We start from the raw sequence: 56193 nt of genomic DNA, 5'->3' as shown, positions 1-56193 counted from the left end.
CCGCTCGACGGCGGCGATGTCGGCGGCGGCCTCCGCGTGCTCGTCGCGGCCGGTGCTCACGCGGCTCCCTCGACGGCGCGGGCGACCCGGACCGCGTCGGCGGTGGCCCGTACCTCGTGGACCCGGACGGCCCAGGCGCCGGCGTGCGCGGAGAGCGCGGAGACGGCCGCGGTGGCGGCGTCGCGTTCGCGGGCGGGCGGGGGCGCGGCACCCTCGCCCGCCAGTACGTGGCCGAGGAAGCGCTTGCGGGAGGCGGCGACCAGCAGGGGGCGGCCCAAGGCGCGCAGCGCGTCGAGGCGGGCGATCAGGGCGAGGTCGTGGGCGGCCTCCTTGGCGAAGCCGAGGCCGGGGTCGATCACGACGCGTTCCGGGGCGATACCGCCCGCGACCACCGCGTCCATCCGTTCGCGCAGCTCCGCGACGACCTCGGCGACGACGTCCCCGTAGACCGCGCGGCTGTTCATGGACTCGCTGAAGCCGCGCCAGTGCATCACGACGAACGGGGCGCCGGACGCGGCGACGACCGGGATCATGTCGGGGTCGGCGAGGCCGCCGCTCACGTCGTTGACCAGGGTGGCGCCCGCCGTGACGGCCTGCTCGGCGACCCGGGCCCGCATGGTGTCGACGGAGACCGTGACCCCCTCGGCGGCCAGCCCCCGGACCACCGGGACCACCCGCCGCAGCTCCTCCTCGGCGTCCACCCGGGTGGCGCCGGGGCGGGTCGACTCGCCGCCGACGTCGATCAGGTCGGCGCCCTGGGCGACCAGGTCGAGGCCGTGTTTGACCGCGGCCGTGGTGTCGAACCAGCGGCCCCCGTCGGAGAAGGAGTCCGGGGTCACGTTCACGACACCCATGACCGCGCAGCGGTCCCACTCCGGCAGGCCCTGGACCGTGCCTCGTCCACGCAACGTACTCATGTGTCCAGCGTAGGCCCGTGCGGGACGGGGCTACGCCGCGTGCGCCCGGTGCTCCGGGCCCGCGGCCGGGGCGTGGGCGCAGGGGCGGGGGCCGGGGTCCGGGAAGCGGCGGGCGAAGGGGCGGGGGAGGGAGAAGCTGACGAAGCCCTCCGCCTGCATGGCGGCGAAGGAGATCCGGGGGAGGTCCCCGGCGTTGCGGTAGACGACGAAGCGGGGTTCCCAGCGGGGCCGGAACTTGGCGTTGAACTTGTACAGCGACTCGATCTGGAACCAGCGGGAGAGGAAGATCAGCAGCCCGCGCCAGGTCCGCAGCACCGGCCCGGCGCCCAGCTTCTCGCCGCGGGCGAGGGCCGAGCGGAACATGGCGAAGTTCAGCGAGACGCGCTCGACGGCCAGGCCGGGGGCGGCCTGGAGGGCGGCGACGATCAGCAGCTCGTTCATGCCGGGGTCGGCGGCGCGGTCGCGGCGCATCAGGTCGAGGGACATGCCGTCGGTGCCCCAAGGGACGAAGTGGAGTACGGCCTTCAGGTCGCCGTACGGGGAGTCCGTGCCGGGCTCGTCGGCCTTGTGGGCGGTGGCGACGACGCAGTCGCCGTCGGCCGCGTCGCCGAGCCGGCCGAGCGCCATGGAGAAGCCGCGCTCGTGGTCGGTGCCGCGCCAGTCGTCGGCGGCGCGGCGGATGCGGGCGAGCTCGTCCTCGCCGATGTCGCGGACGCGGCGGACGCAGGTCTCGTAGCCGAGGCGTTCAATGCGCTTCACCATCTGGCGTACGTTGCGCATCGGGCGCCCGGCGAGCGAGAAATCCGCGACGTCCACCACCGCCTCGTCGCCGAGCTCCAGGGCGTCGAGCCCGGTCTCGCGGGTCCAGACCTCGCCGCCGGTCTCGCTGCACCCCATCACGGCGGGGGTCCAGGAGTGGGCCCGGGCCTCGTCCATGAAGCGCTCGATGGCGCCGGGCCAGGCCTCGACGTCGCCGATCGGGTCGCCGCTGGCGAGCATCACCCCGGACACCACGCGGTAGCAGACGGCGGCCTTGCCGCTGGGGGAGAAGACGACGCCCTTGTCGCGGCGGAGGGCGAAGTGGCCGAGCGAGTCGCGGCCGCCGTGCTTCTCCAGGAGGGCGCGGAGCCGGACCTCGTCTTCCTCGGTGAGCCGGGCGGCCGGGTGCTCGGGGCGGAAGGCGAAGTAGACGGTGGTGACGGCGGTCAGCAGGCCGAGGGCGCCGAGGGAGTAGCCCACGGTCCAGGAGGTGTCGCCGGTGTACCGGACGGGGCCCTCGATGCCGAGCATCCCGTACAGGGCGTGCTGGAGCCGGTCGGCGATGCTGGGGTCGCCCACCACCCGGCCGGGGTGCGCGCTGACGACGGCGACGCCCAGGGCGAGCGAACCCGCGCCGAGGAGGACGAAGTTGGCCAGCGCGCGCCAGCGGCTGCGGGGGTCGGGGAGGGCGGAGAACTCGCCCCGGTGACGGACCAGCAGCATGCACAGCGCCAGCGAGACCAGGGCGCCGACGACCGAGTGACGGTACGTGAACTGCGCCAGGGCGCCGGCCGGGAGCAGCAGGACGGCGGCCCGCCAGGCCCGCCGCTTGCGCCGCTTGAGGCCGTGGGCGAGGAGCAGGAGGAGGACGCCGGCGCTCAGCGAGAGCGCGGCGGCGAACGGGCCGAGGGCGCCGGGGAGCACCTCGGCGAGGGTGTGCATCCGGCTGTGCCGGAAGCGGGGGAAGACGCCCGCGGCGACGTCGATCAGGCCGACGACGGTGCAGGCGGTACCCACGAGGCCCGGTACCGTTTCGGGGCGGGGGCCTCGTACGAACTTGCTTACGGGACTCGGAACCGATCCCGATTTATCCCCATCTAGCGTGACAGACATCGCTTCCCGTGGTTCCGCGAGAGAATCTTGAGTCCTTCGGACATATGCCTCAGGACGATGTGCGATCTGTAGGACGAGGCTTCCGCGCCGCGGGTTCACCGCCGCACGGAAAATTCCAGAGAAGAAAGCTCACCATCCATGGGTCTTACCAGTAAGACGCTTCTGGTTCTGGCCATCGCGCTGGCCGTGGTGTTCTTCGCCGCCACGATCTGGCTCTGGCCCCGGCTGTCCCGTCGCAGCGTGCCCGCGGTGTCCGGCCGGATCGGCCTGCTGCTGGCAACCCAGGTGACCATCTTCGTCACGGTGGCCCTGGTGGCGAACAACTCCTTCCTCTTCTACGGGTCGTGGGCCGATCTGTTCGGCCGGAAGCAGGACCTGGGCGTGGTCACCGACCACGCGGCGGCCACCCTGGCCTCGAAGAACATCGTCCGGGTCGGGGAGCAGCGGCCGCAGGTGCCGGGCGCGCCGCGCCCGGAGGTGAGCGGCCGGATCGACAAGGTCGTGGTCGCGGGCAAGCGGTCGGGGATCGAGAGCTCGGCGTACGTGTACCTGCCGCCGGAGTACTTCCAGCCGGCCTTCTCGCGTCGGAAGTTCCCCGCGGTCGAGGTGCTGACGGGCTATCCGGGGGTCGCGGAGAACCTCCTCAAGGGGCTCGACTATCCGCGGACCGCACACGAACGGGTGAAAGCCGGACGGTCCCAGCCGATGATCCTGGTGATGCTGCGGCCGACGGTCGCGCCGCCCCGGGACACCGAGTGCGTGGACATCGAGGGCGGGCCGCAGACCGAGACCTTCCTGGCCGAGGACGTGCCGCAGGCGGTCTCCGAGTCGTACCGGGTCGGGAAGCTCGCCCGGAACTGGGGCATCATCGGCAATTCGACCGGTGGCTACTGCGCGCTGAAGATCGGACTGCACCACCCGGACCGGTTCATCGCGAGCGCCGGACTCTCCGCCTACTACAAGGCGGCCGAGGACCCGACGACCGGTGACCTCTTCCAGGGCGACCAGGACGCGCGGAACCGGGCGGACCTGATGTGGACGCTGGACAACATGCCGCAGCCCGACTCGTCCTTCCTGGTCACCACCTCCAGGCACGGCGAGGGCAACTACAACACCACGCGGCAGTTCATCTCCAAGGTGAAGGCGCCCGCCCAGGTGTCCTCGATCGTGCTGGACAGCGGCGGGCACAACTTCAACACCTGGCGGCGGGAGATTCCCTCGGCGCTGGACTGGCTGAGCAGCCGCCTCAGCGAGAACTGACGGTCGTCCGTCCCGGGGGCGGCGCCCGGCTCAGCGCGTGGCGCGCTCCACGGTCTCGACCGTCACCTCGGCCCGCGGGAGGTCCTGGGCGTCCGCGTCGATCGAGCGGCGCAGGGCCTCGTGCAGCCGGGCGGGGGTGAGTACGCCGAGGAAGCGGCCGGTGCCCTGCGCGTCGATGACGGCGATCCAGCCGGCGTCGTGCTGGAGCATGGTGGAGAACGCCTGCTTGAGCGGGGCGCCGAGCGGGAGCCACGCCTCCATCCGGCGGGCGTGCGCGCGTACGGTCTCGGCGGCGGACCCGGCGGCGTCGGCCGGGAGCCAGCCGTGCAGCTGGTCCTCGCCGTCCAGGACGACGGCCCAGCGCGCGCCCTCGGCGCGGAGCCGTCCGGTGGCCCGGGCCAGGGGGTCGTCGAGGTGGACGACCGGGGGCTGGTCGAGGTCGCTCTCCTCTACGGGGGTGACGGAGAGCCGCTTGAGGCCGCGGTCGGCGCCGACGAAGTCCGCGACGTACCGGGTGGCGGGGGCGCCGAGCACGGTGGCGGGGGTGTCGAACTGCTCGATGGAGCCCTGTCCGTAGACGGCGATCCGGTCGCCGAGCCGGACGGCTTCCTCGATGTCGTGGGTGACGAACAGGACGGTTTTGCGGACCTGTTCCTGGAGTTTCAGGAATTCGTTCTGGAGCCGTTCCCGGACGACCGGGTCGACCGCGCCGAAAGGCTCGTCCATCAGCAGGACCGGCGGGTCGGCGGCCAGCGCCCTTGCCACACCGACGCGTTGGCGCTGACCTCCGGAAAGCTGTTCCGGATAGCGGTCGCCATAAACGGAAGGGTCGAGTCCGACCAGGTCGAGGAGTTCGGCAGCGCGCTGCCGCCCCTTTCCCTTTTTCCAGCCCAGGAGATGCGGGACGGTCGCGGTGTTCTCCAGGACCGTGCGGTGCGGGAAGAGCCCCACCTGCTGGATCACATATCCGATACGGCGGCGGAGTGCCACGGGGTCGATGGTGGATATGTCGTCCCCGTCGACGAATATCCGGCCCTCGGTCGGTTCGGTCAGCCGGTTCACCATCTTCATGGTCGTCGTCTTGCCGCAGCCGGACGGTCCGACGAGCGTGACCAGTTCACCCTCGGCGACCTCGAAGGAAAGGTCGTCGACGGCGGTGGTGCCGTCCGCGTACCGCTTGGTGACGTGCTCGAAACGGATCATGGTTCCCCATTGTGGCGCGAGTTCTGTGAAGGGCGTGTTGCTGAAATACAACGGTCCCGGCGATTGTCAGTGGCCGAGGATAGGGTCACGGACACGCGTACGAAGTGCCGACGGGAGGTGGGGGCGGATGGCCGCGGGGGAGAACTGCCTGGTGGCGAACGACTGGATCTGCGGGGAGTATCTCCGTTCCCGCAGCCAGGAGTTGACCGACGCGACGGTCCAGCACATCTGGATCACCGCGGTCTCGGTGGTGATCGGGCTTCTGGTGGCCTTTCCGCTGGCGCTGCTGGCGCGGCGCGGCCGGCGGTTCGCCGCCCCGGTGCTCGGGCTGACGACGGTGCTCTACACGATCCCCTCGCTCGCCCTCTTCTCGCTGCTGCTGCCCCTCTTCGGGCTCTCCGCCGCCCTGGTGGTCACCGGCCTCGTGCTCTACTCGCTGACCGTCCTCGTACGGAACATCCTGGCGGGCCTCGAAGCCGTTCCTCCGGAGGCGAAGGAGGCGGCGAGAGGGATGGGCTACGGGCCGGTGCGGCTGCTGTGGGAGGTCGAACTGCCCCTGGCGATGCCCGCGTTGATGGCCGGGGTGCGGATCGCCACGGTCTCCACGATCGCGCTGACGACGGTCGGTTCGATCGTCGGCAGGGGCGGTCTGGGCAACCTCATCGGGGACGCGCTGCCCAGCTTCTTCAAGGCCCAGGTGCTCACCGCCTCGGTGCTGTGCGTGCTGCTGGCGGTCGTCGCGGACCTGCTGCTGCTCGGCGTGCAGCGGCTGCTGACGCCCTGGACCCGGATACGTACCGCCCCCGCGGCGGCGGACCCGGCGGCGAAGGCGGTCTGAATCCATGGGAGTCATGAGCGGGGCCTGGACGTGGCTCACCACCGGGGCCAACTGGTCGGGGGAGAGCGGCGTGGCCCACCGGCTCGCCGAGCACCTGTACGTGAGCGGAGTGGCGCTCGCCCTGGCGTGCGCGGTCGCGCTGCCCGTCGGCCTGTACCTGGGGCACCTCGGGAAGGGCGGCGCGCTGGCGGTCAACATCTCCAACGTGGGGCGGGCGGTCCCGGTCTTCGCCGTGCTGGCCCTCTTCATGGTCTCGCCGCTGCGCAACGCCGGCTATGTGCCGACGGTCGTCGCGCTGGTGCTGTTCGCGGTGCCGCCGCTGCTGACCAACGCCTACGTCGGGATGACGGAGGTCGACCGGTCGGTGACGGAGGCCGCGCGCGGCATGGGCATGACCGGGCGTCAGCTCTTCCTCCGGGTCGAGCTGCCGCTGGCCCACCCGATGGTGATGACCGGGCTGCGGTCGGCCGCCGTCCAGGTGGTCGCCACGGCCACGATCGCCGCGATGGTCGGCCAGGGCGGCCTCGGCCGGATCATCACCGCCGGCTTCAACACCTACAACACCCCGCAGGTGGTGGCGGGGGCGGTGCTGGTCGCCGCGCTCGCGCTGCTGGTGGAGGGCGTGCTGGTCGGCCTGGACCGGCTGCTCTCGCCGCTGGGCCGCCGCCGGGCGGCATGACGCCGTCCGTACGCGCGCGGGCGCGGCGGCCGCCCGCTCCCCTTTCCTGCGGGTCCCTGATCACCCTGTTGCTGTGGACGGAGAACAACACATGAGCAAGTCCTCGCGCATAGCCGGCGCGGTCATCGGCATGGCCGCGCTGGCCGGTTCGCTCGCCGCCTGCGGCGGCGACAGCCTGGAGAAGGAGAAGGGCGGCCCGGCCGCCGCGGAGTCCGGCTCCGGGAAGAAGGGCTCGCTGGTCGTCGGCGCCGCCTCCTTCACCGAGTCCAAGGTCCTCGCGGAGCTGTACGCGCAGATCCTGGCCGACGCCGGGTACCGCACCTCCGTCACCACCGTGGCCAACCGGGAGCTGTACGAGCCGTCCCTGGAGAAGGGCGAGATCGACGTCGTACCCGAATACGCGGCGACGATCGCCGAATTCCTCAACGCCAAGGTGAACGGCGCGGAGAAGGCCGCGAAGGCACCGGTCGCCTCGGGCGACACGGCGGCCACGGTCGCCGCCCTGGAGAAGCTCGCCGCCCCGCGCGGACTGAAGGTCCTCCCGGCCGGTGCGGCGGTCGACCAGAACGCCTTCGCGGTGACCAAGGAATTCGCCGCGAAGAACAAGATCAAAAACCTTTCCGACCTCGGCCGCTCGAAGGTCCCGGTGAAGATCGCGGCGGGCGACGAGTGCGAGGTGCGGCCCTTCTGCGCACCGGGTCTGAAGAAGACGTACGGCATCGACGTCACCGGAATCGACCCCAAGGGAGTCGGTACTCCGCAGTCCAAGCAGGCGGTCAAGGACGGCAAGGACCAACTGGTCCTCACCACCACCACGGACGCCGTGCTGGACGCTTACGACCTGGTGTTCCTGGAGGACGACAAGAAGCTCCAGAACGCCGACAACGTCCTGCCGGTCGTCAACGCGAAGGACGCCGGCTCCCCCGAGATCGCCGAAGCCCTCGGCAGGCTCACCAAGGCCCTCACCACCGATGATCTCGCGGAACTGAACCGCAAGGTCGACGCCGAGCGGGCAAAGCCCGCCGATGTCGCCGGGGACTATCTCCGCACGAAGGGACTCGTCGAGAAGTAGGAAACGGAGGGAAAAGGGGGCCGTCAGGTAACCGGGAGGGAACAGATTGACGGGCGGCCCCCCAAGTGCCCCGCACACACGGTAAATTTCAGGCCATGCCACGTGGACGTCATCGCCATTCGCCACCTCTGCACAGAATCCTTCCGCCGTCGGCGGTCGCCGGAGTATCGGTCGTCTGTGCCGCGGGCTCCTGGCTGCTGGCCGAGCCCCTGGTCCTGCGCGGGCTGGTGGCCGTCACGGCGGTGGCCGCCGCGACCGGCGCGTACCTGATGCGCAGCTGGGACCGGGACGCCGGCCGCCGCGTCGCCGAGCTGGCCCGGGCCCGGGCGGGCGACGAGTGGCGCGCCGAGGAGCGGACGGCCGAGCTGGAGTCCGACCTGGAGGAGGCGCGGGAGCTGCGCGCCCGGCTGGAGACGAAGCTGCGCCGCAAGCGCGTGGAGCTCGCCAACCTGCGCGGGGAGCACGCCGCGCTGCTGCGCCGGTACGCCAACGCCGAGACCGGCCGGGCCAGTGCCCTGGAGGGGCGCAGGCAGCTCGCGCTGGAGGCCGCCACGGCCCCCCGTGAACTGGCTGCCACGGCCCCCCGCGAGCTGGCCGCCGCGTCCTCCACGCCGACGCCGGGCGCCTATCTGCGGGCCGCCCAGGCGCTCCAGGACCTCTCCCGCAACGCCGCGCTCCAGGAAGCCCGCCGCACCGCCGAGCAGGCCCGCCGGAACGAGGTCGTCCGGCGCCCGGCCGCCGCGCCCGCCCCGGCCGCGCCGCCCGCCGCCGAGGAGGACCGCACCGCCGCGCGCCATCTGCGTCCCCCGGCCCCGCTGCCCCCGGCCCGGCAGTCCGTCGCGCTCCCCCCGGCCCGCCCCGCGTCGCCCGCCTCGGCCGTCGCCCCGTACACGCCGCCGCGCCGCCAGCCGGTGCCGCAGGGCAGCTTCGACTTCTTCGGCACGCAGACGCAGAAGGCGAGCGCCGCGATCGAGTCCGTGCAGGACGAGGACCTGGCCGACGTGGTGGGCGAGGAGGCGCTGGCCGCGCACCGCACGGACCGCGCCGCCAAAGGAGCCGTCGGCAAGGTCATCGACCTGACCGCGCACGACGAGACCGAGCAGCTCGACGTCGTGGAGCTGCGCAGCGCGATCTCGTAGCCGGACGCGCGCGCCGGGCGTTCGTGCCGGGCGCGCGCGGCGCTACTTGTCGATGTCGCCGACGACGAAGAAGAGCGAGCCCAGGATCGCCACCATGTCGGCGACCAGCGTGCCCGGCAGCAGCTCGGTGAGCGCCTGGATGTTGTTGTACGAGGCGGAGCGGAGCTTCAGCCGGTACGGGGTCTTCTCGCCCTTGGAGACCAGGTAGTAGCCGTTGATGCCGAGCGGGTTCTCGGTCCAGGCGTAGGTGTGGCCCTCGGGGGCCTTCAGTACCTTGGGCAGCCGCTGGTTGACCGGGCCGGGCGCCAGTTCGGTCAGCCGGTCCAGGCAGGCGTCCGCGAGGTCCAGCGCGTTGTGCGTCTGCTCCAGCAGGCACTCGAAGCGGGCCAGGCAGTCGCCCTCGGTCCGGGTGACGACCTTCAACGTGTCCCGGAGCTCCCCGTACGCCAGGTACGGCTCGTCGCGCCGCAGGTCGAAGTCGACGCCCGAGGCGCGGGCGATCGGCCCGGACACCCCGTACGCGTGCACCGCGTCGGCCGCGAGCACGCCCACGCCGCGGGTGCGGCCCCGGAAGATCTCGTTGCCGAGCACCAGGTCGTCGTAGACGCCCATCCGGGAGCGGACCGAGGCGACGGCGTCCCGGACCCGGCCGGTCCAGCCCGCCGGGAGGTCCTCCTTGAGGCCGCCGACCCGGTTGAACATGTAGTGCATCCGGCCGCCGGAGATCTCCTCCATCACGCCCTGGAGCTCCTCGCGCTCCCGGAAGGCGTAGAAGACCGGGGTGATCCCGCCCAGCTCCAGCGGGTAGGAGCCGAGGAACATCAGATGGTTCAGCACCCGGTTCAGCTCGGCGAGGAGCGTACGGGTCCAGACCGCGCGCTCGGGGACCTCCATGCCGAGCATCCGCTCCACGGCCATCACGACGCCCAGCTCGTTGGAGAACGCCGACAGCCAGTCGTGGCGGTTGGCGAGCATCACGATCTGCCGGTAGTCGCGCGCCTCGAACAGCTTCTCCGCGCCGCGGTGCATGTAGCCGACGACCGGCTCCGCGCTCAGCACCCGCTCGCCGTCCAGCACGATCCGCAGCCGGAGCACACCGTGCGTGGAGGGGTGCTGCGGACCGATGTTGAGCACCATGTCCGTGCTCTCCGCCGCGCCGCCGATGCCGACCGTCGTCTCCGTCATGCGGTCAGTATTGCGTGAACGCGCCGGGGCCGGGCCCCGGACCCCCGCGCTGCACCAGCCAGCCGAAGTCGCCGAGGCCGCCCCGGGCCGTCAGCTCCGCCGCCTCGCCCGCCGAGGCCAGCGCCCGTACGTAACCGGCCGGGTCGGACGAGGCCAGCGCCAGCGGCGGACGCCCGCCGCGCACCCCGAGGCGGTGCAGCGCCTCGCGCTGGGTCAGCAGCTCGGGCTCCGTACCGGCCACCGCCGCACCCGCCGCCGCGCAGGCGTCCAGCGCCACGTGCGAGGTGAGGTCGCAGCTCCCGTCCGGCACCGGCGCCACCTCACGGCCCGCCCGGAAGCCGGTCAGGGTGCCGAAGGGGGGCCGCGCCGCCCGTTCGTGGGCGTAGTCCACCGCCACCGCGAGCCCCCCGGTCAGCGTGGCCACCGCCCGCGCCCAGGCGTCGTCCCGGGGGCGGCCGATCTCCGCCCGGCTCCCCGGCCCGGCCGAGGGCCACCAGCGGCGCAGCCATGCCGCGTCCGCGCCGGTCACCGGCGCCCCCGGCCGCTGGGCCCCGTCCCGCGTGCGGACCTGGACGTACCGGTCGACGCCGTCCCCGCCGGTCTCGGCGACCGGGACCGGGACGTTGTCCAGCCACTCGTTGGCGAACAGCAACCCGTACGTGCGGGACGGCAGCCGGGAGCTCCACCCGATCCGGGGATCGAGGCCGGGCGGCCGGTCCGCCAGCTCCACCGCCCGGGCCCGTACCGTCAGCCCCTCGCCGCCCTCGGCGGGCAGCGCGGCCAGCACCCCCGTCAACAGCTCGCCCCGGCCCGCCCCCAGATCCACCAGATCGACCCGGTCGGTGCCCAGCCCCTGGGCCGTCGCGACCAGCAGCCGGGCCACGGCGGCGGCGAAGAGCGCGGAGGCGTGCACCGAGGTACGGAAGTGGCCCGCGGGCCCTTCGGGGCTCCGGTAGAACCCCTCGTCCCCGTAGAGCGCGGCCTCGGCCGCCTCCTGCCACCCACGCCACTCGTCCGTCACGGAGCCAAGTCTCCACCTTGGGGAGTACGGCCCCGGAAGCCGGATCGGCCCTTCGGCTGACCCACCTGCCCCGTGCCTTTCCCTACGCTGGGTCACGTGCAGCGTCTCTACGACTTCCTTCGCAGACACCCGACGGGCGTCGACGTCTTCTGGGCCGTCGCCCTCCTCGGGCTCTCGGGGCTGTCCATGGTGGGGGTCGGGGCGACCGCGCGGCACCGCGTCGCCGCCGTCCTGGTCGTGATCGGCTACTGCACGGTCGTGGCGCTGCGCAGGCTGGCGCCGGAGAAGATGCTGCTGCTCGCCATCGCGATGGGACTGGCGCAGCTGGTCACCGGGGTGGAGCCCGGTGTCATGAACTTCGCGATGCTGGTCATCGTCTTCACCGTGGCCACGGTCGGGCAGCGCTGGGCGTCCCGGCTGGCACTGGTGTGCAGTCTGGCCGCGGCGACCCTGTCCAAGATGCGCTGGCCGGGGGAGGTGCCGCGGGTCAACTGGGCCGAAGAGGTCTTCATCGTCGTCGTGCTGACGGTGCCGTTCGTGCTCGCCTGGGTGCTCGGCGACTCGATGCGGACCCGGCGGGCCTACTTCCGCCAGCTGGAGGAGCGGGCGGCCCGGCTGGAGCGGGAGCGCGAGGCGCAGTCGAAGGTCGCGGTGGCGGCGGAGCGGGCCCGGATCGCCCGGGAGCTGCACGACGTGGTCGCGCACAACGTGTCGGTGATGGTGGTGCAGGCCGACGGCGCCGCCTATGTCATGGACGCGGCGCCGGACCAGGCCAAGCAGGCCCTGGAGACCATCTCCAGCACCGGCCGCCAGGCGCTCGCCGAGATGCGCCGGCTGCTCGGGGTGCTGCGCACGGGCGACGCGCAGGAGAGCGGGGAGTACGTCCCGCAGCCCGACGTGGAGCAGATCCAGGAGCTGATCGAGCAGGTCCGGCAGACCGGCCTGGCGGTCGACTTCAAGGTCGAGGGCACCCCGCGCCCGCTGCCCAGCGGGGTCGAGCTGACCGCGTACCGGATCGTGCAGGAGGCCCTGACCAACACCCGCAAGCACGGCGGCCCGGACGCCGGGGCCAGTGTGCGGCTGCTCTACTTCGACGACGGCCTCGGGCTGCTGGTCGAGGACGACGGGCGGGGCGCGGCGCACGAGCTGTACGAGGACGGCGGCGCGGACGGCGCGGGGCACGGGATGATCGGTATGCGGGAGCGGGTCGGGATGGTCGGTGGCACGCTGGACGCCGGGCCGCGCCCCGGCGGCGGCTTCCGGATCAGCGCGCTGCTGCCGCTCAAACAGACCTGACGCCCGGCGCGTACGGCCGCGTGCGTCCGCACACCGGCATCTGAACAGCACCCATCAGCACCCATCAGCACCTTCGGACAACAGGAGACAGGACCCCCCTCATGGCGATCCGTGTGATGCTCGTCGACGACCAGGTGCTCCTGCGCACCGGCTTCCGGATGGTGCTCGCCGCCCAGCCGGACATGGAGGTCGTGGCCGAGGCGGGCGACGGCGCGGAGGCGATCGAGGCGCTCCGCTCCACCGAGGTCGACGTGGTGCTGATGGACGTACGGATGCCCCGGCTGGACGGGGTCGAGGCGACCCGGCGGATCTGCGAGCGGCCGGACGCGCCGAAGGTGCTGATCCTGACCACCTTCGACCTCGACGAGTACGCCTTCTCCGGGCTGAAGGCCGGGGCCAGCGGCTTCATGCTCAAGGACGTGCCGCCCGCCGAGCTGCTCGCCGCGATCCGCTCCGTGCACAGCGGGGACGCGGTCGTCGCCCCGTCGACCACCCGCCGGCTGCTCGACCGCTTCTCCCCGATGCTGCCGAGCCGCTCGGACGAGCCGCAGCACAAGGACATCGCCCGGCTCACCGAGCGTGAGCGCGAGGTGATGCTGCTGGTCGCCCAGGGCCTGTCCAACGGTGAGATCGCGGGGCGCCTGGTGCTCTCCGAGGCGACGGTGAAGACGCACGTGGGCCGCATCCTCACCAAGCTGGAACTGCGCGACCGGGTGCAGGTCGTGGTCCTCGCGTACGAGACGGGGCTGGTCCGGGCCGGGGGCGGTCCGCACTGACCCGGGCCGGGGCCGGGCTCAGCGCAGGATGCCCTCCAGGAAGTCGCTGCCCAGCCGGGCCACCGAGGTCAGGTCCAGCTGGTGCAGTACGTACCGGCCGCGCCGCCGGGTGGTGACCAGGCCCGCCCGCTTCAGCACCGCCAGGTGCCGGGAGACCTCGGGCGCGGTTATGCCGTGGGTGTCGGCGAGCTGGCCGGTGGTGTGGGCGGAGCGGGCGAGGTGGCGGCAGAGCCGCATCCGCATCGGGTGGGCCAGTGCCTCCATGCGCAGCTGGAGCAGTTCGACGGAGGCGGGGGAGGGCAGCTCCGGCCGGTGCACCGGGTAGTGGATCACCGGGCGCCACCCCGGCGCGTGCAGCAGGTTCAGGTGCGGCCAGCCGAAGGTGGACGGGATGAGGGTGAGCCCGGGGCCGACCGCGCTGGTGCGGCCCTCGTTCAGCTTGTCGGCGCTGATCAGGGTGGACGCCTCGTCGACGCTGAGCGCGCTGGAGACCGCGGCCATCGCCTCGCCGATCCCTCTGCGGCGCAGCAGGTCGGTCTTGTGCCGGGCGTCGGCGACCAGCTGGACCCGGACGCGCTGCCAGGTGTCCGCGAAGAACGCCCGGTCGCAGTCCTCGAACAGCCGCCGCACCCAGCGGCGCACCGGCGCCGGGTCGGCCAGCAGCCGCCGGGTGAACTCCACCTGCCGGGGCCCGTGCACCGCGGCCATCTCCAGGGCGCGGGCGTGCATCATCGCGTTGCCGAGCGGGGAGGGCGCGCCGAGCCCGTAGAGCCCGGTGCAGGTGAACTCCAGGGCGGCGGCGGCGAACCGTTCGTCGTCCAGCCGGTCGAGGATGTCGAGGTCGTCGGCGAGGGTCGCGCCCGTCGGGACGGCGCCGTCCCGGATGCCGGCGAACGGCAGGAAGATGTCCGAGAAGGTGTGGCGCCACAGGAAGTCGGCCTCGTGGAGCCGGTCGGCGAGGTCCGGGTCGAGCGCGCTGGCGGTCGCCGTCGCCCAGCCGTGCAGCCCCGGGTGGTGGCCCGGCTCGGAGAGCGCGTGCAGGGCCAGCCCCAGCTCGGCGAGGGGGGAGGTCTCGAAGACGATCCGTTCGGGGGCGAGCCCGGCGATGTCGATGTGCACACTCACCCCTCCATGGTGCGGGGTGCGGGCCGGAGTCACCGCGTCGTTTGACGGCCGCCGTCAAACGACGCGGTGACTCCGGGGCGTCAGCGGGCGGTGGTGGCCCCGTCCACCCGCTCCATGAACGCCCGGACCGCTTCCCGTACGTCGGCGGCGGTCCACTCCAGCCCCTCGCGCCCCACCGTCATCTCGGTGAACGCGGTTCCGGGCGGTCCGGCGGACGCGGGGAACCAGCGGCGGAAGAGGCACACGCCCGTCTCCTCCGCCTGCCGCACCGCCGCCTCGCTCAGGACGTCCGCCGGGTACGGCAGCCACACCTGGAACTGGTGCGTGTGCGGCGGCTCCGGCTGCACCCGGAACCAGCCGGCGCCCGCCTCCGCGAAGCCCTCGGCCAGCGCCCCGGCGACCACCTTCGCCTGTGCCACGTACGAGGGCAGCCGCGGCAGCTCCCGGTCCAGGCCCATCAGGGCGGTGATCGCGGCGGGGAACTGGTGGAAGAGCTGGCCGCCGTACCGGTGGCGCCAGACGCGGGCCTCGTCGATCAGGGTGCGGGGACCGGCCAGAGCGGCCCCGGAGAGGCCGCCGAGGGTCTTGTAGAACGACACGTACACGCTGTCCGCGAGCGCCGCGATCTCCGGCAGCTCCCGGCCGAAGTGCGGGGCGCACTCCCAGAGCCGGGCGCCGTCGAAGTGGACCACCGCGTCCCGTTCCCGCGCGGCCTCCACCACGTCCTGGAGCTCCTGCCAGGTCGGCAGCACGAACCCGGCGTCGCGCAGCGGCAGCTCCAGCATCAGCGTGCCGAACGGCTCGTCGAAGTCGCGGATCTCCGACGCCGTGGGCAGCCGGGGTTCGTTCGTCGGATGCACCGTGCGCAGCCCGCTCACCGCCCCCAGCGCCCCGCGCTCGTGCACCTCGGGGTGGCCCAGCGGGTGCAGCGCGACCGTGCTGTTGCCGGTCCGCCCGGCCCAGCACCGCAGCGCGACCTGCTGCGCCATCGTCCCGGTCGGGAAGAACGCGGCGGCCTCCATGCCCAGCAGCCCCGCGACCCGCTCCTCCAGCTCGGCGACGACCCCGTCGCCGTAGATGTCCGTGGGGCGGCCGAGGTCGGTGACCGAGTCGGCCCCGGCCGCCAGGTCGGCCAGCCGCTCGCGGAGCGGGAGTTCCATGGGCGTCCTGTTCAGGACGCGTCCGGCCGCGCGCCAGGCGGCGATCCTGCGCAGCCGCTGGGCGTCCTGCGTGCCGTGCTCGACCGGTGCGTCCGCCGGCTGCTCCCCCGTGCCGTCCAACAGATGTTCCTCCGTGCCTGTGATGTCTGTCATGGGACGATCATCACGCAGCGAGTACCGGGGGCCCGAACGGTTTTTCCGGGCCGGTTTTCCGGGGTGCGGACTTTCGTCCACAGGCTGTGGACGGCCGGGCGGTCCGGGCGAAACGCTGGCGTAGCATGCAGAGAAATCGTCCGGTACCCCCTGCGGACTGGAACGGAAGGCCTCGCCGAGTGAACGCAACAGCCCCCCACGAACCTCTGGAAGCCAAGGACCGCCCCGCCCGCCTGACGGTCGGTGTCGTGGGCGCGGGCCGGGTCGGCCCCGCCCTCGCCGCGTCCCTGCGACTCGCCGGGCACCGGCCGGTCGCCGTCTCCGGTGTCTCCGACGCGTCGGTGCGCCGGGCGGCCGCCCTCCTCCCCGACGTACCGCTGGTGCCGCCCGCCGAGGTCCTCGCCCGCGCCGACCTGGTGCTGCTGACGGTGCCGGACGACGCCCTGCCCGGCCTGGTCGAGGGACTGGCCGGGACGGGGGCGGTGCGGCCGGGCCAGCTCCTCGTCCACACCTCCGGGCGGTACGGGGCAGGCGTCCTGGACCCGGCGCTGCGCGCCGGTGCCCTGCCGCTCGCCCTGCACCCCGCGATGACGTTCACCGGCACCTCCGTCGACGTCCAGCGGCTGGCCGGCTGCTCCTTCGGGGTGACCGCCCCCGAGGAGCTGCGGCTCGCCGCCGAGGCGCTGGTCATCGAGATGGGCGGCGAGCCCGAGTGGATCGCGGAGGAGGCCCGCCCGCTCTACCACGCGGCGCTCGCCCTCGGCGCGAACCACCTGGTCACGCTGGTGGCCCAGTCGATGGAGCTGCTGCGTACGGCCGGGGTCACCGCTCCGGACCGGATGCTCGGCCCGCTGCTCGGCGCCGCCCTCGACAACGCCCTGCGCTCCGGCGACGCCGCGCTGACCGGCCCGGTGGCCCGCGGCGACGCCGGTACGGTCGCCGCGCACATCGACGAGCTGCGCAGGCACGCCCCGCAGACGGTGGCCGGGTACGTCGCCATGGCCCGCGCCACCGCCGACCGCGCCCTCGCCCACGGCCTGCTCAAGCCGGAGCTGGCGGAGGACCTGCTCGGCGTCCTGGCCGACGGCACCGGAGCGGGCGCCGGCCCGCGCGGCACGGACCCGGGCACGGACCCAGACACCGGCACCGGACCCGAGGAGTCCCGATGACCAACCCCACCGGCACCCCCGGCACCCCCGGGCCCGCCGTCCTGCTCCGTACGGCCGCCGAGCTGGCCGGCTCCGCGCCCCGCGAGGGCGTCCGGGCCGTCGTCATGACCATGGGCGCGCTGCACGAGGGCCACGCCACCCTGATCCGCGCCGCCCGTGCGGCGGCGGGCCCCGGCGGCCGGGTCGTCGTCACGGTCTTCGTCAACCCGCTCCAGTTCGGCGAGGCCGCCGACCTGGAGCGCTACCCCCGCACGCTCGACGCCGACCTCGCCGTGGCGGGCGCCGCCGGGGCGGACGCGGTCTTCGCCCCGTCCGTCGACGAGGTCTACCCGGGCGGCGAGCCGCAGGTCAGGATCGCGGCCGGCCCCATGGGCGAGCGGCTCGAAGGGGCCTCGCGCCCCGGGCACTTCGACGGCATGCTCACCGTCGTCGCCAAGCTCCTCCACCTCACCCGCCCGGACGTCGCGTTCTTCGGCCAGAAGGACGCCCAGCAGCTGGCGCTGATCCGCCGCATGGTCCGCGACCTGAACTTCCCGGTGGAGATCGCCGGGGTGGAGACGGTCCGCGAGCCGGACGGGCTGGCGCTCTCCAGCCGCAACCGCTTCCTGGACCCGGCGGAGCGGCACACCGCCCTCGCCCTGTCCCGGGCCCTGTTCGCCGCCCGCGACCGGCTCGCCGCCCAGCAGGCGCTGCACGCCCGCGCCACGGCCACCTCGGCCACCACCGGCCGGGCCGCCGCGCTCACCGCCCTCGGCGAGGCCCGCCTGGCCGCCGACGCCCAGGCGGTGGCCCTGGCCCGGCCGGACGGGGCCGCGGCGGCGGTGCGGACCGCCGCCCGCCAGATCCTCGACGACGCGGCGGCCGCGCAGCCCCCGCTCGCCCTGGACTACCTGGCGCTGGTGGACCCGGCCGACTTCACCGAGATCCCCGACGACCGCACCACCGGCGAGGCGGTCCTCGCCGTCGCCGCCCGGGTCGGCCGCACCCGCCTCATCGACAACATCCCGCTGACCCTCGGAGCCACCCCGTGACCGGAATACGGCTGACCGCCCCCGCCCCCGGCTGGTCCATCGAGGCCGATGTCGTCGTGGTCGGCTCCGGCGTGGCCGGGCTCACCACGGCGCTGCGCTGCGCCGCGGCGGGTCTCGCCACCGTGGTCGTCACCAAGGCCCGGCTCGACGACGGCTCCACCCGCTGGGCGCAGGGCGGTATCGCCGCCGCGCTCGGCGAGGGCGACACCCCCGAGCAGCACCTCGACGACACCCTGGTCGCGGGCGCGGGCCTGTGCGACGAGGCCGCCGTGCGGACCCTGGTCACCGAGGGCCCGGACGCGGTCCGCAGGCTCATCGGGACCGGCGCCCGCTTCGACACCGCGGAGGGCGGTGACATCGCGCTCACCCGCGAGGGCGGCCACCACCGCCGCCGCATCGCCCACGCGGGCGGCGACGCGACGGGCGCCGAGATCTCCCGCGCCCTGGTCGAAGCCGTCCGCACGGCCGCCCTGCACACCGTGGAGAACGCGCTCGTCCTGGACCTCCTCACCGACGCCGAGGGCCGCACCGCGGGCGTGACCCTGCACGTCATGGGCGAGGGCCAGCACGACGGCGTCGGCGCGGTGCACGCCCCCGCGGTGGTCCTCGCCACCGGCGGCATGGGCCAGGTCTTCTCCGCCACCACCAACCCGGCGGTCTCCACCGGCGACGGCGTGGCGCTCGCGCTGCGGGCCGGCGCGGAGGTCTCCGACCTGGAGTTCGTCCAGTTCCACCCGACGGTCCTCTTCCTCGGTGCCGGCGCCGAGGGCCAGCAGCCCCTGGTCTCCGAGGCGGTACGGGGCGAGGGCGCCCATCTCGTCGACGCCTCCGGCACCCGCTTCATGCTCGGCGAGCACGAGCTGGCCGAGCTGGCCCCGCGCGACATCGTCGCCAAGGCCATCACCCGCCGGATGGAGCTCCACGGCACCGAGCACATGTACCTCGACGCCCGCCACTTCGGCGCCCGGATGTGGGAGCACCGCTTCCCCACGATCCTGGCCGCCTGCCGCGCCCACGGCATCGACCCGGTCACCGAACCGATCCCGGTCGCCCCCGCCGCGCACTACGCCTCCGGCGGCGTCCGCACCGACCTGCGGGGCCGTACGACCGTGCCCGGCCTGTACGCCTGCGGCGAGGTCGCCTGCACCGGTGTGCACGGCGCGAACCGGCTGGCGTCCAACTCCCTCCTGGAGGGCCTGGTCTTCGCCGAGCGCATCGCGGCGGACATCGTCGCGGACCGGCCCCGCGCGGGCGCCCCGGTCACCACGTCCACCGCAGCCCCCTCCCCGCTGATCGCCCCGGAGGCCCGCGCCACGATCCAGCGCGTCATGACCCTGGGCGCCGGGGTCCTCCGCTCCGCCGGGAGCCTGGCCACCGCCGCCGAGCGGCTGGAGGCGCTCCACGACAGCGCCGTCCGGGCCGTCGCGGCCGACGAGCCGAAGGTCGCGGTCCCCGGGGTCGAGGCGTGGGAGGCCACCAACCTGCTGCTGGTCTCGCGCGTCCTGGTGGCCGCCGCCCAGCAGCGCGAGGAGACCCGCGGCTGCCACTGGCGCGAGGACCGCCCCGAGCGCGACGACGCCGAATGGCGCCGCCATCTCGTGGTCCGGATCACCCCGGAGCGCCGCCCGGTCGTCCACCGGACGCGGACCGAGGCATTCGGCCCCGTGGACCCCGCGCAGGCAGCAGACTTCGGGGCAGCATCCCCGACCCACCCCGCCGACCTCCCCGAGGAGCACCGACCGTGAGCACGCCCGAAGAGAACCCGCGCCCCGAGCCCGTGGACGTACCGCTGATCCAGATCGGCGCGCCCGCCCCGTCGGCGGGCGGCTGCGGGGACGGCTGCGGCTGCGGCGGGGACGAGTACTACGAGATGGACCCGCCGGAGTGCGGTCTCGATCCGGCCCTCGCCCAGCTGCTCGCCGAGGCGGGCCTGGACCCGGTCCAGGTCGAGGACGTCGCGCACGTCGCCATCGAGGAGGACCTGGACGGCGGGGTGGACGTCACCACCGTCGCCACGGTCCCCGAGGACGCCATGGCCACCGGCGACTTCACCGCCCGTGAGGCCGGTGTGGTGGCCGGGCTGCGCATCGCCGAGGCGGTGCTGTCCATCGTCTGCACCGAGGAGTTCGAGGTCGAGCGCCATGTCGAGGACGGCGACCGGGTCGAGGCCGGGCAGAAGCTGCTGACCGTCACCACCCGCACCCGCGACCTGCTCACCGGCGAGCGCAGCGCGCTCAACCTGCTGTGCCGGCTCTCCGGCATCGCCACCGCCACCCGCGCCTGGGCCGACGCCCTCGACGGCACGAAGGCCAAGGTCCGCGACACCCGCAAGACCACCCCGGGCCTGCGTGCCATGGAGAAGTACGCGGTGCGCTGCGGCGGCGGCGTCAACCACCGGATGTCGCTCTCGGACGCGGCCCTGGTCAAGGACAACCACGTCATCGCGGCCGGCGGGGTCGCCGAGGCGTTCAAGCGGGTGCGGGACGTGTTCCCGGACGTCCCGATCGAGGTCGAGGTCGACACCCTCCAGCAGGTCCGCGAGGTCCTCGACGCGGGCGCCGACCTGATCCTGCTCGACAACTTCACCCCGCTCCAGACGGCCGAGGCGGTCGCCCTGACCGACGGCCGCGCGGTCCTGGAGTCCTCCGGCCGGCTCTCCCTGGACACCGCCCGCGCCTACGCCGAGGCGGGCGTCGACTACCTGGCCGTCGGCGCGCTCACCCACTCCTCGCCGATCCTCGACATCGGCCTGGACTTCCGCGACACCGCCGACACCGACGGGGCGGACGACTGATGCTGCTCACCATCGACGTCGGCAACACCCACACCGTCCTCGGCCTGTTCGACGGCGAGGAGATCGTCGAGCACTGGCGGATCTCCACCGACCCGCGCCGCACCGCCGACGAGCTGGCCGTGCTGCTCCAGGGCCTGATGGGGATGCACCCGCTGCTCGGCATGGAGCTGGGCGACGGCATCGAGGGCATCGCGATCTGCTCCACGGTCCCGGCCGTCCTGCACGAGCTGCGCGAGGTGACCCGCCGCTACTACGGCGACGTCCCCGCCGTGCTCGTCGAGCCGGGCATCAGGACCGGGGTGCCGATCCTGATGGACAACCCGAAGGAGGTCGGCACGGACCGCATCATCAACGCGGCCGCCGCCGCCCACCTGTACGGCGGCCCGGCCATCGTCGTCGACTTCGGCACGGCCACCACCTTCGACGCGGTCTCCGCCCGGGGCGAGTACACCGGCGGTGTCATCGCCCCCGGCATCGAGATCTCGGTCGAGGCGCTCGGCGTCCGGGGCGCCCAGCTCCGCAAGATCGAGCTGGCCCGGCCGCGCAGCGTGATCGGGAAGAACACGGTCGAGGCGATGCAGTCGGGCATCATCTACGGCTTCGCCGGCCAGGTCGACGGCGTCGTCGCCCGGATGAAGAAGGAGCTGGCCGACGACCCCGACGACGTCACCGTCATCGCGACGGGCGGCCTTGCTCCGATGGTGTTGGGCGAGTCCTCCGTCATCGACGAGCACGAGCCCTGGCTCACCCTGATCGGCCTCCGCCTGGTGTACGAGCGGAACGCGCCCCGGCTGTAGCGGACAGGCGGCGTACCTGCGGGAACGGCCTCCGGGACACGGGTACGCCGCCGCGCCACCACTGTCCGGTTAAGCAGATTTTGTCCCTTTAGCACGTATGGTCGCGGCATGCCCACGCCTTACGGATCACGCGGCGGCATGGCGTTCAGCGCGGACGAGCTGCGGGTGCTCCGACGTGCTCTCGCCACCGCCCTTCACCCCACGCCCCTCCCGGACGAGGACGTCCGGGACTGCCTGCGGCTGGCCGGCGCCGTGGACGAGGCGGCCGGGGAGGCGGGACGGCTGCGCGCGTTCCTCCTCGCCGACCTCGTCCGGTACCGCGACGCCCTCCCCGGCTCCGCCGGCGGCTATCTGGAGCTGCTCCAGGACGCCCTCGCGGGCGGGTACGACCCCCGCCCCGAGGACCTCGCCGCGCTGCGGGGGCTGCGCCGCCGCCCGGTGGCCGCCTCGCTCCTGGTGCGCTGCCAGGTGCTCGCGGAGCGCTCGGTACGGGCCCGCCTCACCGCACGCACCCCCGCGCCGCGCAGCAGGCTCCTGGCGCTGCCGGGCGGCCGGGCCGCCGCGGCGGAACCCGAACGGCCGAAGACCCCGGAGGCCCCCGCCCGGCCGCCCGCCCGGCCCGCGCCGAAGCCCTCGGAGGTCTTCCCGCCCCGCCGCCGCCCGGTGCCCCCGCCGCAGCAGCAGCGCGTCGCCGGATAGCCGCCGCGCGCCCGGACGGCCGCAATGCCGAGGGGCGGCGCGGCCGTCCGGACCGGTCTCGCTACTCTGGACGACATGGACTACGTATCCGCGCTCCTGCCCCCCGTGGTGATGGCCGCCTTCTTCATCGGCCTCGTCGTGACGATCGTCAAGAGCCAGGGCGGTCCCAACAAGGCCAAGGAGGACGCGGCCGTGGACCTGGCGCTCGGCCGCGCCGAGTCGGTGCAGCAGCAGGCCCCGCGGAGCGACGGCGCCTGATCCGGACCCATATCCCCGCAGTACGTCGAGGGCGTACGGCTCATCCGGAGCCGTACGCCCTTTTGTTGTGCGAATAAACCGGGCATTTTGGCCATCTACTACTAAAGTGGCGTCGTGCCCCGTCAATTGGGAGATCTGGAAGACGCCGTGATGACACGGGTCTGGCAATGGAACCGTCCGGTCACCGTGCGGGAAGTCCTTGAGGACCTCCAGCAGGAACGCTCCATCGCCTACACCACCGTCATGACGGTAATGGACAATCTCCATCAGAAGGGCTGGGTGCGCAGGGAAGTGGACGGCCGCGCATATAGATATACGGCGGTGTCCACGCGTGCCGCCTACTCGGCCGCGCTGATGAACGAAGCATGGTCCCGCAGTGACAACCCGGCCGCCGCCCTGGTCGCCTTCTTCGGGATGATGTCCGCCGAGCAGCGTGAAGCGCTCAGGGACGCCATGCGGGTCGTTCGGCCCGACCGCGCAGAGGATGCCGCGCCGGACGGACCGGGCGGGGAACGGCCCGGAGAAGCGGACGCGGAACGGCCCCGGGAAGCGGACGCGGAACGGCCCCGGGAAGCGGACGCGGAACGGCCCCGGGAAGCGGACGCGGAACGGTCCGGGGAAGAACCCGGGGAACCGGCCGATGGAGCGGCGCCGGACGCCGGGCGATAGCGTCGGGGTATGTCCTCAGAGCATCCGTCCGCCGAATCCCGTACCGCACCGCCGACCGAAAAGACGGCCATCACGGTCCGACGTGCCAGGACCAGTGATGTGGCATCGGTACGCCGCCTCCTGGACGGGTACGTACGCGAAGGCATCCTGCTCGACAAAGCGACCGTGACGCTTTACGAGGACATCCAGGAGTTCTGGATCGCGGAACGCGACGAGGACGCCCGGGTCGTCGGCTGCGGCGCACTGCACGTGATGTGGGAAGACCTCGCCGAAGTGCGTACTCTCGCCGTCGACCATGCCCTCAGGGGCGCTGGACTCGGCCATCAGGTGCTGGACAAGTTGTTGCAGACCGCCCGTTGGCTGGGCGTACGGCGGGTTTTCTGCCTCACCTTCGAAGTGGACTTCTTCGCGAAGCACGGCTTCGTGGAGATCGGGGAGACACCGGTGGACGGAGATGTCTACAGCGAGCTGCTGCGTTCCTATGACGAGGGTGTGGCGGAGTTCCTGGGGCTCGAACGAGTGAAGCCGAACACCTTGGGCAACAGCCGGATGCTTCTGCATCTGTGACCGGCATCCGTGACCGCCCGAAGAAGGCGGAACCCTATGTCCGAATCGCGCACGTTTCCCGTGTTCCCCTGATCCTGAACCTCTCCCGGGGGTTTGTGTTTTCCGGGGAAAAGCGGTTTCCTTTCCGCGTACTGCATTTTCGATGAAAGGGAATCCAGTGGCACAGAAGGTTCAGGTCCTTCTTGTCGATGACCTCGACGGTGGCGAGGCGGACGAGACGGTCACGTTCGCTCTCGATGGCAAGACGTACGAGATTGACCTCACGACGAGCAACGCGGACAAGCTCCGTGGTCTTCTTGAGCCGTACACCAAGAGTGGCCGGCGCACCGGTGGCCGTGGTAAGGGCCGCGCCGTTACCGGTGGCAACAAGGACACTGCCGAGATCCGTAAGTGGGCCCGCGAGAACGGCCACAATGTGAATGACCGCGGCCGTGTTCCCGCCGAGATCCGTGAGGCTTACCGGAAGGCCAACGGCTGAGTCGTCGGCACGGTCGCCGACGACCCCGTTCGGGTATGCGTCAAACGGGCCCGGTGGCATTCCGTCGCCACCGCGTCCACCAGCCGTACGAGATCGGGGGCACCTCCGTCCCCGTTCCCGAGGCCGGTGAGGGCCGGGAGTGCCGTACCCCCCTCGTGCCGCGGTCCGGGGGGCCGCAGCCAGGTGGCGGCCCCCGGCGTGCCCGCCGTCCGTCCGGGCGGCACCGGCGCGGTGATCCGGCCGCCCGCACCGATGGCGGTCAGGGAGAGGGCCACCCCCCGCCACTCCAGCCAGTCGAGCAGTCCGGGAAGCTCCTCGGCGCTCCCCGCCGCGACCAGCAGACCCATCCGCGCCCCCGACAGCGCCACGGGCCCGGTGCGGTCCAGCCGCCGCAGCGCCGCGTGACCGGCGGCCGCCGGCACCTGGAGCACGTCGAACTCCAGCCCGGTCAGCAGCCGCACCGGCGCGGTGCCCGCCGTCGCCCAGCCGAGCTCGCGCTCGTACCACCGCGCCCAGCGGGCGCCCTCCTGTTCGCGGTCGGTGGACGGTACGGAGGTGGGAAGGGTGATGACCATGCCGGATGAACGCACCCGTCGCCCGGCGGGTTACGCAGAGTCGGCGAACGAGTGCGCGTTGTGTCCGTGATGGGGGCGTAGGGGCGCATTCGGGAGCGCCAATGTGTTCGCCCGTAGCGGAGGGAACCGGCGCGCGCCGCATGGACTGTCTGTAATTGCGGGTAAGACATCCCTAGTGGGAAGGGGCGACACGCAGGTTCGGGCATCTCCCGTTCGCCATCGGCGTACTGGTGAAAGGGGTATCTGCCTGGCCTGCGGGAACATCGTCTCGCACCATCGGGTTGGAGAAGTTGTCAGCGTTCGGGGCAGGAGGCCAAGGACGGTGTCGGCAGTTGGAATGAGCGGTCCCCGCTTGCGGGACTAAGCTGCGGAAGGACAGGGAGGGGACCGACCCCTAACTGCCTGACCGCTCTGAGGAGCGATTAACGATGTTCGAGAGGTTCACCGACCGCGCGCGGCGGGTTGTCGTCCTGGCTCAGGAAGAAGCCCGGATGCTCAACCACAACTACATCGGCACCGAGCACATCCTCCTGGGCCTTATCCACGAGGGTGAGGGTGTCGCCGCTAAGGCCCTGGAGAGCCTCGGGATTTCGCTCGAGGCGGTCCGCCAGCAGGTGGAGGAGATCATCGGCCAGGGCCAGCAGGCCCCGTCCGGGCACATCCCCTTCACGCCCCGGGCCAAGAAGGTCCTGGAGCTGTCGCTCCGCGAGGCCCTCCAGCTCGGCCACAACTACATCGGCACCGAGCACATCCTGCTCGGCCTGATCCGCGAGGGCGAGGGCGTCGCCGCCCAGGTCCTCGTGAAGCTGGGCGCCGACCTGAACCGGGTGCGGCAGCAGGTCATCCAGCTGCTCTCCGGGTACTCGGGCAGCAAGGAGGCGGCGACCGCGGGCGGCCCCGCGGAAGGCACCCCCTCCACGTCCCTGGTGCTCGACCAGTTCGGCCGGAATCTCACCCAGGCCGCCCGCGAGTCCAAGCTCGACCCGGTCATCGGGCGCGAGAAGGAGATCGAGCGGGTCATGCAGGTGCTGTCCCGCCGTACCAAGAACAACCCGGTCCTCATCGGCGAGCCCGGCGTCGGCAAGACGGCGGTCGTCGAAGGCCTGGCGCAGGCCATCGTCAAGGGCGAGGTGCCCGAGACCCTCAAGGACAAGCACCTCTACACCCTCGACCTCGGCGCGCTGGTCGCCGGCTCCCGCTACCGCGGTGACTTCGAGGAGCGCCTGAAGAAGGTCCTCAAGGAGATCCGCACCCGCGGCGACATCATCCTGTTCATCGACGAGCTCCACACCCTGGTGGGTGCGGGCGCCGCCGAGGGCGCGATCGACGCCGCCTCCATCCTGAAGCCGATGCTGGCCCGCGGTGAGCTCCAGACCATCGGTGCCACCACGCTCGACGAGTACCGCAAGCACCTGGAGAAGGACGCCGCGCTGGAGCGCCGCTTCCAGCCCATCCAGGTCGCCGAGCCGTCGCTGCCGCACACCATCGAGATCCTCAAGGGTCTGCGCGACCGCTACGAGGCCCACCACCGCGTCTCCATCACGGACGAGGCGCTGGTCCAGGCCGCGACGCTGGCCGACCGGTACATCTCCGACCGCTTCCTGCCGGACAAGGCGATCGACCTGATCGACGAGGCCGGTTCCCGGATGCGCATCCGCCGGATGACCGCGCCGCCGGACCTCCGCGAGTTCGACGAGAAGATCGCCGGCGTCCGCCGCGACAAGGAGTCCGCGATCGACTCGCAGGACTTCGAGAAGGCCGCTTCCCTCCGTGACAAGGAGAAGCAGCTCCTCGCCGCGAAGACCAAGCGCGAGAAGGAGTGGAAGGCCGGCGACATGGACGTCGTGGCCGAGGTCGACGGCGAGCTGATCGCCGAGGTCCTCGCCACCGCGACGGGCATCCCGGTCTTCAAGCTGACCGAGGAGGAGTCCTCCCGCCTGCTCCGCATGGAGGACGAGCTGCACAAGCGCGTCATCGGGCAGAAGGACGCCATCAAGGCCCTCTCGCAGGCGATCCGCCGTACGCGGGCCGGCCTGAAGGACCCGAAGCGCCCCGGTGGCTCGTTCATCTTCGCCGGTCCGTCCGGTGTCGGTAAGACCGAGCTCTCCAAGACGCTCGCCGAATTCCTCTTCGGCGACGAGGACGCGCTGATCTCCCTCGACATGTCGGAGTTCAGCGAGAAGCACACGGTTTCCCGTCTCTTCGGTTCGCCCCCCGGCTACGTGGGTTACGAAGAGGGCGGCCAGCTCACCGAGAAGGTGCGCCGCAAGCCGTTCTCCGTCGTCCTCTTCGACGAGGTCGAGAAGGCCCACCCGGATATCTTCAATTCCCTGCTCCAGATTCTGGAGGACGGTCGCCTGACCGACTCCCAGGGCCGGGTCGTGGACTTCAAGAACACGGTCATCATCATGACGACCAACCTCGGTACGCGGGACATCTCGAAGGGCTTCAACCTGGGCTTCGCCGCCCAGGGCGACGTCAAGACCGGCTACGAGCGGATGAAGAACAAGGTCAACGAAGAGCTGAAGCAGCACTTCCGGCCCGAGTTCCTCAACCGTGTCGACGACACGGTCGTCTTCCACCAGCTCAGCCAGGAAGACATCATCCAGATCGTCGACCTGATGATCGCCAAGGTGGACGAGCGCCTGAAGGACCGCGACATGGGCATCGAGCTCAGCGCGGAGGCCAAGACGCTCCTCGCCAAGAAGGGCTACGACCCCGTGATGGGCGCCCGGCCGCTGCGCCGGACGATCCAGCGCGAGATCGAGGACGTCCTCTCGGAGAAGATCCTCTTCGGCGAGCTGCGCCCCGGTCACATCGTGGTCGTCGGCACGGAGGGCGAGGGCGAGGAGAAGGCGTTCACCTTCCGCGGCGAGGAGAAGACGGCACTGCCCGACGTCCCGCCGATCGAGCAGGCCGCGGGCGGCGCGGGTCCGAACATGTCGAAGGACGTGTGAGGCCGCCGCTGAGCGCCTGAGCGGAAGCAAGCAGGGGCCCGGGCCCCGGACCGTGTGCAACGGTCCGGGGCCCGGGCCTTTTCCGGTGTGCGGGGCGCCCGGGATCCGGGGCCCTCCCGGGGACGGCGGTGTCAGATCGCGGTGATCTGGCAGTCGGGCAGCGCCGTCCGGAGCAGGGAGAGATCGCCACCGCCGATGTGTCCGGGCGACACGAGCAGGAGCTGCTTCAGCGCCGGGAAGACCCGGGGGATCGTCTCCAGCCCGAGTGTGTCATCGCCCTGGTTGAGTTCCAGGCTCTCCAGGAAGGGCACGGGCTGTTCCGCGGCGAACTCCGTGGCGGACGGCAGGAACAGGGAGAGATGGGCGACCTGCGGAGCCTTTCGGAGGGCGGCGAGCAGCGGGCGGACCGGGGTGGGAGCCCATAGTTCCAGCCGTCGCAGACCGGTCCAGCCGTCGAGCGAGTCGATCTCGAAGAGGGCCACCTGGTGGATGCCCAGCAGGGTCAGCCGGGGGTGGGCCGGGACCTGGGAGAGCCGGTCGGCGCCCAGGTGGTTCAGCTGCAGGGAGTGCAGTTCCCGAGAGGCCGTGGCGGCCAGCGCGGCACTGGGGAGATGGGTCATGTCGAGTTCGACCGACCTCAGCGAGGGGAGTCCGACGAGCGCGCCGAGGTCCTGGACGGCGGGGCACTGGTTCAGCGACACGGATTCGAGGGCGGTGCAGTCCGTCAGGAACGAGAGGTCGGCCGGTTCGGGGTTCTCCTGCATCTCCACGGCGGTCCACGAACCACCGCGGAGGGCGGTGTCGAGGGTGGTGGCCGTGTGCTCCCCCGTGATCAACGGGCTTCTGACGGACGGCAGATGGCGCAGGGCCGCCAGCTTCTCCGCGGTGTTGAGTACCAGGGACCTGTGCGGCAGGTCGAAGACGGAGAGGACCTCCCGGGCGTACGGGTGTATCGGGTACCGGTCCCAGTTGGCCGTGAGGACGAGTTCGAGCTCCGGGTGGGCGAGGGCCCAGCGACGGGCGTGCGGTACGGCCTCGGCCCCGCCGATCTCGCTGATCAGCTCGGTGAGCAGGTTGATCTCCTCCTCGTCGGTCACCCGGGCCGGGTCCGGCAGATGGGCGAGGGCGGCCGGGCCGAGACGGGCGAGCACCTTGACGGCCGTGTAGTCGTCCGGTGGGAAGAGCTCCGACAGGGACGCGCGGACCCGCTCCCGGGTCGGTTCGTCGAGCCAGGTGGCGTGCTGGGCGCAGAGGGCGGCCAGGACGACGATCTCGTCCCGGGCGGCGGTGTCGGCCGGGCCGGGGACGTGGTCGAGCAGGCCGTTGACCAGGACGGGGTGGTCCCGGCGGTCGCAGTGGCCGGCGGCGAGCAGGATGACGTCGTACCAGTTCTGGGAGCCGGCCCGGGTGAGGAGTTCGTGCAGCTGGTCGCCCTCGACGAACTCCTTCGCGGCCAGGAAGTCCTGGAAGGTGCGGTGGGCGAACTGGTAGGTGTCCTCGGCGCGCTCCTGGAGGACCCCGCTGCGGTTGAGCAGGTGGTTCAGGATCGTGTCGGACGAGCCCTGGGGGCTCAGCCGCGCCATGCCGGGCAGGGCGCGTTCCAGCTGGCGCAGGGCGGAGGCGCGGTCCAGCTCCGACTGGTTGCCCCGGACCAGCCAGATCGCGATGCGCTGGAGGAGCTGGGCCTGCTCCGCCGGGCTCATCGTGATGCCCTCGGGGGCGTCGATCCTGCGCTGCTTGTCGCGGTCGCCGAGGAGCATGGTGAGGGCGGACGCGTAGAGGCTCCAGCGGGTCTCCGGGAGGAGGCCCTGGCGGCGGCGGTGCAGGGCGCAGATCACGGCGCAGAGCAGCGGGGTGCGGGCGAGGTCGCGCAGGATGCGGTTCTGGGCGAACTGCTGGACGAGGTCCCGCTCCAGCATGCCGAGCGTCTCGTGGTCGTCGTCGTCCAGTCGGGCGGCCCGGTGCCAGGCGGCGACGAACGCCTCGATGTCGCGGTCCCTCATCGGCAGCAGCCGCAGCTCCTCGAAGCCCTGGCCGTCCAGCCAGCCCGACTCGACGGCGAGCGGGCGCACCGTGACCACGCAGCGGGTGTCCGGGTAGCGGTCCAGGAGCCGGGAGAGCCACTGGTGGGCCTGCTCGCGATCGTCGCCCGGCACCTCGTCCAGTCCGTCGACCAGCAGCAGCCCCCGGCCGGACTCCAGCACCCGGCCCACCCAGCCCTCGGGGGCCCGGTCGACCACCAGCCGGGCCGCGTCGGGCAGCTGTGCGGGGGAGGGGAAGGTGCCGCCCTCGGCGCGCAGGGTGCGCAGCGGGACGACGAACGGGACCAGCCCGTTGAGCGCGCCCAGCTCCGCGCTCAGGGTGCCGGAGGCGGCGTGCGCGGCCAGCCACCACAGCAGCGTGGTCTTGCCCGCGCCCGCGTCGCCGCGCAGCAGGACCCGGTGGCGGTCGGGGAGGAGGGCCTCGATCCGCCGGGCCGGGCCCGGGGTGGACGGTCCGAGTCCGTTCCGGTCGGGCTGCTGCTGGGCCTCCAGGCTCAGGTACGCGGTGTCCAGGTCCCATTCGGAGTCGCGTCGGCCCAGCTCGTCGAGGCCGAAGACCTTCGTCCGGCGGTACGCGGCCCCGAGGGCTGCCGCGTAGTCCTTCTCGTACCAGGCGTCCCGGGGGAAGTGGCCGCGTACCGGCTCGTGGCGCAGGTGCGGGCCGTTCTGTTCGTAGACCAGCCGGAACGGTTTCGCGGCGAGCAGCGGGGCGAGCGGTACGCACTCCACGCGGCGGCCCGCGCGCCCGTGGGGGACCTGCCGGGCGATGCCGATGAGGACGTCACCGGCGAAGACCGGGCCGCCCGACAGCCCACGCAGCGCCGACACCCGGGCGTCGTGCGGCGGGGGCGGGCCGTCCAGCTCGCAGACGAGCAGCCCGCGCGCCTGTCCGGCGGTCGGCAGGGCGGTGGCGGTGTACTGGTCGGACTCCAGGTGCCCCTCGTGCCCGTACCGCTGGACGTCCGGGAAGCCGGTGATCTCGCAGCCGGGGACGGCGTGCTCGGAGTGGAGGAGGCCGAGCCGTGCCGGGGTGTCCGGGCCGAGCGGGTCGGCGGTGACCAGGAGCGCGGCGTCGAGGTCGTGGTCCATCCAGGCGACCTTCGCGGTGGTGGGCCCGGTCCGGAGCGGGTGGGCGACCAGGGCGGGACCGCGCTGGACGACGTGGGCGCAGGTCAGGACGAGGCGGTCGGTGAGGAGGACACCGCTGCCCTGGGCGGCCGCGGTGACGACGACCGTGCGCTCCGCGATGGTCACGGCCGGGGCGCCTCACCGCCGCCGAAGTGGGCCGTGCTGCCCGGGTCGTCGTTGCTGATCTCCCAGGCTCCGCCGGTCGCGGCGGTACGCGGCTTCAGCGTGAAGGCGACCTTGTGGGTGCGGCCGGTCGCGCGGGAGGCGTCGGCGCCCGCGTCGACCACCCATGCCTTGACCCGGCCGCCGCCCTTGATCTCCTTGCGGAGTTCGAGGGTGAACTCCATCTGGATGTCGCCGACCTCGAAGGCCAGCGGGCTGCCGGTGGCGCGGCTCGCGGCGTCGACGAGCTGGCCGCGGATCGATTCGACGGCGTCGGCGAGCTCGATGCCGTCCATGTCACTGCCCATGACCACGTCCCCCCGGAGTTCGCTGTGGTCCCGTCACCTTAGGGCCGAAGGTCCCGGGAGGGGGGCGGTTCCGGCCTGCCCGCGGTGACAAGCCGCACAGCCGGTTCCGGGCCTACTAGGGGCGATAGGGGAGGGGGAGCGGGTGATCGCCGGACGGCCCGGAACGGTGTCCCGGCGGGCCCGGCCGTGGTCGGTGGGGTGGGAAGCCCGGTGAATTCCCGAAGCGCCGGATACGGCTTTTGTTCGTAGATGAGGGGTTTGAACCCTGGCCGGGGTGCGGGTTACCAAGGGATGGCCAGCCCGGTCGAGCGCCGGGTCCAGTCATCTACGGAGGTTCTCCGCATATGTCGAAGCGCGTTTCGTTCCAGCACTCCCGCCGCCCGTCCCTGTCCCGTGCCCGCGGCGCCATGATGGCGGCCGGTCTCGGTGCGTCGATGGTTCTCGGCACGGGCGCTGCGTTCGCGGCCGGTTCGACGGGGGCCCCGAGCGGTGTGGACCATCTGACCGGCGCCGGCGCGGCCCGGTCGATCACCGAGCAGGCCTCCGTACAGGGCAAGCTCGCCGCGAAGAAGGCGGCGGCGGCCAAGAAGGCGGCCGCCGTGAAGAAGGCCGCCATCAAGAAGGCGCACGGCTGGTCCGCCCCGGTGAACCGTTACGAGCTGAGCGCGAGCTACGGCAACGACGGCAGCCGCTGGGCCCACAAGCACTCCGGCCAGGACTTCGCCGTGCCGATCGGCACCAGGGTCGAGGCCGCGCACAGCGGCGTCGTCGTGAAGGCCGGCCCCAACGGCGGCGGCGACGGCCCCGCGTACGGCAACGCCGTCGTGATCAAGCACTCCAACGGTACGTACTCCCAGTACGCCCACCTGTCGCGGATCGACGTGCGGATCGGCGACGCCGTGCGGACCGGTGACCGGATCGCGCTCTCCGGCAACACCGGCAACTCCAGCGGCCCGCACCTGCACTTCGAGATCCGGCACACCGCCGACTACGGCTCCGCGGTCAACCCGGTCCACTTCCTGCACCGCGAGGGCGTGCGCGTCTGACCGGACCCGCGTCACGACTCCGGGGCGTCGGTACCCGTAGCCGCATCCGCACCCGTGTGTGCCTGGGTGATCAGATCGATGGCGACCTCCAGGACGGCCTTGCGCTTCTCCTCGGGGTCGCCTTCGGCGTCCTTGAGGGCGAACAGCCCCGCGTGCGAGGCGACGAGCGCGGTGAAGCAGCGCACCTGGTCGGCCAGTGAGGCGTCCGGCTCCTGGAGCAGCGCCATCAGGGCGATCACACGCTCCTTGATCGTCACGCCGATGCTGAGGTCGCGGACGGCGGCCTGGTTCTCCTGCATGAAGCGGAAGAGCGGGGCGGCCTCGACCAGCGCCTCGCTGTAGCGGTGCAGGAGCTCCTTCTTCGTCTCCAGCGTGCGTGGCTGCTCCTGGCCCCAGGCGACCAGCTCCTCGACCGGGCGGTTCAGGTCCTCGAAGATGCTGACCAGGATGTCTTCCTTGGTCTTGAAGTGGTAGTACAGCGCTGCCTTGGTGACATCCAGCCGCTCGGCGATCTCGCGGAGCGAGGTCTTCTCGTAGCCCTGCTCGGCGAAGAGTTCCAGGGCGACGTCCTGAATGCGCTGGCGCGTGTTGCCACGGCGCTGCTGCGGTGTGCGGCCCATGAGAGCTCTCCTCAAAACTTACTTGACGCCCGGCTAGTTACGGGTCTACTTTCCCCAGTGTAGTTACTAGCCGGGCGGCAAGTAAGTCCTCCGGCTCACACAGGGGAACGGGTCCGTACGGCGGGGCCGGGGGAGTGGGAACGATGACCGATCTGAAGAAAGCGCCAGGCGGGGGCGGGGAAGCGGCCGCCGCCGATCGGCCGGCCGCGAAGCCCGGGGCGCCGGAGCGCAGCGTCCGGGTGGTGATCCTCGCCCTGATGATCACGATGCTGCTCGCCATGCTGGACAACCTGATCGTCGGCACGGCCATGCCGACCATCGTCGGCGACCTCGGCGGTCTGGAGCACCTCTCCTGGGTCGTCACCGCCTACACCCTGGCCACCGCGGCCTCCACGCCCATCTGGGGCAAGCTCGGCGACATGTACGGGCGCAAGGGCATCTTCCTCACGTCCATAGTGATCTTCCTGATCGGCTCGGTACTGAGCGGAATGGCCCAGGACATGGGCCAGCTGATCGGCTTCCGGGCGGTTCAGGGGCTCGGCGCCGGCGGTCTGATGGTCGGCGTCATGGCGATCATCGGCGACCTCGTCCCGCCCCGCGAGCGCGGCAAGTACCAGGGCATGATGGCCGGTGTCATGGCCATCGCCATGATCGGCGGACCGCTGGTCGGCGGCACCATCACCGACCACCTCGGCTGGCGCTGGAGCTTCTACATCAACCTGCCGCTGGGCGCGATCGCCCTCGTCATGGTCACCATGGTCCTGCACCTGCCCCGGCGCGAGGGCGGCAAGGGACGGATCGACTACCTCGGCGCCGGGCTGCTCACCCTCGGCATCACCGCGATCGTGCTGGTCACCACCTGGGGCGGCTCGGAGTACGCCTGGACCTCCACCGTGATCATGGAGCTCATCGCGATCGGCGTCGTCGCCCTCGTGGCCTTCGTCTTCGTCGAGACGAAGGCGGCGCAGCCGATCATCCCGCTGCACATCTTCCGCAACCGCAACTTCACCCTGATGTCCGTCATCGGCTTCATGTCGGGCTTCGTGATGTTCGGCGCGGTGCTCTTCCTGCCCCTGTACCAGCAGTCCGTCCAGGGCGCCTCGGCGACCAACTCCGGTGTGCTGCTCCTGCCGATGCTGCTGTCGATGATGGTCGTCTCGCTCGTCGCCGGACGGGTCACCACCAGCACCGGCAAGTACAAGATCTTCCCGATCCTGGGCTCCGTACTGATGGTGAGCGGCCTCTACCTGCTGTCCCGGATGGACGTCGACACCACGCGGTTCACCTCCGGTGTCTACATGGCGGTGCTCGGCGCGGGGATGGGCTTCCTGATGCAGATCACCATGCTCGTCGCGCAGAACAGCGTCGAGCTGAAGGACATGGGCGCCGCCTCCTCCTCGACCACCCTCTTCCGCACGCTCGGCAGCTCCTTCGGCGTCGCGATCATGGGCGCGCTCTTCACCGGGCGGGTGCAGGACGAGATGCTGGCCCGCGGCGGCGGGGCGGCGACCGCGAGGTCCGCGCAGCTGGACGCGGCGAGCCTGGCGAAGCTGCCGGAGGCGGCGCGCGAGGCGTACCAGTTCGCGGTGGCCTCGGGGACGCACATCGCGTTCCTGGTGGGTGCCTCGGTCGCGGTGATCGCGCTGGTGTCCTCGGTCTTCGTCAAGGAAGTGCCGCTGCGCGGGTCGGGCCCGGCGCCCAAGCCGGTCGCCGAGGCCGTCTGAAACCCTCCACGGGTACGGAGCGGACGTACGGAACGACGGAACGGGAGGCTCCCGGGCGCACGCCCCGGGGGCCTCCCGCCGTTTCGCGCCCGCTCGTACTGCGCGCCCGCCGTTTCGCGCCAGCTGTTTCGTGCCCGCTGTACTGCGCGCCCGCGCTCGGCCGCGGCCCGGTTACGCCCGCTTGCGCCCCGGCGCCGCCCCGGCACCGTCGCTGCCGCCGCCGTCCCCGGCACTGTCGTCGCCCGCGTCCTTCGCGGCGCGCTGCTCCGCCACCGCGAGGACCGGGAAGCTTCCGGTGTTCGTCGGCGCGTGCTCCGGCAGCCACAGCACCGCGATGGCCCCGCCGGAACCCTGCGCCGCCCCCTCCGGCCCCGCGTTGCGGAAGGTCAGCCGGGCCCCGAGGACCCGTGCCTGACCGGCGGCGATGGTCAGCCCGAGGCCGTGCCCCCGGCCCGACCGGTCACTGCTGCCGGTACGGAACCGGCTCGGCCCCTCGCGCAGCAGGTCCGCCGGGAACCCGGGACCGTGGTCGCGGATCCGGACCACCCGGCCCTCGACCGTGACCTCCACCGGTGTGGCGCCGTGCTTGGCGGCGTTGCCCAGCAGGTTCCCCAGGATCCGCTCCAGCCGCCGCGGATCGGTGCTGACGTACGACTCGTGCACCACCCGCACCGTCACGTCCGGGTTCAGCAGCCCGATCCGCCGGCTGACGAACTCGCCCAGCGCCAGCTCCTGGAGCTCGGCCCGCTCCGACGCGCTGTCCAGCCGGGCCACCTCCAGCACGTCCTCGACCAGCGTCCGCATCGCCTGCGCCCGGTCCCGCACCAGCTCGGTCGGGCGGCCCGGGGGCAGCAGCTCGGCCGCCGTGAGCAGCCCGGTCACCGGTGTACGCAGCTCGTGCGCGATGTCCGCGGTGACCCGCCGCTCCGCCTCGATCCGCGCGTTCAACGCGTCCGTCAGCGCGTCCACCGCACCGGCCAGCTCGTCCGTCTCGTCCCGGACGACCCCGCCGACCGCGTCCCGCACCCGTACGTCCGTATTGCCCTGGGCGACCCGGCCCGCCGCGGCCGCCGCCTTGCGCAGCCGGCGCGACAGCTGGCCGCCGATCAGCACGCCGAGCGCGCAGCCGCCGAACACCACCGAGACCGAGCCGATGATCAGCGCCCGGTCCAGATCGGCCATGATCGTGGAGCTGCGCCCGGCGAACCGGGTGTGCAGCGAGAGGACGTCGCCGTGGCCGACCGGGACCGCCGCCCACACGTCGGGCACGCCCTTCGCGGTCTCCTCGACATGGGTGGCCCGCCGGTTCTTGGCGGTCTCCACGCGCAGGCTGTGCGGCATCGTCGGATCGTTGAGCTTGGCGCCGAAGCGGGGATCGGCCTTCTTCGTCTTCGTCGCCTCGTACAGCAGCTGCGCGTACGTCAGCCGTTCCAGCTGGACCTCGCGGGCGTTCTCCAGCATCGAGACCCGGGCCGCGTTGTGCACGACGAAGCTGAGCGCGACCGCGGTCAGCGCCCCGACCGCGGCGATCGCGATGCTGATCTTCCAGCGGACCCCCGTCCGCAGGGCCGGCCGCTTCATGGCAGCAGTTTGTAGCCGAAGCCGCGGACCGTCTCGATCCGGTCCTGGCCGATCTTGGTGCGCAGTCGCTGCACATGGACGTCCACGACCCGGGTGTCACCGCCCCATCCGTAGTCCCAGACCCGCTCCAGGAGCTTGTCGCGGGAGAGCACCGTGCCCGGCGCCGCCGAGAACTCCAGCAGCAGCCGCATCTCCGTCGGGGTCAGCGCCACCCGCTCGCCGCCCCGGTGCACCGCCATGCCCTCGGTGTCGACCTCCAGGTCGCCGAAGACCAGTACCCCGCCGGCGTCCTCCGCCTCCGGCTCGCCGCCGCCCGCCTGCCCGCCCGAGGCATGGCCGAACCGGCGCAGCACGGCGCGGATGCGGGCCACCAGCACCGCCCCGTCGAACGGCTTGGTGACGTAGTCGTCCGCACCGGCCTCCAGGCCCAGCACCACGTCGATCGAGTCGGCGCGGGCCGACAACATGATCACGGGAACCGTCGACTCGTCGCGGATGCGGCGGCAGAGGCTGACCCCGTCGAGCCCCGGCACCATCACGTCGAGCAGGGCGATGTCGGGGCGGTCCGCCCGGAACGCCTCCAGGCCCGAGAGCCCGTCGGGCATCGCGGTGACCGCGAAGCCGTCGCGCTCCAGCGCCAACTGGGTGGCTTCGCGGATGACGTCGTCGTCCTCGACGAACAGGACATGGGTCTCGGCCATCGGAATGCTCTCAGTTCCCCGCCGGCTCGGCGTCCGTCCCCGGGAGGGCGGCTCCGCCGTTGCCCACGGCTCGGTTGAAGTCGTTGTGCACCCGGTCGTGCTCGCTGAACCGGCTGCCCGCCCAGCGGTAGGTGATCACTTCCTCGCCGGAGGGGTACGCGACCGCGTCCTTCTTCTCGTAGACCTGGGTCGTCACCACCAGATCGCCGCGGTCGATGGTCCCGTAGACCGCGGGCTGCTCGACGGCGAACACGTTCTGGTACGAGCCGTTGCCCTCCCGCCGGTACACGTACGTGCCCACGCCCACCGAATCGGCGCAGGTCATCACGTTCACCACGACGTCCTGCGCCGGGCCGCCGGTCAGCGTGCCGTACGAGGTGTCCACCGGGTAGTCGGAACCGGCGCAGGGCTTCAGGTCCGTCCTGACCCGCTCGCTGACCTTGGGGTCCCGCTTGAGCAGTGCCACGGGGTCGACCCGGGTGGCGGGCCGGGCGGAGGAGGAAGGGGTGTCGCCGGGGGTGACCTGGGCGACGGGCTGGGTACCGGCCGGGCCCTCGTCCCGGGTGCCGGTGCCGCCGGTGGAGCAGCTCGCCGTGAACAGCCCGAAGGCGGCGAGCCCGACCAGGGTCGTGGCAGCCGCCGCCCGGCCGGTCAGGCGCCGGCCACGCCGGACGGCGGCCGCGTGGCCGCCGTCGTCTCTTCCGCTGCCACGGTCACCGCCGTCGCCGCTGGCTGTCAGGCCGCGCACCGCTCCCGCCCCCGTTCGTCCGTATGCCTGCCCGCCCGCGCCCGCGCCGGAACGCGGCCGACCGGCCGCTGCCGCTCCTCGGCGATCCGGGCCTCCCGGCTCGCCGCCTCGCGGCTCTCCAGCTCCTGGCGCAGCCGTGCCAGCGCACGGTGCAGCGTGCTCTTCACCGTACCGGCAGACATGCCGAGCGCGGCGGCCGTCTCCTCCGTGCTCATCTGCTCCCAGTGTCGCAGCACGACGACGCTGCGCTGCTTGGGAGCCAGCACGCCCAGTACGTCCATCAGCAGGGCGCGGTCGGCGCGCTGCTCGGTGCCGTCCTCGATGCTGGCGTCGGGCAGCTGCTCGGTCGGAACCTCGTCCAGCTTGCGCGCCCGCCACCACTCGGTACGGGTGTTGATCATGACGCGACGCAGGTAGGCGTCGGCCAGCGACTTGTCGGCGATCCCGTCCCAGCGGCCGTACGTACGGGCCAGGGCGGTCTGGAGCAGGTCCTGCGCGTCCACCGGGTCGGGGACCAGCCGTCGTGCGCTGCGCAGCAGCGCGTCCTGCCGAGTGCGTACGTAGTCCTCGAACGCGAGTACCTCGCCCTGCGCCATTCCAACCGCCTCCGTCCCCGTGGATCCCCGTGGTGCCGACGCCGGCCGTTGTGCGGTCGGGCCGTCGTCGGGCTGATGGGAAAACGCTACGGAGCGGTTGTCACGAGGCTGTGCGGAGCAGCCATACGCCGACGCACGGCTGTCCATCGGTTGTGTAACAACGGGGGCGCACGGGGGAGCGCGGGGGCGGGTACGGGGGCGTGGTCAGGTGAGGGGGAGCCGGTACTGCCCGCCGGGCAGGGGTTCGACCAGGCCGTCGGCGACCAGGCCGTCCAGGGCGCGGGCCCGTTGCACGGGCTCGTCCCACACCGCGTCCAGCGCCGACTGCGGCACCGGTGCCACGGAGTCGCGCAGCACCGCGAGGAGCCGGCCGCGGACCTGCCGGTCGGTGCCCGCGTACGTCTGGCCGCGCCGGGCCGGCCCCTGGTGGGCGGGCTTCCCGGCCAGCCGCCAGGCGCACTGCCGGGCGATCGGGCAGCGGGTGCAGTCCTCGTTCTTCGCGGTGCAGACCAGGGCGCCGAGCTCCATCGTCGCGGCGGCCCAGCGGGCGGCCCGCTCGTCCTCCTCGGGGAGCAGCTCCCGGGCCAGCCTGCGTTCGGCGGCGGTCGTCGCGTTCGGCGGGTACTGGATGCCGGTGGCGGCCCGGGCGAAGACCCGGCGGACGTTCGTGTCGAGCACGGCGTGCCGCTGCCCGTACGCGAACGAGGCCACCGCCGCGGCGGTGTACTCGCCGATACCGGGGAGCGCCAGCAGCTGGCCGTGCTCGCTCGGTACGTCGCCGCCGTGGCGTTCCGTTATGGCCTGCGCGGCACCGTGCAGGCGGAGCGCCCGGCGGGGGTAGCCGAGCCGGCCCCAGGCGCGGACCGCCTCGCCGGGCGGTTCGGCGGCCAGGTCGGCGGGGCGCGGCCAGCGGGCCAGCCACTGCTCGTACACCGGCAGGACCCGGTTCACGGGGGTCTGCTGGAGCATGAACTCGCTGACCATGACGCCCCAGGCACCCGCCTCGGGGCGGCGCCAGGGCAGGTCGCGGGCGTGCTCGTCGAACCAGCCGATCACGGGGGAGTGGAGGGACATGGGGGGCGTCTGTGTGGAAGTCGTGGCAGTCATCGCCCCTCGATCCTGGCACGGAAGGACGGACGACGGTCCCGCGTACGGCGGTGTCGCCACTCCTGGGGGCCCTTGGGGTGATAACGCCACCCGTCCGAGCCCCGCGGGTCCGGCAACCGGCCCAAGAGGCACCGGGGCGCGCACGCCCGTACGCCCCGGTGCGCGGGGCTCAGCCGTGCCGCCGCCGGGAACGCCGGGGCGCCGCGCCCGGTCCGGAGGCCCAGGCCGCCAGGGGCGCCCCGCTGCTCCGCACCGTCCGGGCCAGGGACTGCGCGGGGCGGCGCAGCAGGGCGATCACCAGCGCCGAGACCAGGGCGCCCAGCACCAGGCCGACCGCCACGTCGTGCGGGTAGTGCACGCCGACGAAGACCCGGGAGAAGGCCATCAGCAGCGCCATCGGCACGGTCAGCCAGGCCAGCACGGGCCGGACGAGCGCCACCGCGACCGCCGCCGCGCCCGCGATCGCGGAGTGGTTGCTGGGGAAGGACCAGTCGCCGTACGGCGGGCAGGTCACCAGGGAGGCCGCGGCCCCGGCGACCGCCCGGCACGGCCGCTCCTCGGTCACCGCCGACTTGAGTACTTCGCTGACCACGTAGCCGAAGGCCGTCGCCACCGGCGCCAGCACCGCCAGGGCCAGGCCGCGGTCGTCGCGGGTGCGGGCCCGCCACCACCCGGTGACGAACAGGAGGCCGAAGAGGAGGAGTCCGAGCTCCGTCCATATCTCGGCCAGATGCTGCACCCATGACGGCATGTCATGCGCGAAGTCGGTGATGTCCCGGTAGAGCGGGGCGGTAACTGAGCTGTCCATCCGACAGAGGGTAATGAATGGAGCCTGAAGTTCATTCAGGAGCCGCCCGTTGTTCAACCGTCCGGGGACGCAGGGGTGATGTGGGGGCAAATGGGGTGCGGAGCGCGGGCGCCGGGACGATGATCCGTAAAACTTGCTGACCCGAACGGCGGGTGGGGCGGGAGCCGGTGCCGATCTCTCGTAGAGTTTGGGCCGTGGGATCTCTGCGTAATCCGATCGGTCCGCTTCCCTCCACCATCTACTGGCGGCGAAGGGCCGTTGCGCTGTCGCTCGTCGCGCTGATCGCGGTGCTGATCTTCTGGGCCGTGACCTCGGGCGGGAGCAAGGGCGTCAAGAGCGATGCCCGGCCCGCCGGTTCGGGGCCCGCGAGCGAGATCACCCCGGGCCCCGGCGGCTCCGGCCCGGCCATCAGCCAGCAGCCCGGCGGGCGCGACGAGGCGGGCGACTCCGGCGGCAGCGGCGACTCCGGTGCCACGGGCGCGGGTTCCGGCGGCGCGGGTTCCGGTTCCAGCGGTACGGACGCGGGCGGCGGCGCGGACACCGAGGCCGGCGACGCGGGCGGCTCGGGTTCCGGCGGCTCGGAGGGCCGGCGGGTCCCGGCCTCCTCCCCGCTCCCCGACTGCGCCCCCGAGGCGCTCCGGATGAGCCTGGCCACCGCGAACAGCTACGCCCCCGGCGAGAAGCCGAAGTTCCGACTGACGGTCAGGAACACCTCGGCCGCCACCTGCAAGGCCGACCTCGGGCCGAGGAGCGCGGTGCTCACCGTCACCAGGGCGGGTGGCGACAACGACCGCGTCTGGTCGTCCAAGGACTGCCCGAGCGTCACGGAACCCCTGCTGATCAAGGTCCCGGCGGGCGGTACGGTCCTGCACACCGTGGAGTGGGACCGGCACAGGAGCTCCTCGCGCTGCGCGACGCCCCCGGCGGGTTCGGCCGGGCCGGGCACGTACCTGGTCGAGGCGAAGGCGCCGGGCGTGCCGGTGCAGCGCGCCCCCTTCGTCCTCGCGAAGGACTGAGCCCCGGCACACGACCCCGGACATGCGGAAGGGGCCCGGTCTCCCGGGCCCCTTCCGCATGTACCGGTCCGGCGGCGCCGTTACACGTACCGTTCGAGGATCGACGACTCGGCCAGCCGGGACAGCCCCTCGCGCACACTGCGCGCCCGTGCCTCGCCGACGCCGTCCACCGTCTGGAGATCGTCCACGCTGGCGGCGAGCAGTTTCTGCAGACCGCCGAAGTGCTCCACCAGCCGGTCGATGATCGCGCCGGGCAGCCGCGGCACCTTGGCCAGCAGCCGGAAACCGCGCGGCGAGACCGCCGAGTCCAGCGTCTCGGGGGAGCCGCTGTAGCCCAGCGCCCGCGCCACGACGGCCAGTTCGAGCAGCTCGGTGTGGGAGAGCGCGTCCAGCTCGGTCAGCGCCTCGGCGACCGTGCGGGAGCGCTTCGCGGTCGGCTCCGGCACGTAGTCGCGCACGACCAGCTCGCGCTCCGGCTCGACGCCCGCGATCAGCTCGTCGAGCTGGAGCGAGAGGAGGCGGCCGTCGGTGCCCAGCTCGACCACGTACTCCGCGATCTCGGTGGCGATCCGGCGGACCATCTCCAGCCGCTGGGAGACCGCCGTCACGTCCCGGACCGTCACCAGGTCCTCGATCTCCAGCGCGGAGAGCGTGCCCGCGACCTCGTCGAGCCGGAGCTTGTACCGCTCCAGGGTGGCGAGGGCCTGGTTGGCCCGGGAGAGGATCGCGCCGGACTCCTCCAGGACCCGCCGCTCCCCGTCCACGTACAGGGCGATCAGGCGCATCGACTGGGAGACGGAGACGACCGGGAAGTTGCACTGCTTGGAGACCCGGTCCGCCGTGCGGTGCCGGGTGCCGGTCTCCTCGGTGGGGATGGAGGCGTCCGGCACCAGCTGCACGCCGGCGCGCAGGATCTTGGTCATGTCCTTGTCGAGGATCAGCGCGCCGTCCAGCTTGGCCAGCTCGCGCAGCCGGGTCGCGGTGAACTCCACGTCCAGCACGAATCCGCCGGTGCACATCGACTCGACGGTCTTGTCCATACCGAGCACGATCAGCCCGCCGGTGTTGCCGCGGAGGACGCGCTCCAGACCGTCCCGCAGCGCCATTCCGGGCGCGACGGCGCTCAGCGAGGCGCGCATCAGCGCCTCGTTACCGGTGCCTTGGCCGGACTTTCCGGGCGATGCTGCCCGGTCGTTGGCTGCCACTGCACTCCTCCGGTCACAGGTTCGTGGTGCCCTTACATCCCTCGTGCCGTTCGCACGGACGGGCGAGACCAGGGCAAAGTCTACCGGCGTGCGCCCTCCTCCTGGGGGGCCTGTGCGCGAGACCGGCGCGGGAGGACTCTGAGCGCATCGCCCATGTTGGCGACTTCTGTGACCTTCATACCGGCGGGGATCTTCCCCGGGTCGGTCGGCACCAGCGCGTGCGTGAACCCCAGGCGGTGCGCCTCGGCCAGCCTGCGCTGCACCCCCGTCACCCTTCTGACCTCGCCCGCGAGGCCCACCTCGCCGATCGCCACCAGGTTCTTCGGCAGGGGGGTGTCGCTGGCCGCGCTGGCCAGCGCCAGCGCCACCGCGAGGTCCGCGGCGGGCTCCGAGAGCTTCACCCCGCCCACCGTCGCGCTGTAGATGTCGCGCTTGCCGAGCGCGCTGATCCGGCCGCGCTGCTCCAGGACCGCGAGCATCATCGAGACCCGGGAGGTCTCCAGGCCCGAGGTGGTGCGCCGGGGCGAGGGGATCTGGGAGTCGACCGTGAGCGCCTGGACCTCGGCGACCAGCGGCCGCTTGCCCTCCAGCGTGACGGTCAGGCAGGTGCCGGGGACCGGCTCGTCGCGCCGGGTGAGGAAGAGGCCGGACGGGTCGGCGAGGCCGGTGATCCCCTCGTCGTGCAGCTCGAAGCAGCCGACCTCGTCGGTCGCCCCGTACCTGTTCTTGACGCCCCGCACGAGACGGAGGCGGGCGTGGCGGTCGCCCTCGAAGGACAGCACCACGTCCACCAGGTGCTCCAGCAGGCGGGGGCCCGCGATCGAGCCCTCCTTGGTGACATGGCCGACCAGCAGCGTGGACATCCCGCGCTCCTTGGAGGCCCGGATCAGGGCCCCGGCCACCTCCCGCACCTGCGCCATGCCGCCCGGCGCCCCCTCGATCTCCGGCGAGGCGACGGTCTGCACCGAGTCGAGGATGAGCAGGGAGGGCTTGACGGCGTCCAGATGGCCGAGGACGGCGGAGAGGTCCGTCTCGGCGGCGAGGTAGAGGTGGTCGTTGATCGCGCGGATGCGGTCGGCACGCAGCCGGACCTGGCTCGCCGACTCCTCGGCGGTGACGTAGAGCGTGCGGTGCTCGTCGGAGGCCGACTTCGCTGCCACGTCCAGCAGCAGCGTCGACTTGCCGACGCCCGGCTCGCCCGCGAGGAGCACGACGGCGCCCGGCACGAGACCGCCGCCGAGTACCCGGTCCAGCTCGCCGACACCGGTCGACCGGGCGGTGGCCTGCCGGCTGTCGACCTGGCCGATGGGGAGCGCGGCGGAGCTGACCCGGCCGGCCGCGGTGGTCCGCACGGCGGGGGCGCCGCCGAACTCCTCGACCGTTCCCCATGCCTGGCATTCGGGGCAGCGGCCGAGCCATTTGGCGGTCGTCCAGCCGCATTCGGAGCAGCGGTAGGACGGCCGGTCCTTCGCGGATTTCGTACGGGCAGCCATGACGCCCACCGTATAGGTGGGGTACGACAACGCCGCCGGGCACCGCTGCGGAGCCGGAACCGCCGGGCCCCGCAGGGCGTCCAGGGTGCGGACCACTCGACGGAATCCGGGATTCCTGTCCCCTTTTGAGCGATACGTTCACCCGTAAGGGTTAAAAGTGCTGAAGGTGAGCTAATGGTGTGCCGGGTGCTGCCTACGGTCGCAAGGTGACGAGCAGCGGTCTGGAGCCCCCCACGCACACCACCGGCGCACACCGGACGCGGGGCAGTGCGCCCCGCCTTTCGGCGTACACGCCGTCCGCGCTGTCCTCCTCGTCGCGCCGGCCGCCCGTCCGCTACGAACCGCATCTCGACGGCCTGTTCACCTACTGCCTCTCCGTGCTCTGCGACCACGACGCCGCCACCGAGGCGCTCGGCGGCGTGCTGGCGATCGCGGAACGGCAGGGCGGCCGGTGTCCGGCGGGCGAGGAGGAACGTAAATCCTGGCTGTACGCGCTCGCCCGGTGGATGTGCCTGCGCAAGCTCACCGAGCAGAAGCAGGGCCGCCAGGCCCATCGGCGCCGGACCGGCGCGACCGCCCCGGGGGCGCGCACCGGACGGCGCATGCCCCCGTCCCGGTCCCCGCTCCCCGCCCCCGCGTCCCCGCCCGCCTCCGGGGCCGCCGCGTCCCCCGAGGCGGAGGCCGCCGAGGCGCACCGCCGCGAGCTGGCCCAGCTGGCCTGGCCCGAGGCGGCCGGCACCACCCCCGAGCAGCGCGAGGCGCTCGAACTCGCGGTGCGCCACCGCCTCGCCCCGCGCGCCGTCGCCTCCGTCCTCGGCCTCGACCCGGCCGCCGCCCGCGAGCTGCTGGCCGCCGCCGCCTGCGAGGTGGAGCGCACCCGCGCCGCCCTCGCCGTCGTGGAGACGGGCAACTGCCCGATCGTCGCCCGGCTCACCGGCGACCACCGGGTCCTGCTCTCCGCCGCCCTCCGCCGCGAGCTGGTCCGCCATGTCGACGACTGCCCGCGCTGCCGCAGGGCCGCCGAGCGCGCCGGTGCCCAGGGGCCGTGGCCCGGTTCCACCGTCGCCCCGGCCGCCGCGCTGCCGGTCGTCGCCGCGCCCCGCCGCTCGGCGTACGTCGCGATGGCCCACGCCCGGCGCAGCCGCTCCGGCGGCCCGCGCTTCGACCGGGCGGGCTTCCCGATGGACCCGAAGGACCACGCCGCGCGCCGGGACCGGCTGCGGGCCAGGGTCGTCACGACGACGGTGGTCGCCACGGTCGTCGCCGCCCCGGTGATCGCGCTGTGGACCGCCTACCGGGGCGCGCCGCAGTCCGGCGAGGGCCGGGGCGGCGCGTCGATCGCCGCGACCGAGAGCGAGGGCCACCGCGACCCCGCCCCCTCGGGCAGCCGTTACGAGAACGCGGGCAACGCCCGGCCCCAGCCCGGCGCCGGCTCCGGGGACGGCCGGGCCCCGGACGTTTCGGTGGAGGTGATCGGCTCCGGCCCCGGCCTCACCGTCGAGGCCCGTACCTCCGGCGACGTCACCCGTATCCGGCTGACCGCCTCGGGCGGGGCGCCGGTCGCCTGGTCGGCCCACGCGGACGCCTCCTGGGTGCGGCTGAGCCGCCCCTCGGGCACGCTCGCCACGGGCGGCTCCACCACGCTCCGGGTCCTGGTGGACCACCGGCGGGAACCGGCCGGTCCGTGGAGCGCGCGCATCACGCTCGCCCCGTCCGGCTCGGTGGTGGTGGTCCGGGGGAGCGGGGCGCGGCCGCCCGCCCCCGCAGCCCCGCCGCTCCGGCCCCTGGTCACCGCGGCGCCCGCCCGGCCCGCGCCGGACCCGTCGCCCACGGCCCCGGCCCCCGTCGACCCGACACCGTCCCCGACGCCCACGACGACCCCGGCGGACCCGGACCCGGGCCAGGGCGGCCATCCCCCGGAGTCCCCGGACCCGACCGGCTCCACGGACCCCGCCGGCCCGGCCCCGTCCGGCTGACGGCTCTGACGGCCCTGGCGCCCCGGCGGAACGATCAGGCCGGGTCGGCCGGGTGCGGGGCCATCGGCAGCAGGGCGGCGAGCCGCTCCTCGCACAGCTCGGCCAGCCGCTGGTACGCCTTCTCGCCCATCATCTCGGTGAGTTCGGGCCGGTACGAGACGTACACCGGCTCCCCGGCCCCGTGCGCCGAGGTCGCCGAGGTGCACCACCAGTGCAGGTCGTGGCCGCCGGGGCCCCAGCCCCGGCGGTCGTACTCACCGATCGACACCTGGAGCACCCGGGTGTCGTCGGGCCGGTCGATCCAGTCGTAGGTGCGCCGGACCGGCAGCTGCCAGCAGACGTCCGGCTTCGTCTCCAGCGGCTCCCGGCCCTCGCGCAGCGCCAGGATGTGCAGCGAGCAGCCGGCGCCCGCCGCGAACCCCGGCCGGTTCTGGAAGATGCACGAGCCCTGCCAGCGGCGGGTCTGGCGCTCCCCGTCGTCGTCGACCTCGACCCAGCCGGTGCCGGTGCCGACGTCGTGGAACTGCCACAGCTCCGGTGTCAGCCGCTCGACGTGCGAGGCCACCCGCCGCTCGTCGTCCTCGTCCGAGAAGTGCGCGCCCAGCGTGCAGCAGCCGTCGTCGGCCCGGCCCGCCTGGATGCCCCGGCAGCCGCTGCCGAAGACACAGGTCCACCGGGAGGTCAGCCAGGTCAGGTCGCAGCGGAAGACCTGCTCGTCGTCCTCGGGGTCGGGGAACTCGACCCAGGCGCGGGCGAAATCGATCCCCACCTCGTCGTCGGCCCCGTCCCCGGCGGGGGCCGGACCGTTCACTTCCCGCTGCATCGCCTGCTCCGCCTTCTGCTTCTTCGTGTTTTTGCCCGGCTTCGCCTTTTTCGTCTTTGGCACGTGCCCAGCGTACGGCCGACAGAGGGCCGGACGGCGGGCCGGAGCGGGGCGGGAGCACCCCCGACCACCGGTCGGAGCGGCCCAGGGGCCCCGGTAGCGTTTCGGCCATGAGACTCGGAGTCCTGGACGTGGGTTCGAACACGGTGCACCTCCTGGTGGTGGACGCGCACCCCGGCGCGCGCCCGCTGCCCGCGCATTCCCACAAGGCGGAGCTGCGCCTGGCCGAACTCCTCGACGAGGACGGGGCGATCAGCCCCGAGGGTGTGGACCGGCTGGTCGCCACGGTCGCCGACGCGCTCCAGGCCGCCGAGGACAAGGGGTGCGAGGACGTCCTGCCGTTCGCCACCTCGGCGGTGCGGGAGGCGAGCAACGCCGACCGGGTGCTGGCCCGGGTGCGCGAGGAGACCGGTGTCGACCTCGCCGTCCTGAGCGGCCCGGAGGAGGCCCGGCTCACCTTCCTCGCCGCGCGCCGCTGGTTCGGCTGGTCGTCGGGGCGGCTGCTGGTGCTCGACATCGGCGGCGGTTCGCTGGAGGTCGCGTACGGCATGGACGAGGAGCCGGACGTGGCGGTCTCGCTGCCGCTCGGGGCGGGCCGGCTCACCGCCGGGTGGCTGCCGGGCGATCCGCCCGACCCGGCGGACGTGAAGGCGCTCCGCCGCCATGTGCGCGCCGGTATCGCCCGCAGCGTGGGGGAGTTCACCCGCCTCGGGCGCCCCGACCACGTCGTGGCCACCTCCAAGACCTTCAAGCAGCTCGCCAGGATCGCGGGTGCCGCACGCTCCACCGAGGGCCTGTACGTCCAGCGCAACCTCTCCCGCAAGGCGCTGGAGGAGTGGGTGCCCCGGCTGGCCACGATGACCGCCGGGCAGCGCGGCGGCCTGCCCGGCGTCTCCGAGGGCCGGGCCGGCCAGTTGCTCGCCGGGGCGCTGGTCGCGGAGGGCGCGATGGACCTGCTCGGGGTCGAGGAGCTGGAGATCTGCCCCTGGGCGCTGCGCGAGGGCGTCATCCTGCGCCGCCTGGACCACCTGCCCGCGGGGAACGGGTCTCGCTGAGCCGAGGCCCCGCGGGGCGCAGCGGGAGGGCCGGGAGGGCCCCGGCCCCATGGCCCTGCTCACTTTCCGCCACGGTCCCTCGGCGCGGCGTACCGCTGCCCGTACGCTGTCCCAGTGGCAGAACCAGTGGTGCGCGTCCCTGATGCGAAGGTCGCCCTGTCGACGGCTTCGGTCTACCCGGAGTCGACGGCGACGGCCTTCGAGATCGCCGCGCGCCTCGGGTACGACGGCGTCGAGGTCATGGTGTGGACCGACCCCGTCAGCCAGGACATCGAGGCGCTGCGGCGGCTCTCGGACTACCACGGGGTGCCGATCCTGGCCGTCCACGCGCCCTGCCTCCTGATCACCCAGCGCGTCTGGTCCACCGACCCGTGGGTGAAGCTCCAGCGGGCCCGGACGGCGGCGGAGCGGCTGGGCGCGTCGACCGTCGTGGTCCATCCGCCGTTCCGATGGCAGCGCCACTACGCGCGCGACTTCGTCACCGGCGTCTGGCGGATGGCCGACGAGACCGACGTGCGGTTCGCCGTCGAGAACATGTACCCCTGGCGCTACCGGGACCGCGAGATGCTCGCGTACGCCCCCGAGTGGGACGTCACGCACAACGACTACCGCCACTTCACCGTGGACCTCTCGCACACCGCGACGGCCCGCACCGACGGCATGGCGATGGTCGGGCGGATGGGCGAGCGGCTCGCCCATGTCCACCTCGCCGACGGCAAGGGGTCCAACAAGGACGAGCACCTGGTGCCCGGCCGGGGCGACCAGCCCTGTGCCGAACTCCTGGAGCACCTGGCCCGTACCGGCTTCGACGGCCATGTCGTCATCGAGGTCAATACCCGCCGGGCCATGTCCGCCGCCGAACGCGAGGCCGACCTGGCGGAGGCGCTGGCCTTCACCCGGCTCCACCTGGCCTGGTCCCCGACCGGGACGCAGCACCCGTAGCACGAGCCCCACCCGTACCGCCCACACACCGAGCAAGGCGTCCCGCATATCGGACACTCTGTCCAGATCTTGGAGCGGGGGGCGTACGCTCGAAGGCAGTCCTTAACGTCGAAGGAGCGAGAGACGATGCCCCAGCTGAGGTCCCGCACTGTCACTCACGGCCGCAACATGGCGGGCGCCCGCGCCCTCATGCGGGCCTCGGGCGTAGCGAGCGAGGACATCGGCAAGCCGATCATCGCGGTCGCCAACTCCTTCACCGAGTTCGTCCCCGGCCACACCCACCTGGCGCCGGTCGGCCGGATCGTCTCCGACGCCATCAAGGCGGCGGGCGCCGTGCCCCGCGAGTTCAACACCATCGCCGTCGACGACGGCATCGCGATGGGCCACGGCGGGATGCTCTACAGCCTCCCCTCCCGCGACCTGATCGCCGACTCCGTCGAGTACATGGTCGAGGCGCACTGCGCGGACGCGCTGATCTGCATCTCCAACTGCGACAAGATCACCCCCGGCATGCTGATGGCCGCGATGCGCCTCAACATCCCGACGGTCTTCGTCTCCGGCGGCCCGATGGAGGCCGGCAAGGCCACCCTGGTCGACGGCACGGTCCGCAAGCTCGACCTGATCAACGCGATCAGCGACGCCGTCAACGAGAACATCTCCGACGAGGACATCCTCCGCATCGAGGAGAACGCCTGCCCCACCTGCGGCAGCTGTTCCGGCATGTTCACCGCGAACTCGATGAACTGCCTGACCGAGGCGCTCGGCCTCTCCCTCCCCGGCAACGGCTCCGTCCTCGCCACCCACACCGCCCGCCGGGCGCTGTACGAGGAGGCCGGCCGCACGGTCGTCGAGATCACCCGGCGCCACTACGAGCAGGACGACGCCACGGTCCTGCCCCGCGCCATCGGCACCCGCGCCGCCTTCGACAACGCCATGGCGCTCGACATCGCCATGGGCGGCTCCACCAACACGATCCTGCACCTGCTGGCCGCCGCCCAGGAGGCCGAGCTGGACTACGACCTGGCCGACATCGACGCCGTCTCGCGCCGCGTCCCCTGCCTGGCGAAGGTCGCCCCCAACGTCGCCCCCGGCGGCACGTACTACATGGAGGACGTGCACCGGGCCGGCGGCATCCCCGCCATCCTCGGCGAGCTGCACCGCGCCGGACTCCTCGACACGAACGTGCACGCGGTCCACTCCGACTCCCTCGACGAGTGGCTGAAGGAGTGGGACGTCCGCGGCGGCTCCCCGTCCCCGGAGGCCGTCGAGCTGTGGCACGCCGCCCCCGGCTGCGTCCGCTCCGCCACCGCCTTCTCCCAGTCCGAGCGCTGGGAGACCCTCGACCTCGACGCCGCCGGCGGCTGCATCCGCGACCTGGCGCACGCCTACTCCAAGGACGGCGGCCTGGCGGTCCTCAAGGGCAACCTCGCGGAGGACGGCTGCGTCGTGAAGACGGCGGGCGTCGACGAGTCGATCTGGACCTTCGAGGGCCCGGCGGTCGTCTGCGAGTCGCAGGAGGAGGCCGTCGACAAGATCCTCCGCAAGGAGATCAAGGAGGGCGACGTCGTCGTCATCCGCTACGAGGGCCCGCGCGGCGGCCCCGGCATGCAGGAGATGCTCTACCCGACCTCCTTCCTCAAGGGCCGCGGCCTCGGCAAGAGCTGCGCCCTGGTGACCGACGGCCGCTTCTCCGGCGGCACGTCGGGCCTGTCCATCGGCCACGCCTCGCCGGAGGCCGCCTCGGGCGGCACGATCGCCCTGGTCGAGGACGGCGACCGGATCAGGATCGACATCCCGGAGCGCTCGATCGAACTGCTGGTCCCCGAGGCCGAGCTGGCCGCCCGCCGCACGGCGCTGAACGGCGCGTACGCCCCGAAGGACCGCGACCGCAAGGTCAGCGCCGCCCTGCGGGCCTACGCCGCGATGGCCACCAGCGCCGACCGGGGCGCGGTGCGCGACGTCTCCAAGCTCGGCTGAACCCCCGCGTCCGAGGACCCCGTCCGCCGGTGAACCCTCACCAGCGGGCGGGGTCCTCGCCGTCCACGGCGAACACGGACCCGTCGGGCGCCGTCCCGACGACCGCCCGGCCCACCACCACCGGGGCGGGCAGCGCCGCCGCGTAGCCGAGCCGCCCGTCCCGCAGCCGGGGCCCGGTCTGCCCCAGCAGCTTCCCGCGACCGGTGTCCACGGCCAGCAGCCGCCCGTCCGCCGCCGAGAAGTACAGCCGGTCCCCGGCGGCGAGCACCGGCGCCGAGGTCCGCCCGGCGGCGGTCTCCAACTGCCAGCGCACCGCGTCGCCGGCGTCCGTGCCGCCGCCTCCCGCCCGGGTGCCGACCGCCACCAGCGTCCCGCCGCGCCCCAGCAGATAGGCGGTGTCCCCGCCCACCACGACCTCCGGGTCGTTCATCCGGAACGGCAACGCGGTCCGGACGGCCTTCCTCGTCCCCGGGTCGTAGCTGACCAGCCCGACCGTCTGGGTGTCCCCGTTCATCTCGGTCAGCACGAGCGCCCCGTCCGAACTCCCCACCGGGGTCAGCATCCCGTCCAGCCGCCGCTGCCAGGCCGTGCGGCCCGACGCGGGATCGACGGCCGTGACCAGCGTGCTCGACCCGTACGACGAGTTCTCGAAGGCGTAGGCGAGCCCGGTGCCCGCGTCGTACAGCGCGTAGTCGGGGCGCCGGTGCCCGGCGAGCGCGTGCCGCCACAGCGAGACCCCGGTCGCGGCGTCCAGCGCCTCGGTCGTGCCGTCCCCGGCCACCAGCAGAAGGGTGTCGCCCGCGGCGAAGGGGGTGCCCTCGTACGGGGAGAGGTCCGCGCTCCAGACCGGCTCGCCCTTGGCGGGGTCGTACGCCCGGATCCTCCCGCCCGGCACCGCCGTGTGCATCAGACCGCCGGAGACCGACACCACCCCGGCCGGGGTGCCGACCACCGAATGCCGCGACCACTGGATCCGGCCGTGGACGGGGTCCAGCCGGGCCGCGCCGGTCCCGTCCGCCGCGCAGTACAGGGCGGAACCGTCCGGGGCCGCGCAGACCGGCGTCGTCTTCTCGCCCAACGCGATGTCCCACGGCGAGAACTCCTCCGCCGCGTCCTCCTCCGCGCCCCCGGCCGGACCCTCCGCCGCCGCCCCGCCGGAGCCGCCGAGCACCGCGCCCGACCCCACGGCCCACGCCCCGCCCGCGCCCATCACCAGCAGCACCGCCGTGGCCGCCAGCCACCGCCGCTTGCCGCCGCCCGCCCGGCCCCGCCCGCCCGCCGCCCGCACATGCGTGTCGACGTCCGCGCCACCGTCCGCCGCACCACCGCCGGGTTCCGGGGCGGGCACCGAGGTGGCGAGCGGCCGCCGCTGCACCGGTACGAACGCGGCGGCGTCGTACGACGGCGGCCGCAGCGCCGCCATGATCTCGTCGGGGGTGGGCCGCTCGGCCGGGTCCTTCGCCAGGCACCGCCCGATCAGCGGGGCCAGGTCCTCGGGCACCCCCGCCAGATCCGCCTCGTCGTGCACCACCTGGTACGCCACGATGTACGGACTGTCCGAGTCGAAGGGCCCCCGCCCGGTCGCCGCGTGGACGAGCACGGCCCCCAGCGCGAACACGTCGGCGGCGGGCCCGACCTCGCGCGGCCGCTGGAACTGCTCGGGCGCCATGTACGGCGGCGAACCGATCAGCTTGCCGGTCTCGGTGCGCAGGTCGCTGTCGTAGGGACGGGAGATCCCGAAGTCGATGACCTTGGGCCCGGAGTCGGCGAGCAGCACGTTGCTCGGCTTGAGGTCGCGGTGGATGACCCCGGCCCGGTGGATGTCGCGCAGCGCCTCCGCGAGCCCCGCGGTCAGCCGCCGCAGCGCCGCCGGAGCCATCGGCCCGTTCCGCTTCACCTGGTCGGAGAGGGTCGGGCCGGGAACGTACAGGGTGGCCATCCAGGGCAGCGCGGCGTCCGGATCGGCGTCGACGACCGGTGCGGTGAAGGCGCCGCTGACCCGCCGGGCCGCCCCGACCTCCTGCCGGAAACGTGCCCTGAACTCGGGATCCGAGGCGTACTGCTGATGCACCACCTTGACGGCGAGCTGGAGCCCGGAGGCGGAGCGCGCCAGATGCACGACCCCCATGCCCCCCGCGCCCAGACGCGTCTCAAGGCGGTACTGGCCCGCATGGTCCGGATGTTCCGCTTCCGGACCGGCCCCGGTACCTCGCAGCGGCGGCATCGCCCACCCCCGTGTGTTCGTCCGCAAGCGCGACGCACGGAGCCTAGTCGATGGTGCGTGCGATACGGATGGGGCTTGTAGCCTGCGCGTCGTACCTGTCGTACGGGCCGGATTCCGGCCGTACGGACCGTCTTGCGAGGGGGAGGCCCTGATGGCCATGGACGAAGAGAACGAAGTGACGACCGCGGAAGCGGTGGACGGCGCCGCGCCCGGACCCGAGGACGTCGACCCCGTGGCGCTCGCCGCGGAGGACGGCGTCACCCGGTACCCGATCGCCCCCGGCTACCGCGTCAACGTCCGCCGGGGCCCGGGCACCAAGTACGGCATCGTCCGCACGCTCCCGTACGGGGTGAAGGTGGGGATCTACTGCCAGAAGGCGGGCGAGTCGGTCAAGGGCCCGTACGGCACCTCGAACATCTGGGACAACATCGCCAACGGCCAGTTCGTCGCGGACGCCTACGTCCACACCGGCAGCGACGGCTACATCGCGCCCCGCTGCGACTGACCGGCACGGCTCCCGGCGCACCCGCCCGGGGATAATCGGCTCCGTGAGCGAGAACAGCGAAGCCCCCGGCACCGGTGCCGCGCCCGGCCCGCACCCCGAGCCCCTGCGTTTCTTCGGTACGACCTGGGTCGACCACAGCGGGGGCTACGGGCTGCGCCGGGTGGGCGCGGCGGCCGGCTCGCTGGCCGCCGCGGTCGCCTCCTGCTTCGTGCTGCGCTTCGCCTTCCAGGGCCTGGAGATCGCCGACGTCGGCAGTTTCGTCGGCATCCTCGTGGTCCTGATGTTCGCCATCTGCAGCGCCGTCGCCTTCCGCAAGACCTGGGAGGGCTTCGGCCGCCGCCCCGCCGATCCGGAGCGCGAGGCGAGTCTGCGCGGCATCAAGACGATCGGCTTCGTCGGCTCGCTGCTGGCGTACTTCTTCCGCACGTTCCGGGAGGCCCCGGGCGAACGGCTGCACCGCGAGGAGTACGAGGCGGCCGTGGCCCGCTACGAGAAGCGCCGCTCCACCCGGACCGGGAACCCGGCGGCCCGCAAGCAGAACAGGTCCGCCAAGCAGGGCGGCACCACGAGGCCCAAGCGTCCCAAGCGCCCGTAGCGCCACGGCCCGCGCCCTGGCGCGGCGCATCCATGGCGGGCCACGATGACCCCATGGACCCCGCCGACACCACAGGCCCCGAAGTCCCCGACACCACCGCTCCGCCGACGCCCCGGGCGCTCTCCTTCGACCGGGCGGCCGCCCAGTACGCCGCCGCCCGCCCCGGCTACCCGCCCGCGCTCCTCGACGCCGTCGAGGAACTGGCACACCGCCCCCTGCGCGGCGCCCGCACCGCCGACATCGGCGCCGGCACCGGCATCGCCACCCGGCTGCTGCACGAGCGCGGCGCCCGGGTCACCGCCGTCGAGCCCGGTCCCGGCATGGCGGCGGAGCTGCACCGCTCGCTGCCCCGCCTGCCCGTGGTGCGCGGCGACGGCAACCGCCTCCCCCTCGCCACCGACTCCGCCGACCTGATCACCTACGCCCAGTCCTGGCACTGGACCGACCCGGAGCTGGCCGCCCCCGAAGCGGTACGGGTCCTGCGCCCCGGGGGAGCCCTCGCCCTGTGGTGGAACATCTCGGACCAGTCGGTCCCCTGGGTCGCCGAACAGGACGCCCGCCTCCGCCGCTTCCTCGGCGCCGGGGAGTCCGTCCACGGCCACCCCGCCCACGCCCGCACCCTGCCGCCCGCGCTCGACTTCGCGCACCGCATGCTGCCCTGGACCCGGCGCGTTCCCCTCGACACCCACCTCGCCAACCTCGGCAGCCACTCCGCCTTCCTGGTCATCGGCGACGCACGCACCCGGACCTTCCTCACCGCGGAGCGCGACCACCTCGCGAGGGTCTTCCCGGACGGCACGGTCGAGGAGAGCTACGCCGTCCAGCTGTACGTGGCGACCACCCCGATGGTCCGACGGGCCGTGGGGGAGGATGGCGGACACGAGCACGGAGAACCGTCAGCACCGCCCGGAGGGTGAACCGCATGGCCCAGACAGTCGCAGTCCTCGGCACCGGAAAGATCGGCGAGGCGCTGCTCAGCGGCATGATCCGGGCGGGCTGGCGCCCGGCGGACCTGCTGGTCACCACCCGCCGTGCCGAGCGCGCCGAGGAGCTCCGCAACCGGTACGGCGTCGACTCCGTGGACAACGCCGAGGCCGCCGCCCGCGCCGACATCCTCATCCTCGCGGTCAAGCCGCAGGACATGGGCCGCCTCCTCGACGAGCTCGCCGGGCACCTCACCCCCGACCGCCTGGTCATCAGCGCGGCCGCGGGCATCACCACCGCGTTCATCGAGGAGCGCCTCGCCGCGTACACCCCGGTCGTCCGCGTCATGCCGAACACCCCGGTCCTGGTCGACGAGGGGATGTCCGTCATCTCGGCGGGCAGCCACGCCACCCCCGAGCACCTCGCCGCGGCGGAGGCGATCTTCGGCGGCGTCGGCAAGACCCTCCGCGTCCCCGAGTCCCAGCAGGACGCGGCGACCGCTCTGTCCGGCTCGGGGCCCGCGTACTTCTACTTCCTGGTCGAGGCGATGACCGACGCGGGCATCCTGCTCGGCCTGCCCCGTGCCCAGGCCCACGAACTGATCGTCCAGGCCGCGATCGGCGCCGCAGTGATGCTCCGCGACAGCGGCGAACACCCCGTCAAGCTGCGCGAAGCCGTCACCAGCCCGGCCGGCACCACCATCAGCGCCATCCGTGAGCTGGAGAACCACGGCGTACGGGCCGCCCTCATCGCAGCCCTCGAAGCCGCCCGCGACCGCAGCCGCGAACTGGCCTCCGGCAACGGCTGAGCCGGCGGTGAAGCCAGGGGTTGACACGGCCCGCCCCGATCCGTAATGTGCTCCGAGTTGTCCGACGTGAGCGCCGACTCCGGTCGGTCCCCGGACAGCCAATCCGCAGTAACCACTTCTGACCAGCGACACTTGTCGCCCGGTTTTTCGTGCGCATTTGCGGAATGAGGAATCCGCGTTCGCGAGAACGCCCCCGATTAGCGTCGGAGCCAAGGAATCCGCTAAAGTCTCACTCGTCGGAACGGCCCAAGGGCCGGGAAGACAAACCCCGCTGACTGGGAATCAGGCCCGAAAGGATCTGATAGAGTCGGAACCGCCGGAAAGGGAAT

At 72.9% G+C, this 56193-nt stretch carries 51 protein-coding genes (1 of these 51 only partly in view); 29 read left to right on the top strand and 22 right to left on the bottom strand.

Features of this window, described 5'->3' with window-relative positions; genetic code table 11:
• The 3 genes in view from ACIQGQ_RS35645 to ACIQGQ_RS35635 are tightly spaced (at most 30 nt apart) and all read right to left on the bottom strand, a layout consistent with a single transcriptional unit that may run on beyond the window.
• Positions 1-60, bottom strand: partial view of a nuclear transport factor 2 family protein gene (locus tag ACIQGQ_RS35645; RefSeq protein WP_402404342.1) — the 5' portion only. 423 nt of this gene lie to the left of the window's left edge; 60 of the gene's 483 nt are visible here — the first part of the coding sequence; its start codon is at positions 58-60; its stop codon lies beyond the left edge, outside the window.
• On the bottom strand, positions 57-917 hold the full coding sequence (gene folP, locus ACIQGQ_RS35640) for a dihydropteroate synthase (protein WP_402404339.1): 861 nt from the start codon (positions 915-917) through the stop codon (positions 57-59). Before folP ends, ACIQGQ_RS35645 begins: the two co-directional genes overlap by 4 nt.
• Before the next feature lie 30 nt (positions 918-947).
• A complete protein-coding gene (locus ACIQGQ_RS35635; RefSeq protein WP_402404336.1) occupies positions 948-2789 on the bottom strand; it encodes a phosphatidylglycerol lysyltransferase domain-containing protein in 1842 nt (613 codons plus the stop codon).
• Positions 2790-2927: 138 nt separating this feature from the next.
• Here ACIQGQ_RS35635 and ACIQGQ_RS35630 point away from each other — a divergent pair, with 138 nt between their 5' ends.
• Positions 2928-4049: an alpha/beta hydrolase gene (locus ACIQGQ_RS35630; protein ID WP_402404333.1), complete on the top strand. Its 1122-nt coding sequence runs from the start codon at positions 2928-2930 to the stop codon at positions 4047-4049.
• A gap of 30 nt (positions 4050-4079) precedes the next feature.
• Here ACIQGQ_RS35630 and ACIQGQ_RS35625 read toward each other — a convergent pair whose 3' ends face one another.
• Positions 4080-5252, bottom strand: a complete 1173-nt coding sequence (locus ACIQGQ_RS35625; protein ID WP_402404330.1) for a betaine/proline/choline family ABC transporter ATP-binding protein — start codon at positions 5250-5252, stop codon at positions 4080-4082.
• A 127-nt stretch (positions 5253-5379) separates the two neighbouring features.
• On the opposite strand from ACIQGQ_RS35625, the gene ACIQGQ_RS35620 reads away from it, so the two are divergent.
• The 4 genes from ACIQGQ_RS35620 (at position 5380) to ACIQGQ_RS35605 (ending at position 8980) form a co-directional block, all read left to right on the top strand.
• Positions 5380-6090 carry an ABC transporter permease gene (locus tag ACIQGQ_RS35620; protein WP_402404327.1) on the top strand — a complete coding sequence of 237 codons (711 nt, stop codon included), beginning with the start codon at positions 5380-5382 and terminating at the stop codon, positions 6088-6090.
• A gap of 4 nt (positions 6091-6094) precedes the next feature.
• Positions 6095-6769 carry an ABC transporter permease gene (locus ACIQGQ_RS35615; protein ID WP_402404324.1) on the top strand — a complete coding sequence of 225 codons (675 nt, stop codon included), beginning with the start codon at positions 6095-6097 and terminating at the stop codon, positions 6767-6769.
• Positions 6770-6860: 91 nt separating this feature from the next.
• Positions 6861-7841 (top strand): ABC transporter substrate-binding protein, encoded by a 981-nt coding sequence (locus ACIQGQ_RS35610; protein WP_402404322.1) that lies wholly within the window; start codon positions 6861-6863, stop codon positions 7839-7841.
• A 95-nt stretch (positions 7842-7936) separates the two neighbouring features.
• Positions 7937-8980, top strand: a complete 1044-nt coding sequence (locus tag ACIQGQ_RS35605) for a hypothetical protein (protein ID WP_402404319.1) — start codon at positions 7937-7939, stop codon at positions 8978-8980.
• A gap of 42 nt (positions 8981-9022) precedes the next feature.
• Here the strand turns inward: ACIQGQ_RS35605 and ACIQGQ_RS35600 are convergent, their stop codons facing one another.
• Both ACIQGQ_RS35600 and ACIQGQ_RS35595 read right to left on the bottom strand, forming a co-directional pair.
• Positions 9023-10165: an NADH-quinone oxidoreductase subunit D gene (locus tag ACIQGQ_RS35600; RefSeq protein WP_402404316.1), complete on the bottom strand. Its 1143-nt coding sequence runs from the start codon at positions 10163-10165 to the stop codon at positions 9023-9025.
• Positions 10166-10169: 4 nt separating this feature from the next.
• Positions 10170-11186 (bottom strand): SAM-dependent methyltransferase, encoded by a 1017-nt coding sequence (locus tag ACIQGQ_RS35595; protein ID WP_402404313.1) that lies wholly within the window; start codon positions 11184-11186, stop codon positions 10170-10172.
• Between the two features lie 96 nt (positions 11187-11282).
• Here ACIQGQ_RS35595 and ACIQGQ_RS35590 point away from each other — a divergent pair, with 96 nt between their 5' ends.
• Together ACIQGQ_RS35590 and ACIQGQ_RS35585 are read left to right on the top strand one after the other, a co-directional pair.
• Positions 11283-12482, top strand: coding sequence for a sensor histidine kinase (locus tag ACIQGQ_RS35590; RefSeq protein ID WP_402404310.1), 1200 nt, complete (start codon positions 11283-11285; stop codon positions 12480-12482).
• A 101-nt stretch (positions 12483-12583) separates the two neighbouring features.
• Positions 12584-13258, top strand: coding sequence for a response regulator (locus ACIQGQ_RS35585; RefSeq protein WP_402404307.1), 675 nt, complete (start codon positions 12584-12586; stop codon positions 13256-13258).
• Between the two features lie 18 nt (positions 13259-13276).
• On the opposite strand, the gene ACIQGQ_RS35580 is transcribed toward ACIQGQ_RS35585, so the two are convergent.
• Both ACIQGQ_RS35580 and ACIQGQ_RS35575 read right to left on the bottom strand, forming a co-directional pair.
• The gene (locus tag ACIQGQ_RS35580; protein WP_402404356.1) at positions 13277-14377 is read right to left on the bottom strand and encodes a DUF5937 family protein; all 1101 of its coding nucleotides are present in this window, start codon (positions 14375-14377) and stop codon (positions 13277-13279) included.
• Positions 14378-14463: 86 nt separating this feature from the next.
• Positions 14464-15696, bottom strand: coding sequence for a threonine aldolase family protein (locus tag ACIQGQ_RS35575; protein WP_402404305.1), 1233 nt, complete (start codon positions 15694-15696; stop codon positions 14464-14466).
• Positions 15697-15875: 179 nt separating this feature from the next.
• Here ACIQGQ_RS35575 and ACIQGQ_RS35570 point away from each other — a divergent pair, with 179 nt between their 5' ends.
• The 10 genes from ACIQGQ_RS35570 to ACIQGQ_RS35525 all read left to right on the top strand — a co-directional run bounded on the left by ACIQGQ_RS35570 (position 15876) and on the right by ACIQGQ_RS35525 (position 24158).
• Positions 15876-16865 carry a DUF2520 domain-containing protein gene (locus tag ACIQGQ_RS35570; protein ID WP_402404302.1) on the top strand — a complete coding sequence of 330 codons (990 nt, stop codon included), beginning with the start codon at positions 15876-15878 and terminating at the stop codon, positions 16863-16865.
• Positions 16862-17896, top strand: a complete 1035-nt coding sequence (panC, locus tag ACIQGQ_RS35565; RefSeq protein ID WP_402404300.1) for a pantoate--beta-alanine ligase — start codon at positions 16862-16864, stop codon at positions 17894-17896. Before ACIQGQ_RS35570 ends, panC begins: the two co-directional genes overlap by 4 nt.
• A complete protein-coding gene (locus ACIQGQ_RS35560) occupies positions 17893-19641 on the top strand; it encodes an L-aspartate oxidase (protein WP_402404297.1) in 1749 nt (582 codons plus the stop codon). Before panC ends, ACIQGQ_RS35560 begins: the two co-directional genes overlap by 4 nt.
• Positions 19638-20690, top strand: coding sequence for a carboxylating nicotinate-nucleotide diphosphorylase (gene nadC, locus ACIQGQ_RS35555; protein ID WP_402404295.1), 1053 nt, complete (start codon positions 19638-19640; stop codon positions 20688-20690). The genes ACIQGQ_RS35560 and nadC overlap by 4 nt, the downstream gene beginning before the upstream one ends.
• Entirely contained in the window at positions 20690-21487 is a 798-nt protein-coding gene (locus tag ACIQGQ_RS35550; RefSeq protein WP_402404293.1) for a type III pantothenate kinase, read from the top strand. Before nadC ends, ACIQGQ_RS35550 begins: the two co-directional genes overlap by 1 nt.
• A gap of 138 nt (positions 21488-21625) precedes the next feature.
• Positions 21626-22186, top strand: a complete 561-nt coding sequence (locus tag ACIQGQ_RS35545; RefSeq protein ID WP_402404353.1) for a hypothetical protein — start codon at positions 21626-21628, stop codon at positions 22184-22186.
• 75 nt (positions 22187-22261) lie between these two features.
• A complete protein-coding gene (locus ACIQGQ_RS35540; RefSeq protein ID WP_366298663.1) occupies positions 22262-22444 on the top strand; it encodes a hypothetical protein in 183 nt (60 codons plus the stop codon).
• A gap of 150 nt (positions 22445-22594) precedes the next feature.
• Positions 22595-23113 (top strand): BlaI/MecI/CopY family transcriptional regulator, encoded by a 519-nt coding sequence (locus ACIQGQ_RS35535; protein WP_402404349.1) that lies wholly within the window; start codon positions 22595-22597, stop codon positions 23111-23113.
• Between the two features lie 9 nt (positions 23114-23122).
• A complete protein-coding gene (locus ACIQGQ_RS35530; RefSeq protein ID WP_402404289.1) occupies positions 23123-23680 on the top strand; it encodes an amino-acid N-acetyltransferase in 558 nt (185 codons plus the stop codon).
• Positions 23681-23837: 157 nt separating this feature from the next.
• Positions 23838-24158: an Lsr2 family protein gene (locus ACIQGQ_RS35525; protein WP_352275508.1), complete on the top strand. Its 321-nt coding sequence runs from the start codon at positions 23838-23840 to the stop codon at positions 24156-24158.
• Here the strand turns inward: ACIQGQ_RS35525 and ACIQGQ_RS35520 are convergent.
• A complete protein-coding gene (locus ACIQGQ_RS35520) occupies positions 24137-24733 on the bottom strand; it encodes an SCO3374 family protein (protein WP_402404285.1) in 597 nt (198 codons plus the stop codon). The two genes, ACIQGQ_RS35525 and ACIQGQ_RS35520, sit on opposite strands and share 22 nt — an antisense overlap.
• A 428-nt stretch (positions 24734-25161) precedes the next feature.
• Here ACIQGQ_RS35520 and ACIQGQ_RS35515 point away from each other — a divergent pair, with 428 nt between their 5' ends.
• On the top strand, positions 25162-27690 hold the full coding sequence (locus ACIQGQ_RS35515; RefSeq protein ID WP_402404283.1) for an ATP-dependent Clp protease ATP-binding subunit: 2529 nt from the start codon (positions 25162-25164) through the stop codon (positions 27688-27690).
• 131 nt (positions 27691-27821) lie between these two features.
• On the opposite strand, the gene ACIQGQ_RS35510 is transcribed toward ACIQGQ_RS35515, so the two are convergent.
• The gene (locus tag ACIQGQ_RS35510; RefSeq protein WP_402404280.1) at positions 27822-30986 is read right to left on the bottom strand and encodes an NACHT domain-containing protein; all 3165 of its coding nucleotides are present in this window, start codon (positions 30984-30986) and stop codon (positions 27822-27824) included.
• A complete protein-coding gene (locus tag ACIQGQ_RS35505) occupies positions 30983-31330 on the bottom strand; it encodes a trypco2 family protein (protein ID WP_402404278.1) in 348 nt (115 codons plus the stop codon). The genes ACIQGQ_RS35510 and ACIQGQ_RS35505 overlap by 4 nt, the downstream gene beginning before the upstream one ends.
• Before the next feature lie 344 nt (positions 31331-31674).
• Between ACIQGQ_RS35505 and ACIQGQ_RS35500 the strand changes: the two genes are divergently transcribed.
• Positions 31675-32376: a M23 family metallopeptidase gene (locus ACIQGQ_RS35500; RefSeq protein WP_402404275.1), complete on the top strand. Its 702-nt coding sequence runs from the start codon at positions 31675-31677 to the stop codon at positions 32374-32376.
• An 11-nt stretch (positions 32377-32387) separates the two neighbouring features.
• Here the strand turns inward: ACIQGQ_RS35500 and ACIQGQ_RS35495 are convergent, their stop codons facing one another.
• Entirely contained in the window at positions 32388-32996 is a 609-nt protein-coding gene (locus ACIQGQ_RS35495) for a TetR/AcrR family transcriptional regulator (RefSeq protein WP_402404273.1), read from the bottom strand.
• A gap of 143 nt (positions 32997-33139) precedes the next feature.
• Between ACIQGQ_RS35495 and ACIQGQ_RS35490 the strand changes: the two genes are divergently transcribed.
• Positions 33140-34720: an MDR family MFS transporter gene (locus tag ACIQGQ_RS35490; protein ID WP_402404270.1), complete on the top strand. Its 1581-nt coding sequence runs from the start codon at positions 33140-33142 to the stop codon at positions 34718-34720.
• 171 nt (positions 34721-34891) lie between these two features.
• Here the strand turns inward: ACIQGQ_RS35490 and cseC are convergent, their stop codons facing one another.
• The 6 genes from cseC to ACIQGQ_RS35460 all read right to left on the bottom strand — a co-directional run bounded on the left by cseC (position 34892) and on the right by ACIQGQ_RS35460 (position 40261).
• Entirely contained in the window at positions 34892-36301 is a 1410-nt protein-coding gene (gene cseC / locus ACIQGQ_RS35485; RefSeq protein ID WP_402404268.1) for a two-component system sensor histidine kinase CseC, read from the bottom strand.
• The gene (cseB, locus tag ACIQGQ_RS35480) at positions 36298-37002 is read right to left on the bottom strand and encodes a two-component system response regulator CseB (protein WP_402404265.1); all 705 of its coding nucleotides are present in this window, start codon (positions 37000-37002) and stop codon (positions 36298-36300) included. The genes cseC and cseB overlap by 4 nt, the downstream gene beginning before the upstream one ends.
• A gap of 10 nt (positions 37003-37012) precedes the next feature.
• Positions 37013-37750, bottom strand: a complete 738-nt coding sequence (locus ACIQGQ_RS35475; RefSeq protein ID WP_402404262.1) for a hypothetical protein — start codon at positions 37748-37750, stop codon at positions 37013-37015.
• Entirely contained in the window at positions 37738-38346 is a 609-nt protein-coding gene (locus tag ACIQGQ_RS35470) for a SigE family RNA polymerase sigma factor (protein WP_402404259.1), read from the bottom strand. The genes ACIQGQ_RS35475 and ACIQGQ_RS35470 overlap by 13 nt, the downstream gene beginning before the upstream one ends.
• 204 nt (positions 38347-38550) lie before the next feature.
• Positions 38551-39453, bottom strand: coding sequence for an A/G-specific adenine glycosylase (locus ACIQGQ_RS35465; RefSeq protein WP_366298645.1), 903 nt, complete (start codon positions 39451-39453; stop codon positions 38551-38553).
• Positions 39454-39622: 169 nt separating this feature from the next.
• Positions 39623-40261: a phosphatase PAP2 family protein gene (locus ACIQGQ_RS35460; protein ID WP_402404257.1), complete on the bottom strand. Its 639-nt coding sequence runs from the start codon at positions 40259-40261 to the stop codon at positions 39623-39625.
• A 194-nt stretch (positions 40262-40455) separates the two neighbouring features.
• Between ACIQGQ_RS35460 and ACIQGQ_RS35455 the strand changes: the two genes are divergently transcribed.
• A complete protein-coding gene (locus ACIQGQ_RS35455; protein ID WP_402404254.1) occupies positions 40456-41277 on the top strand; it encodes a hypothetical protein in 822 nt (273 codons plus the stop codon).
• An 80-nt stretch (positions 41278-41357) separates the two neighbouring features.
• Here the strand turns inward: ACIQGQ_RS35455 and disA are convergent, their stop codons facing one another.
• The gene (gene disA, locus ACIQGQ_RS35450; protein ID WP_402404251.1) at positions 41358-42482 is read right to left on the bottom strand and encodes a DNA integrity scanning diadenylate cyclase DisA; all 1125 of its coding nucleotides are present in this window, start codon (positions 42480-42482) and stop codon (positions 41358-41360) included.
• An 80-nt stretch (positions 42483-42562) separates the two neighbouring features.
• Positions 42563-43975, bottom strand: coding sequence for a DNA repair protein RadA (gene radA, locus ACIQGQ_RS35445; protein ID WP_352275487.1), 1413 nt, complete (start codon positions 43973-43975; stop codon positions 42563-42565).
• A 206-nt stretch (positions 43976-44181) separates the two neighbouring features.
• Between radA and ACIQGQ_RS35440 the strand changes: the two genes are divergently transcribed.
• On the top strand, positions 44182-45951 hold the full coding sequence (locus ACIQGQ_RS35440) for a hypothetical protein (protein WP_402404248.1): 1770 nt from the start codon (positions 44182-44184) through the stop codon (positions 45949-45951).
• 34 nt (positions 45952-45985) lie between these two features.
• Here the strand turns inward: ACIQGQ_RS35440 and ACIQGQ_RS35435 are convergent, their stop codons facing one another.
• Complete coding sequence (locus ACIQGQ_RS35435; RefSeq protein WP_402404245.1) at positions 45986-46837, bottom strand: hypothetical protein; 852 nt, start codon at positions 46835-46837, stop codon at positions 45986-45988.
• Between the two features lie 107 nt (positions 46838-46944).
• On the opposite strand from ACIQGQ_RS35435, the gene ACIQGQ_RS35430 reads away from it, so the two are divergent.
• The 3 genes from ACIQGQ_RS35430 (at position 46945) to ilvD (ending at position 50808) form a co-directional block, all read left to right on the top strand.
• Positions 46945-47889, top strand: coding sequence for a Ppx/GppA family phosphatase (locus ACIQGQ_RS35430; protein WP_402404243.1), 945 nt, complete (start codon positions 46945-46947; stop codon positions 47887-47889).
• Between the two features lie 114 nt (positions 47890-48003).
• Positions 48004-48831 carry a sugar phosphate isomerase/epimerase family protein gene (locus ACIQGQ_RS35425; protein ID WP_402404240.1) on the top strand — a complete coding sequence of 276 codons (828 nt, stop codon included), beginning with the start codon at positions 48004-48006 and terminating at the stop codon, positions 48829-48831.
• 126 nt (positions 48832-48957) lie between these two features.
• Complete coding sequence (gene ilvD, locus ACIQGQ_RS35420) at positions 48958-50808, top strand: dihydroxy-acid dehydratase (RefSeq protein WP_402404237.1); 1851 nt, start codon at positions 48958-48960, stop codon at positions 50806-50808.
• A 37-nt stretch (positions 50809-50845) separates the two neighbouring features.
• Here ilvD and ACIQGQ_RS35415 read toward each other — a convergent pair whose 3' ends face one another.
• Positions 50846-53032 carry a protein kinase gene (locus ACIQGQ_RS35415; protein ID WP_402404234.1) on the bottom strand — a complete coding sequence of 729 codons (2187 nt, stop codon included), beginning with the start codon at positions 53030-53032 and terminating at the stop codon, positions 50846-50848.
• A gap of 151 nt (positions 53033-53183) precedes the next feature.
• Between ACIQGQ_RS35415 and ACIQGQ_RS35410 the strand changes: the two genes are divergently transcribed.
• From ACIQGQ_RS35410 to proC, 4 genes are read left to right on the top strand one after another with little or no spacing between them, the layout of a single operon-like run.
• Positions 53184-53537: an SH3 domain-containing protein gene (locus tag ACIQGQ_RS35410; RefSeq protein WP_402404231.1), complete on the top strand. Its 354-nt coding sequence runs from the start codon at positions 53184-53186 to the stop codon at positions 53535-53537.
• A 43-nt stretch (positions 53538-53580) separates the two neighbouring features.
• Positions 53581-54132 (top strand): hypothetical protein, encoded by a 552-nt coding sequence (locus ACIQGQ_RS35405; RefSeq protein WP_402404228.1) that lies wholly within the window; start codon positions 53581-53583, stop codon positions 54130-54132.
• Between the two features lie 53 nt (positions 54133-54185).
• On the top strand, positions 54186-55049 hold the full coding sequence (locus ACIQGQ_RS35400; protein WP_402404225.1) for a class I SAM-dependent methyltransferase: 864 nt from the start codon (positions 54186-54188) through the stop codon (positions 55047-55049).
• 5 nt (positions 55050-55054) lie between these two features.
• A complete protein-coding gene (gene proC / locus ACIQGQ_RS35395; RefSeq protein ID WP_402404222.1) occupies positions 55055-55864 on the top strand; it encodes a pyrroline-5-carboxylate reductase in 810 nt (269 codons plus the stop codon).
• Positions 55865-56193 lie beyond the last annotated feature (329 nt).

Origin of the sequence: Streptomyces sp. NPDC092952 (assembly GCF_044754785.1) — a bacterium.
Lineage (GTDB): Bacteria > Actinomycetota > Actinomycetes > Streptomycetales > Streptomycetaceae > Streptomyces.
The sequence above is the reverse complement of the archived record's forward strand: the minus strand, read 5'-3'. Positions and strand labels throughout refer to the sequence as shown.

Coding starts and splice junctions, on each gene's coding strand:
- folP (WP_402404339.1), bottom strand. CDS start 917: ATGAGTACGTTGCGTGGACGAGGCACGGTCCAGGGCCTGCCGGAGTGG.
- ACIQGQ_RS35635 (WP_402404336.1), bottom strand. CDS start 2,789: ATGTCTGTCACGCTAGATGGGGATAAATCGGGATCGGTTCCGAGTCCC.
- ACIQGQ_RS35630 (WP_402404333.1), top strand. CDS start 2,928: ATGGGTCTTACCAGTAAGACGCTTCTGGTTCTGGCCATCGCGCTGGCC.
- ACIQGQ_RS35625 (WP_402404330.1), bottom strand. CDS start 5,252: ATGATCCGTTTCGAGCACGTCACCAAGCGGTACGCGGACGGCACCACC.
- ACIQGQ_RS35620 (WP_402404327.1), top strand. CDS start 5,380: ATGGCCGCGGGGGAGAACTGCCTGGTGGCGAACGACTGGATCTGCGGG.
- ACIQGQ_RS35615 (WP_402404324.1), top strand. CDS start 6,095: ATGGGAGTCATGAGCGGGGCCTGGACGTGGCTCACCACCGGGGCCAAC.
- ACIQGQ_RS35610 (WP_402404322.1), top strand. CDS start 6,861: ATGAGCAAGTCCTCGCGCATAGCCGGCGCGGTCATCGGCATGGCCGCG.
- ACIQGQ_RS35605 (WP_402404319.1), top strand. CDS start 7,937: ATGCCACGTGGACGTCATCGCCATTCGCCACCTCTGCACAGAATCCTT.
- ACIQGQ_RS35600 (WP_402404316.1), bottom strand. CDS start 10,165: ATGACGGAGACGACGGTCGGCATCGGCGGCGCGGCGGAGAGCACGGAC.
- ACIQGQ_RS35585 (WP_402404307.1), top strand. CDS start 12,584: ATGGCGATCCGTGTGATGCTCGTCGACGACCAGGTGCTCCTGCGCACC.
- ACIQGQ_RS35575 (WP_402404305.1), bottom strand. CDS start 15,696: ATGACAGACATCACAGGCACGGAGGAACATCTGTTGGACGGCACGGGG.
- panC (WP_402404300.1), top strand. CDS start 16,862: ATGACCAACCCCACCGGCACCCCCGGCACCCCCGGGCCCGCCGTCCTG.
- ACIQGQ_RS35550 (WP_402404293.1), top strand. CDS start 20,690: ATGCTGCTCACCATCGACGTCGGCAACACCCACACCGTCCTCGGCCTG.
- ACIQGQ_RS35545 (WP_402404353.1), top strand. CDS start 21,626: ATGGCGTTCAGCGCGGACGAGCTGCGGGTGCTCCGACGTGCTCTCGCC.
- ACIQGQ_RS35540 (WP_366298663.1), top strand. CDS start 22,262: ATGGACTACGTATCCGCGCTCCTGCCCCCCGTGGTGATGGCCGCCTTC.
- ACIQGQ_RS35535 (WP_402404349.1), top strand. CDS start 22,595: ATGACACGGGTCTGGCAATGGAACCGTCCGGTCACCGTGCGGGAAGTC.
- ACIQGQ_RS35530 (WP_402404289.1), top strand. CDS start 23,123: ATGTCCTCAGAGCATCCGTCCGCCGAATCCCGTACCGCACCGCCGACC.
- ACIQGQ_RS35520 (WP_402404285.1), bottom strand. CDS start 24,733: ATGGTCATCACCCTTCCCACCTCCGTACCGTCCACCGACCGCGAACAG.
- ACIQGQ_RS35515 (WP_402404283.1), top strand. CDS start 25,162: ATGTTCGAGAGGTTCACCGACCGCGCGCGGCGGGTTGTCGTCCTGGCT.
- ACIQGQ_RS35505 (WP_402404278.1), bottom strand. CDS start 31,330: ATGGGCAGTGACATGGACGGCATCGAGCTCGCCGACGCCGTCGAATCG.
- ACIQGQ_RS35500 (WP_402404275.1), top strand. CDS start 31,675: ATGTCGAAGCGCGTTTCGTTCCAGCACTCCCGCCGCCCGTCCCTGTCC.
- ACIQGQ_RS35495 (WP_402404273.1), bottom strand. CDS start 32,996: ATGGGCCGCACACCGCAGCAGCGCCGTGGCAACACGCGCCAGCGCATT.
- ACIQGQ_RS35490 (WP_402404270.1), top strand. CDS start 33,140: ATGACCGATCTGAAGAAAGCGCCAGGCGGGGGCGGGGAAGCGGCCGCC.
- cseC (WP_402404268.1), bottom strand. CDS start 36,301: ATGAAGCGGCCGGCCCTGCGGACGGGGGTCCGCTGGAAGATCAGCATC.
- cseB (WP_402404265.1), bottom strand. CDS start 37,002: ATGGCCGAGACCCATGTCCTGTTCGTCGAGGACGACGACGTCATCCGC.
- ACIQGQ_RS35470 (WP_402404259.1), bottom strand. CDS start 38,346: ATGGCGCAGGGCGAGGTACTCGCGTTCGAGGACTACGTACGCACTCGG.
- ACIQGQ_RS35465 (WP_366298645.1), bottom strand. CDS start 39,453: ATGACTGCCACGACTTCCACACAGACGCCCCCCATGTCCCTCCACTCC.
- ACIQGQ_RS35460 (WP_402404257.1), bottom strand. CDS start 40,261: ATGGACAGCTCAGTTACCGCCCCGCTCTACCGGGACATCACCGACTTC.
- radA (WP_352275487.1), bottom strand. CDS start 43,975: ATGGCTGCCCGTACGAAATCCGCGAAGGACCGGCCGTCCTACCGCTGC.
- ACIQGQ_RS35430 (WP_402404243.1), top strand. CDS start 46,945: ATGAGACTCGGAGTCCTGGACGTGGGTTCGAACACGGTGCACCTCCTG.
- ilvD (WP_402404237.1), top strand. CDS start 48,958: ATGCCCCAGCTGAGGTCCCGCACTGTCACTCACGGCCGCAACATGGCG.
- ACIQGQ_RS35415 (WP_402404234.1), bottom strand. CDS start 53,032: ATGCCGCCGCTGCGAGGTACCGGGGCCGGTCCGGAAGCGGAACATCCG.
- ACIQGQ_RS35410 (WP_402404231.1), top strand. CDS start 53,184: ATGGCCATGGACGAAGAGAACGAAGTGACGACCGCGGAAGCGGTGGAC.
- ACIQGQ_RS35400 (WP_402404225.1), top strand. CDS start 54,186: ATGGACCCCGCCGACACCACAGGCCCCGAAGTCCCCGACACCACCGCT.
- proC (WP_402404222.1), top strand. CDS start 55,055: ATGGCCCAGACAGTCGCAGTCCTCGGCACCGGAAAGATCGGCGAGGCG.